The organism is Herbiconiux sp. VKM Ac-2851 (assembly GCF_013205105.1).
Taxonomy (GTDB): Bacteria; Actinomycetota; Actinomycetes; order Actinomycetales; family Microbacteriaceae; genus Herbiconiux; species Herbiconiux flava.
Window position 1 is genome coordinate 900,543 of sequence record NZ_JABMLJ010000002.1, and the last position, 57,552, is coordinate 958,094.

General features: G+C 71.4%; 48 protein-coding genes (2 of these 48 running past the window's edge). 26 read left to right on the forward strand and 22 right to left on the reverse strand.

What is annotated here, in order from left to right:
• The 5 genes from HQQ85_RS10890 to HQQ85_RS10910 form a co-directional block, all read right to left on the reverse strand.
• Positions 1-556, reverse strand: partial view of an alpha-galactosidase gene (locus HQQ85_RS10890; protein WP_371741850.1) — the 5' portion only. Its footprint begins 1,601 nt before the window's first position; only the first 556 of its 2,157 coding nucleotides appear in the window; its start codon is at positions 554-556; the stop codon falls past the left edge of the window.
• Positions 553-1,887: an ABC transporter substrate-binding protein gene (locus tag HQQ85_RS10895; protein ID WP_173182507.1), complete on the reverse strand. Its 1,335-nt coding sequence runs from the start codon at positions 1,885-1,887 to the stop codon at positions 553-555. The genes HQQ85_RS10890 and HQQ85_RS10895 overlap by 4 nt, the downstream gene beginning before the upstream one ends.
• 51 nt (positions 1,888-1,938) lie before the next feature.
• Positions 1,939-2,763, reverse strand: a complete 825-nt coding sequence (locus HQQ85_RS10900) for a carbohydrate ABC transporter permease (RefSeq protein ID WP_173182508.1) — start codon at positions 2,761-2,763, stop codon at positions 1,939-1,941.
• Between the two features lie 97 nt (positions 2,764-2,860).
• Positions 2,861-3,796 carry a carbohydrate ABC transporter permease gene (locus HQQ85_RS10905; RefSeq protein WP_370545111.1) on the reverse strand — a complete coding sequence of 312 codons (936 nt, stop codon included), beginning with the start codon at positions 3,794-3,796 and terminating at the stop codon, positions 2,861-2,863.
• The gene (locus HQQ85_RS10910; RefSeq protein WP_173182509.1) at positions 3,793-5,859 is read right to left on the reverse strand and encodes a beta-galactosidase; all 2,067 of its coding nucleotides are present in this window, start codon (positions 5,857-5,859) and stop codon (positions 3,793-3,795) included. The genes HQQ85_RS10905 and HQQ85_RS10910 overlap by 4 nt, the downstream gene beginning before the upstream one ends.
• Before the next feature lie 215 nt (positions 5,860-6,074).
• On the opposite strand from HQQ85_RS10910, the gene HQQ85_RS10915 reads away from it, so the two are divergent.
• Complete coding sequence (locus HQQ85_RS10915; protein ID WP_173182510.1) at positions 6,075-7,094, forward strand: LacI family DNA-binding transcriptional regulator; 1,020 nt, start codon at positions 6,075-6,077, stop codon at positions 7,092-7,094.
• Here HQQ85_RS10915 and HQQ85_RS10920 read toward each other — a convergent pair.
• Positions 7,091-7,708, reverse strand: a complete 618-nt coding sequence (locus tag HQQ85_RS10920) for a TetR/AcrR family transcriptional regulator (protein WP_173182511.1) — start codon at positions 7,706-7,708, stop codon at positions 7,091-7,093. The genes HQQ85_RS10915 and HQQ85_RS10920 overlap by 4 nt on opposite strands.
• A gap of 98 nt (positions 7,709-7,806) precedes the next feature.
• Here HQQ85_RS10920 and HQQ85_RS10925 point away from each other — a divergent pair, with 98 nt between their 5' ends.
• Both HQQ85_RS10925 and HQQ85_RS10930 read left to right on the forward strand, forming a co-directional pair.
• Positions 7,807-10,236, forward strand: a complete 2,430-nt coding sequence (locus HQQ85_RS10925; protein WP_173182512.1) for an MMPL family transporter — start codon at positions 7,807-7,809, stop codon at positions 10,234-10,236.
• A 52-nt stretch (positions 10,237-10,288) separates the two neighbouring features.
• Positions 10,289-10,819 carry a PaaI family thioesterase gene (locus HQQ85_RS10930; RefSeq protein WP_173182513.1) on the forward strand — a complete coding sequence of 177 codons (531 nt, stop codon included), beginning with the start codon at positions 10,289-10,291 and terminating at the stop codon, positions 10,817-10,819.
• An 83-nt stretch (positions 10,820-10,902) separates the two neighbouring features.
• Here the strand turns inward: HQQ85_RS10930 and HQQ85_RS10935 are convergent, their stop codons facing one another.
• Together HQQ85_RS10935 and HQQ85_RS10940 are read right to left on the reverse strand one after the other, a co-directional pair.
• A complete protein-coding gene (locus tag HQQ85_RS10935) occupies positions 10,903-11,448 on the reverse strand; it encodes a Dps family protein (protein WP_173182514.1) in 546 nt (181 codons plus the stop codon).
• A gap of 81 nt (positions 11,449-11,529) precedes the next feature.
• Entirely contained in the window at positions 11,530-12,666 is a 1,137-nt protein-coding gene (locus tag HQQ85_RS10940; RefSeq protein WP_371741851.1) for an AI-2E family transporter, read from the reverse strand.
• 141 nt (positions 12,667-12,807) lie between these two features.
• Between HQQ85_RS10940 and HQQ85_RS10945 the strand changes: the two genes are divergently transcribed.
• The gene (locus HQQ85_RS10945) at positions 12,808-13,167 is read left to right on the forward strand and encodes an ATP-dependent DNA ligase (protein WP_173182515.1); all 360 of its coding nucleotides are present in this window, start codon (positions 12,808-12,810) and stop codon (positions 13,165-13,167) included.
• Between the two features lie 47 nt (positions 13,168-13,214).
• On the opposite strand, the gene HQQ85_RS10950 is transcribed toward HQQ85_RS10945, so the two are convergent.
• Positions 13,215-13,877 carry a hypothetical protein gene (locus HQQ85_RS10950; protein WP_173182516.1) on the reverse strand — a complete coding sequence of 221 codons (663 nt, stop codon included), beginning with the start codon at positions 13,875-13,877 and terminating at the stop codon, positions 13,215-13,217.
• Between the two features lie 122 nt (positions 13,878-13,999).
• Between HQQ85_RS10950 and HQQ85_RS10955 the strand changes: the two genes are divergently transcribed.
• The 7 genes from HQQ85_RS10955 to HQQ85_RS10985 all read left to right on the forward strand — a co-directional run bounded on the left by HQQ85_RS10955 (position 14,000) and on the right by HQQ85_RS10985 (position 24,434).
• Complete coding sequence (locus HQQ85_RS10955) at positions 14,000-16,669, forward strand: DUF4118 domain-containing protein (RefSeq protein WP_173182930.1); 2,670 nt, start codon at positions 14,000-14,002, stop codon at positions 16,667-16,669.
• Complete coding sequence (locus HQQ85_RS10960) at positions 16,666-17,358, forward strand: response regulator (RefSeq protein WP_173182517.1); 693 nt, start codon at positions 16,666-16,668, stop codon at positions 17,356-17,358. The genes HQQ85_RS10955 and HQQ85_RS10960 overlap by 4 nt, the downstream gene beginning before the upstream one ends.
• 13 nt (positions 17,359-17,371) lie before the next feature.
• Positions 17,372-18,004: a hypothetical protein gene (locus HQQ85_RS10965; RefSeq protein ID WP_173182518.1), complete on the forward strand. Its 633-nt coding sequence runs from the start codon at positions 17,372-17,374 to the stop codon at positions 18,002-18,004.
• 24 nt (positions 18,005-18,028) lie between these two features.
• On the forward strand, positions 18,029-18,781 hold the full coding sequence (gene mtnN / locus HQQ85_RS21060; RefSeq protein WP_173182519.1) for a 5'-methylthioadenosine/S-adenosylhomocysteine nucleosidase: 753 nt from the start codon (positions 18,029-18,031) through the stop codon (positions 18,779-18,781).
• On the forward strand, positions 18,778-19,770 hold the full coding sequence (corA, locus tag HQQ85_RS10975) for a magnesium/cobalt transporter CorA (RefSeq protein WP_173182520.1): 993 nt from the start codon (positions 18,778-18,780) through the stop codon (positions 19,768-19,770). Before mtnN ends, corA begins: the two co-directional genes overlap by 4 nt.
• Before the next feature lie 65 nt (positions 19,771-19,835).
• Complete coding sequence (locus tag HQQ85_RS10980) at positions 19,836-23,207, forward strand: efflux RND transporter permease subunit (RefSeq protein ID WP_173182521.1); 3,372 nt, start codon at positions 19,836-19,838, stop codon at positions 23,205-23,207.
• A 9-nt stretch (positions 23,208-23,216) separates the two neighbouring features.
• Entirely contained in the window at positions 23,217-24,434 is a 1,218-nt protein-coding gene (locus tag HQQ85_RS10985) for an ROK family protein (protein ID WP_173182522.1), read from the forward strand.
• A gap of 69 nt (positions 24,435-24,503) precedes the next feature.
• Here the strand turns inward: HQQ85_RS10985 and HQQ85_RS10990 are convergent, their stop codons facing one another.
• From HQQ85_RS10990 to HQQ85_RS11000, 3 genes are read right to left on the reverse strand one after another with little or no spacing between them, the layout of a single operon-like run.
• On the reverse strand, positions 24,504-25,505 hold the full coding sequence (locus HQQ85_RS10990) for a sugar phosphate isomerase/epimerase (protein ID WP_173182523.1): 1,002 nt from the start codon (positions 25,503-25,505) through the stop codon (positions 24,504-24,506).
• On the reverse strand, positions 25,502-26,662 hold the full coding sequence (locus tag HQQ85_RS10995; protein ID WP_173182931.1) for a Gfo/Idh/MocA family protein: 1,161 nt from the start codon (positions 26,660-26,662) through the stop codon (positions 25,502-25,504). The genes HQQ85_RS10990 and HQQ85_RS10995 overlap by 4 nt, the downstream gene beginning before the upstream one ends.
• A gap of 44 nt (positions 26,663-26,706) precedes the next feature.
• A complete protein-coding gene (locus HQQ85_RS11000) occupies positions 26,707-27,762 on the reverse strand; it encodes a substrate-binding domain-containing protein (RefSeq protein ID WP_173182524.1) in 1,056 nt (351 codons plus the stop codon).
• 103 nt (positions 27,763-27,865) lie between these two features.
• On the opposite strand from HQQ85_RS11000, the gene HQQ85_RS11005 reads away from it, so the two are divergent.
• From HQQ85_RS11005 to HQQ85_RS11020, 4 genes are all read left to right on the forward strand, one after another.
• A complete protein-coding gene (locus tag HQQ85_RS11005) occupies positions 27,866-29,341 on the forward strand; it encodes a sugar ABC transporter ATP-binding protein (protein WP_254069312.1) in 1,476 nt (491 codons plus the stop codon).
• Positions 29,338-30,393, forward strand: a complete 1,056-nt coding sequence (locus tag HQQ85_RS11010; protein WP_173182526.1) for an ABC transporter permease — start codon at positions 29,338-29,340, stop codon at positions 30,391-30,393. Before HQQ85_RS11005 ends, HQQ85_RS11010 begins: the two co-directional genes overlap by 4 nt.
• A 79-nt stretch (positions 30,394-30,472) precedes the next feature.
• The gene (locus HQQ85_RS11015) at positions 30,473-31,117 is read left to right on the forward strand and encodes a DUF222 domain-containing protein (RefSeq protein ID WP_173182932.1); all 645 of its coding nucleotides are present in this window, start codon (positions 30,473-30,475) and stop codon (positions 31,115-31,117) included.
• A complete protein-coding gene (locus HQQ85_RS11020) occupies positions 31,038-31,586 on the forward strand; it encodes a DUF222 domain-containing protein (RefSeq protein ID WP_371741888.1) in 549 nt (182 codons plus the stop codon). Before HQQ85_RS11015 ends, HQQ85_RS11020 begins: the two co-directional genes overlap by 80 nt.
• 43 nt (positions 31,587-31,629) lie before the next feature.
• Here the strand turns inward: HQQ85_RS11020 and HQQ85_RS11025 are convergent, their stop codons facing one another.
• Entirely contained in the window at positions 31,630-32,019 is a 390-nt protein-coding gene (locus tag HQQ85_RS11025) for a DUF1304 domain-containing protein (protein WP_173182527.1), read from the reverse strand.
• A gap of 52 nt (positions 32,020-32,071) precedes the next feature.
• Between HQQ85_RS11025 and HQQ85_RS11030 the strand changes: the two genes are divergently transcribed.
• Entirely contained in the window at positions 32,072-32,929 is an 858-nt protein-coding gene (locus tag HQQ85_RS11030; protein WP_173182528.1) for an NAD(P)-dependent oxidoreductase, read from the forward strand.
• Positions 32,930-32,967: 38 nt separating this feature from the next.
• Here the strand turns inward: HQQ85_RS11030 and HQQ85_RS11035 are convergent, their stop codons facing one another.
• Complete coding sequence (locus HQQ85_RS11035) at positions 32,968-34,437, reverse strand: amino acid permease (RefSeq protein WP_173182529.1); 1,470 nt, start codon at positions 34,435-34,437, stop codon at positions 32,968-32,970.
• Positions 34,438-34,559: 122 nt separating this feature from the next.
• On the opposite strand from HQQ85_RS11035, the gene HQQ85_RS11040 reads away from it, so the two are divergent.
• The 5 genes from HQQ85_RS11040 (at position 34,560) to HQQ85_RS11060 (ending at position 42,629) form a co-directional block, all read left to right on the forward strand.
• Positions 34,560-35,141: a TetR/AcrR family transcriptional regulator gene (locus HQQ85_RS11040; protein WP_173182530.1), complete on the forward strand. Its 582-nt coding sequence runs from the start codon at positions 34,560-34,562 to the stop codon at positions 35,139-35,141.
• Between the two features lie 62 nt (positions 35,142-35,203).
• A complete protein-coding gene (locus HQQ85_RS11045; protein ID WP_173182531.1) occupies positions 35,204-38,236 on the forward strand; it encodes an MMPL family transporter in 3,033 nt (1,010 codons plus the stop codon).
• Complete coding sequence (locus HQQ85_RS11050) at positions 38,233-40,290, forward strand: YhgE/Pip domain-containing protein (protein ID WP_173182532.1); 2,058 nt, start codon at positions 38,233-38,235, stop codon at positions 40,288-40,290. Before HQQ85_RS11045 ends, HQQ85_RS11050 begins: the two co-directional genes overlap by 4 nt.
• Before the next feature lie 78 nt (positions 40,291-40,368).
• Positions 40,369-41,613, forward strand: coding sequence for a CynX/NimT family MFS transporter (locus tag HQQ85_RS11055; protein ID WP_173182533.1), 1,245 nt, complete (start codon positions 40,369-40,371; stop codon positions 41,611-41,613).
• Positions 41,614-41,705: 92 nt separating this feature from the next.
• A complete protein-coding gene (locus HQQ85_RS11060) occupies positions 41,706-42,629 on the forward strand; it encodes an LLM class F420-dependent oxidoreductase (RefSeq protein ID WP_173182534.1) in 924 nt (307 codons plus the stop codon).
• A 96-nt stretch (positions 42,630-42,725) separates the two neighbouring features.
• Here HQQ85_RS11060 and HQQ85_RS11065 read toward each other — a convergent pair whose 3' ends face one another.
• Complete coding sequence (locus HQQ85_RS11065; protein WP_173182535.1) at positions 42,726-43,670, reverse strand: acyl-CoA thioesterase; 945 nt, start codon at positions 43,668-43,670, stop codon at positions 42,726-42,728.
• A 117-nt stretch (positions 43,671-43,787) separates the two neighbouring features.
• Here HQQ85_RS11065 and HQQ85_RS11070 point away from each other — a divergent pair, with 117 nt between their 5' ends.
• The 3 genes from HQQ85_RS11070 (at position 43,788) to HQQ85_RS11080 (ending at position 47,628) form a co-directional block, all read left to right on the forward strand.
• Positions 43,788-44,081: a putative quinol monooxygenase gene (locus HQQ85_RS11070; protein ID WP_173182536.1), complete on the forward strand. Its 294-nt coding sequence runs from the start codon at positions 43,788-43,790 to the stop codon at positions 44,079-44,081.
• Positions 44,082-44,347: 266 nt separating this feature from the next.
• Entirely contained in the window at positions 44,348-46,606 is a 2,259-nt protein-coding gene (locus tag HQQ85_RS11075) for a DEAD/DEAH box helicase (RefSeq protein WP_173182537.1), read from the forward strand.
• A 59-nt stretch (positions 46,607-46,665) separates the two neighbouring features.
• A complete protein-coding gene (locus HQQ85_RS11080; protein WP_173182538.1) occupies positions 46,666-47,628 on the forward strand; it encodes a DMT family transporter in 963 nt (320 codons plus the stop codon).
• Between the two features lie 43 nt (positions 47,629-47,671).
• Here the strand turns inward: HQQ85_RS11080 and HQQ85_RS11085 are convergent, their stop codons facing one another.
• Positions 47,672-48,826, reverse strand: coding sequence for a mandelate racemase/muconate lactonizing enzyme family protein (locus HQQ85_RS11085; RefSeq protein ID WP_173182539.1), 1,155 nt, complete (start codon positions 48,824-48,826; stop codon positions 47,672-47,674).
• 136 nt (positions 48,827-48,962) lie between these two features.
• Between HQQ85_RS11085 and HQQ85_RS11090 the strand changes: the two genes are divergently transcribed.
• Positions 48,963-49,727 (forward strand): FadR/GntR family transcriptional regulator, encoded by a 765-nt coding sequence (locus tag HQQ85_RS11090; RefSeq protein ID WP_173182540.1) that lies wholly within the window; start codon positions 48,963-48,965, stop codon positions 49,725-49,727.
• 209 nt (positions 49,728-49,936) lie between these two features.
• Positions 49,937-50,791 (forward strand): polysaccharide deacetylase family protein, encoded by an 855-nt coding sequence (locus tag HQQ85_RS11095; RefSeq protein ID WP_216851624.1) that lies wholly within the window; start codon positions 49,937-49,939, stop codon positions 50,789-50,791.
• 15 nt (positions 50,792-50,806) lie between these two features.
• Here the strand turns inward: HQQ85_RS11095 and HQQ85_RS11100 are convergent, their stop codons facing one another.
• From HQQ85_RS11100 to HQQ85_RS11125, 6 genes are all read right to left on the reverse strand, one after another.
• On the reverse strand, positions 50,807-51,736 hold the full coding sequence (locus HQQ85_RS11100) for an amidohydrolase (RefSeq protein ID WP_173182541.1): 930 nt from the start codon (positions 51,734-51,736) through the stop codon (positions 50,807-50,809).
• A 3-nt stretch (positions 51,737-51,739) separates the two neighbouring features.
• Complete coding sequence (locus tag HQQ85_RS11105) at positions 51,740-52,696, reverse strand: carbohydrate ABC transporter permease (RefSeq protein WP_173182542.1); 957 nt, start codon at positions 52,694-52,696, stop codon at positions 51,740-51,742.
• A 2-nt stretch (positions 52,697-52,698) separates the two neighbouring features.
• Entirely contained in the window at positions 52,699-53,664 is a 966-nt protein-coding gene (locus tag HQQ85_RS11110; RefSeq protein ID WP_173182543.1) for a carbohydrate ABC transporter permease, read from the reverse strand.
• On the reverse strand, positions 53,664-55,040 hold the full coding sequence (locus HQQ85_RS11115) for an ABC transporter substrate-binding protein (protein ID WP_173182544.1): 1,377 nt from the start codon (positions 55,038-55,040) through the stop codon (positions 53,664-53,666). Before HQQ85_RS11115 ends, HQQ85_RS11110 begins: the two co-directional genes overlap by 1 nt.
• 76 nt (positions 55,041-55,116) lie before the next feature.
• A complete protein-coding gene (locus HQQ85_RS11120) occupies positions 55,117-55,926 on the reverse strand; it encodes an energy-coupling factor transporter transmembrane component T (protein WP_173182545.1) in 810 nt (269 codons plus the stop codon).
• Positions 55,923-57,552 carry the 3' portion of an ABC transporter ATP-binding protein gene (locus HQQ85_RS11125; RefSeq protein ID WP_173182546.1) on the reverse strand. The gene runs 143 nt beyond the window's last position, so 1,630 of the gene's 1,773 nt are visible here — the last part of the coding sequence; its start codon lies beyond the right edge, outside the window; it ends in the stop codon at positions 55,923-55,925. The genes HQQ85_RS11120 and HQQ85_RS11125 overlap by 4 nt, the downstream gene beginning before the upstream one ends.

Genomic DNA, 57,552 nt, shown 5'->3' on the forward strand with positions numbered 1-57,552 from the left:
GCTCGATCGCGCGGCGCTGCGGCTGCCGCTCGCGCGGCCAGCGCCCGGTGAAGTCGAGCAGCTCGCGGGCGCGGCCGGGCAGCGGCAGCGCGAGCTCGAGGGTGTCGAGCGCGAAGGGGGTGTCGCCGAGGTTCTGCACGGCGGCGCGGCTCTGCAGCACGCCGTGCGGGGTCAGTTCGAGGTCGATCTCGACGCGCACCGGATGCCCGGCGGCACCGCGTGGCACGAGCACCACGCGCACCGCGCTGGGGCTCAGCAGCTCGACCGCCTCGAGGCGCAGCGCCGCGGGCGCTCCGCCGGGCAGGCCGAAGCCGGCGAGACCGGGGCGGGACGAGCATCCGTCGACCACCGCGGGGAGGAGAGAGGGCCGGGAGGGCTCGTCGATCGAGCTCGGCCCCACGGCCGGAACGAGCGAGTCGGCGAACGACTCCAACTCGGCGGGGGAGAGGGCGCCCAGGTCGGCGCCCCAGTGCAGGAGGGCGGGCACCGCCGTGCCGCGGGCGTCCAGCACGATGCTGGAACCCGCGGCACGGAGGTGGTGGATCGCTGAGGTCACTTCGCGACGGGGATGCTCTGCGCCTCGAGAGCGGAGATGGTCTTCTCCTGGCCGTTCTTCAGCGCCTCGGTCAGGGTGCCGGAGCCGCCCAGCACGCCACCGAAGCCGTCAGCCACGTCGGCGTAGGTCTGGGTCATGGTGGGGCCCCAGGTGAAGTCGGGGTTCACCTCGCCCGAGGCCTCGGCGAAGACGTCGTAGATGGCCTGGTCGCCGTAGAAGGGCACGCCGTCGGCGAGCACGGGCAGGGTCAGCCCGTCCTTCGTGGCGGGGTAGAGATTGGCCTCCTGGTTCAGCGCGGTCAGCGCCTCGGGGTCGGTGTTCAGCCACAGGGCGAACTTGGTCGCCTCGTAGGGGTGCTCGCTGCCCTTCAGCACGGCGGTCGAGGATCCGCCCCAGTTGCCCGCGGCCTTCTCGCCGGCGTTCCACTGCGGCATCGGTGCGACGGCCCAGTTGCCCGAGGTGTCGGGGGCACCGGTCGAGATGGAGTTCGCACCCCAGACGGCCGAGATCCAGGTCCAGTCGGAGCCGGTGTTGTAGGCGTTGTTCCACTCGTCGGTCCAGGCCGGGACCTTCGAGACGAGGTCGTCGCCGATCAGGCCCTGCCAGTAGCCGGCGACCTTGGTCGACTCGGGGGAGTCGAGGGTCACGTTCCAGGCGTCGCCGGAGTTGCTGAACCACTGGCCGCCCGCCTGCCAGACGAGACCGGCGAACCAGTTCACGTCGTTCTGCGGGAAGTTGGTGATGTAGCCGCCCTGTGCGCGGATCTTCTCGGCGGCCACCGCGTACTCGTCCCAGGTGGTCGGCACGGGGATGCCGGCCTTCTCGAACAGGTCCTTGCGGTAGTACATGGCCATGGGGCCGGTGTCCTGCGGCACGGCGTAGACCGCGTCGTCCTCGCCGAAGGTGACCTGGTTCCAGGTCCAGTCGATGAACTGGTCCTTCGAGTCGAGCACGCCGTCGCAGGCCGCGATGTTCTCGAGGCCGTCCTGCACGCGGAAGTTCGGCAGCGCGTCGTACTCGATCTGGCCGAGGTCGGGGGCGTTGCCGGCCTCGAGCTGGTTGAAGAAGTTCTTGTAGGTGCCGCCGTTGCCGTTCGGGCCGGTCTGCACGGTGACCTGGATGTCGGGGTTCTTCTCGTTCCAGAGGTCGACGACCTTGTCGATGCCGGGGATCCAGGAGGTGAAGCTCAGCTCCACCTTCCCGTCGGCGGGGGCGCAGTCGGCGGCGGCGGAGCCGCTGGAGCCCGAGCCGCTGTTCGAGGCGCAGCCGGTGAGCGCCAGGGCGCTGAGCACACCGAGCGCGACGATGCGCGTGCTGTTCTTGCGGAGCATGGTTTCTCTTTCTGTGGGGTGGTGTGGTGCGGAGGTGATGCGGGAGAGGAGCTACTTGACGCTTCCCGAGCCGAGGCCGCTCTGCCAGAAGCGCTGCAGGCTAAGGAAGGCGATGATCAGCGGGATGATCGAGACGAAGGCGCCGATGATGACGTAGGTGCGGATCTCGGGGATCTGGTTGACCTGCGAGTTCCAGGTGTAGAGACCGAGGGTCACCGGGAACAGCGACTCGTCGCGCAGCATGATCAGCGGCAGGAAGAAGTCGTTCCAGATCGCGACGAACTGGAACAGGAAGATCGTCACGAGCGCCGGGGTCATCAGCTTGCGGGCGATGGTGAAGAAGGTGCGCACCTCTCCGGAGCCGTCCAGGCGCGAGGCCTCGAGCAGCTCGTCGGGCACGCTCGCCGAGGCGTAGATGCGGGCCAGGTACACCCCGAACGGGTTCACGAGGCTCGGCAGGAAGACCGACCAGAAGGTGTTGGTCGCCCCGACCTGGCTGAAGATCAGGAACAGCGGCAGCGCCAGCGCGGTGGCCGGAACGAGCACGCCGCCGAGCACCACGTTGAACACGAGCTCCCGGCCCGGGAAGCGGTACTTCGCCAGGGCGTAGCCGGCCATCGCCGAGATGACCGTGCCGATCAGGGCGCCGGCTCCGGCGTAGAGCACGCTGTTGAGCATCCACCGCAGGTAGATGCCGTCGTTGTAGGCGAACAGGTTGCCGATGTTCTGGAACAGGTTGAAGTCGGCCAGCAGGAACCCGTTGGTCGAGCCGAACTGCTCGCGGCTCTTCGTCGAGGAGACGAACAGCCACCACACGGGCAGCAGGAAGTAGAAGCACGAGACGACCATCACGATCATCGCGGCCGAGCGCGACATCAGCTTCTCGCGGGGGCCCGCGGTTTGCGGTTCGATCGGGATGCGCCGGGCCCGCCCGTGGCGTCGGGCTTGCGGGCGGGGGCGCTCAGGGTCGCGCTCATTTCTCGGCCTTCCGCTGGGTGAACTTGAGGAACGCGAACGACATCGCGAAGGTGGCGAGGGCCAGCACCACCGACATGGCGGCGGCGAGGTTGACGTTCGGCACGGCCGAGGTGGCGTAGACGGCCATGTTCGGCGTGAAGGTGCTCGACACCGAGGAGGTGAAGCTGCGGAACACCTGCGGCTCGGCGAGCAGCTGCAGCGTTCCGATGATCGAGAAGATCGCGGTCAGCGTGATGGCGGGCACCACGAGCGGGATCTTGATGCGCAGCGCGATCTGCAGCTGGCTGGCCCCGTCGAGCTTCGCGGCCTCGTAGATCTCGGCCGGGATCGACAGCAGCGAGCTGTAGATGATGAGCATGTTGTAGCCCACGTAGACCCAGGTCACGACGTTCGCGATCGACCAGAGCACGAAGTCGGGCGAGAGGAACGAGACCTCGCTGGTCAGCGCTGAGAACGGCGAGAGGTTGGGGGAGTAGAGGTAGCCCCACATGATCGCGGCGATCACCCCGGGCACCGCGTACGGCACGAAGTACGCCAGGCGGAAGAACTTCTTGCCCTTCACCAACGGTGAGTCCAGCAGCAGCGCCAGCACCAGGGCGACGCCCAGCATGACCGGCACCTGCACGACGCCGAAGGCGAGCACCCGGCCGACGGAGGACCAGAACGCCTCGTTCTGGAACACGGCGATGTACTGGGTCAGCCCGCCGAACACCTCGACCGGCGGTCCGAAGGTGCCGTCGCGCTCGACGACGAGCAGCGACTGGTAGACGGCGTAGCCGATGGGCAGCAGGTAGAACAGCGCGAACAGCACGCCGAAGGGCAGCAGGAAGACGAGCACGGCGCGCGCGTGGGGAACGCGGCGGCGGGGCGTCTTCGCCGGCCGGGCGCCGGCCCGGGTCGGCGCGGAGGGCGCGATCGAGGGAGCGGTCACAGCGCGACCCTCCTTTCGTGGGGGGCGGACGGGGAGGAGGAGTCGGCGTACTCGCGCTCGAGCTGGAGCACGGCCACGCCGCCGGGGGCGATCAGGTGGGTGTCGTCGGTGCTGCCGCTGATGAGCTCATGGCCCGTCAGGTCGAGGGTGAGCGAGCCTGTGCCGGTGTTGAACACGAAGAGGAAGCGACCGTTCTCGCCGCGGCGCTCGATCACCTCGAGCTCCGGATGCGCGTCGGGCAGCGCCCGCTCCGCGCCCGCCTCGCCGAGGGCGCGGCCGAGGTGGCGGGCGAGCGAGTCGGCGTCGAGGTTCGTGGCGAGGTACCACGCGGTGCCCTCGCCGTGCCGGTGCCGGGTCACGGCGGCGACGCCGGGCAGCGGCCCGTCGAGGTAGGAGGCGATGACCTCCGCGCCGCGGGGGTGCAGCAGCTCGGTCCAGATCGTCGCCGACGATCCGTCGTCGAGGTCGACGCTCTCGCCGGCGTGCAGCGGGAAGAACTCTTCGGTGCTGATGCCGAGCACGTCGCGGAGGGCTCCGGGGTAGCCGCCGGTGCGCACGCGGTCGTCGCCGTCGGTGATGCCGCTGAAGAAGGTGACGACCAGGTGGCCGCCCGAGGCGGTGTACCGGGCGAACTCGTCGGCGACCGCATCCGCCACGCTGTGCAGGGCGGGCACCACCACGAGGGCGTAGCCGGAGAGGTCGGCGCCCGGGCGCACGATGTCGACCGTCACGCCGTGCGAGCGCAGGGCCGCGTAGGCGCGGTGCACCTGCTCGAGGTAGCGCACCTCGGTGCTCGGGTGGGAGTCGAGGTCGGTGATCCACCACGGCTCCCAGCCGAAGACGAGGGCGACGTCGGCCACCACGTGCGAGCCGGTGACGGGCGCGAGACGGGACAGCGTGGAGCCGAGCTCGACGCTCTCGCGCCACAGCTTCGACTGCGTGCCGGCGTGCGGCAGCATCGCGGAGTGGAAGCGCTCGCTGCCCTGCACCGAGGCGCGCCACTGGAAGAAGCTGATGCCGTCGGCCCCGCGGGCCACGTGCATCATCGTGTCGCGCAGCAGCTGGCCGGGCTCCTTGGCGATGTTGCGGGGCTGCCAGTTCACGGCGCTCGTGGCCTGCTCCATCAGCAGCCACGGCTCACCGCCGGCGAGGCCGCGGGTGGTGTCGGCCGCGAAGGCGAGCTCGGTCAGCGGGTCGGCGAGGCGGTGGTCGAGGTAGTGGTCGTTGGCGATCAGGTCCATGTCACCGGCCCACTGCCAGTAGTCCTGCTTGCTGATGTGCGCGGCGACCATGAAGTTCGTGGTGACCGGCACGCTGCTGTGCCGGCGGATGACCGCGGCCTCGGCCCGGTACTGCCCGAGCAGCTCGTCGGAGCTGAACCGGCTGAAGTCGACGGCCTGGCCGGGGTTGCCGGTGGAGACGGTGAGCCGCGGGGTCTGGATGTGCTCCCACGAGGCGTAGTGCTGGCTCCAGAAGGCGGTGCCCCAGGCGGCGTTCACGGCGTCGAGCGTGCCGTACCTCGCCTCGAGCCAGCGCCGGAAGGACGCGGCCGAGACCTCGCAGAAGCAGTGCGCGTTGTGGCAGCCGATCTCGTTCGAGACGTGCCAGAGCTTCACGGCGGGGTGGCTGCCGTAGCGCTCGGCGACCCGCTCGACCAGGGCGAGGGAGCGCTCGCGGAAGATCGGCGAGCTCGGGCAGAACGCCTGGCGGCCGCCCGGGAAGCGCACGGTGCCGTCGATCATCACGGGCAGGGTCTCCGGATGCTCCGCCGCGAGCCAGGGCGGCGGGGAGGCGGTGCCCGTGCCGAGGTTCACGGCGATGCCGTTCTCGTGCAGCAGCTCGAGCACGGCATCGAGGCCGCTGAAGTCGTACTGCCCGGGCAGCGGCTCGAGCTGCGCCCAGCCGAAGATGTTGATCGCGACCAGGTTCACCCCGGCCTCGCGCATCAGCCGCACGTCCTCACGCCAGACCTCGGGGCCCCACTGCTCGGGGTTGTAGTCTGCGCCGTAGGTGAACCGCGGGTGCTGCGGGTCGATCAGCGCGGACACGGGGGTGGTCGTCACGGTGCGGGGGCTCCTCAGTGGTCGGGCCCGTCGTCGCGCTGGGGAGGACGGCCGCGGGAGCGTTTCTGTGAACGCTCCCAGATGTGGCGCCGACAACTCCTCGTCGAGAGTCTGGGAACGCTCCCAGAGTAAACACGGGCGTACTCCGGTGTCAACTCCCCGGCGGCCCGCCGGTCTCCACGACGGTCGTCGGCCGCCCCGGTAGGGTGGGTCGCATGCCGCCCAGACGGCCCGTTCAGCGGGCGACCATCAACGATGTCGCCCGGGTCGCCGGGGTCTCGCGCGGCACGGTCTCCCGGGTGCTGAACGGGGAGACGTACGTCTCCGACGCCGCGCGCACCGCGGTCGAGGCAGCCGTCGCCGAGGTGGGCTACGTGCGGAACGCGGCCGCTCGCAATCTCGTCACGCGCCAGTCCGGCGCCATCGGGCTGATCGTGCACGAGCCGCACTCGCTCTTCCTGGAGGACCCGAACATCGGCAGCATCCTGCTCGGCATCAACGCCGTGCTCTCCGAGGCCGACTACCAGCTCGTCTCGCTCGTGGTCGACTCCGACCGCGACGGCACCCGCGTCGCCGCCTACCTCACGGGCGGCTACGTCGACGGCGTGGTCATCATCTCGGCCCGCGAGAACGACCCGATCGGCATCGCCGTGGCACGGTCGGGGCTGCCCGCGGCGTTCGTCGGGCATCCGATGGACATCGAGGGTGTGCCCTACGTCGGCATCGACAACCGCAGCGCGGCCCGCGCCGTCACCGAGCGGCTGATGGCCACCGGGCGGCAGCGCATCGGCATGATCGCGGCCGGCCTCGACCGCGACTCGGGTCAGGACCGGCTCGCCGGGTTCACGGATGCTCTCGGCGACCGCTTCGACCCGCGGCTGGTGGTCGAGGTGCCGTTGTTCGCGCACTCGAGCGGCATCGCCGGCATGCGGGAGCTGCTCACCCACGACGACCGGGTCGACGGGGTGTTCGCCTCGTCGGACGCGATCGCGGCCGGAGCCCTCGACGCGATGCGCGACGTCGGCCTGAGCGCCCCGGGCGACATCGGGGTCGTCGGCTTCGACGACAGCGCCTGGGCGCGGCGCACGCAGCCGCCGCTGTCGACCGTGCATCAGCCGGCCGACTTGCTCGGACGCCGGGCCGCCGAGCTCGTGCTCGCGCAGATCGAGGGGCGCACGGTCGAGGCCGAGGGCAGCTTCCTCGAGACGTCGATCGTCTGGCGCGACTCGGCCTAGGCGTCGGGCGTCGTCGCCCTTCCCGTCGCGTGCGCCGACGCCTCCCGCGGGCCGAGCAGGAACCCGACCAGGTCGAGGAAGGCGGTCACGTCGACCTCGTCCTTGCTCAGCACCTCGAAGATCAGGGCGCCGAACACGGCATGACCGAGCTGGTCGACCGGGGTGCCGGGCGGCAACTCGCCCGCGGCCACGGCGGCCCGAAGCCGATCGGCCAGCAGGTGGTCGGCCCCGAAGGCCTCGCTGAGATGCGCCCCCACTCCCGCCTCCTCGGTGGCGGCCGCCACGAGCGAGTGCAGCAGCGAGCGGCCCGTGGATGTGTTCAGGAAGTGCAGCACCGGGGTCAGCCAGTCGCGGAGATCCCGACGCAGGTCCCCTGTGTCGCCCACGACCGGTTCGACGGCGAAGAACCGGCCGTCGAGCAGGCACTCCGCGACCAGCGCGCCCTTCGACGCCCACCACCGGTAGATGGTCTGCTTGCCCACCCCGGCCGCCCGGGCGATGCCCTCGATGGTGAGATGGTCCCAGCCCTCGTCGACGAGAAGCCTCGCCGTCGCCGAGAGGATCGCCTCCCGCGCCACGGCGCTGCGCACGGGCCCGCTGCGATGCTCGGTCATCCGCCCAGGATACTGTCGGGAGCTAGACGAGACGTAGCGTATGATCAAAGTCCGACGGTGCGCCCGACCCGACGGCGCCGTCTCGAGGGAGATCGCTCATGGCGTCATCGCTGTTCCGGCTCGGTTCGTTCGCCGCGCGTCGCGCGTGGGCGGTGATCATCACCTGGGTGGTGCTGCTCGGGGTCTCGGTCGGCGCCTTCCTCGCGTTCGGTGGCACGCTCACCAACAGCTTCGACATCCCCGGCACGGCGTCGGGCGCGGTCACCGACCAGCTGGCCGAGAAGCTGCCCGACACCGCGGGCGGCACGGGCACGGTGGTCTACCAGACCGACTCCGGTGAGGCCTTCTCGGATGCTCAGCGGCAGTCGATCTCCGAGCTCGCCGCCTCGGCCGCCGAACTCGACGGGGTCGCCGCGGTGATCGACCCCTTCGACGCCCAGAAGCAGCAGCAGGACCAGGGCATCCGCCTCTCGACGGCCGAAGCGCGACTGACCGAGGGACGGGCCCAGCTCGATGCCGGGCAGCAGCAGCTCACCGCCGCGCGGGAGCAGGCGGTCGCCGCCGGAGCCGGCCCCGAGCAGCTCGCCCCGCTCGACGCCCAGCAGGCCCAGCTCGACGCCTCCCGCACCGAGCTCGAGGCCGGCGCCGCGCAGCTCGAGACCGGCTCCGAGCTGCTCGAGCTCGCGAACGGCATCGGCGTGGTGTCGGAGGACGGCTCGACCGCGATCGTGAACGTCTCCTTCACCGACCCGCGGCTCGAGCTGTCGGAGGAGGTCAAGCAGGGTGTCATCGACCACTTCGACGACTCCCCGGTGCCCGGCGCGACCGTCGCCTTCGGCACCGACATCGCCCAGGGCGTGCCTCAGATCTTCGGCGTCGGCGAGGCCGTGGGCCTCGTCTTCGCGGCCGTCGTGCTGATCGTGATGCTCGGCTCGCTGCTGGCGGCCGCGCTGCCGATCGTCACCGCGCTCGTGGGCGTGGGTGTGGGCGTCACCGCCTCGCTGTCGCTCTCGGGCGTCATCGACATGGCCTCGGTCACCCCGGTGCTCGGCGTGATGCTCGGCCTCGCCGTCGGCATCGACTACTCCCTGTTCATCGTCAACCGGCACCGCAAGCAAGTGCTCGCCGGCGTGCCGGTGCGCGAGTCGATCGGGCTCGCGACCGGCACCTCGGGCACCGCCGTGGTGTTCGCTGGTTCCACTGTGATCGTCGCCCTGCTCGCGCTGAACGTCACGGGCATCCCGTTCCTCGGCCTGATGGGCACCGTCGGGGCGGTCTGCGTCGCGGTCGCCATGCTGATCGCGATCACGCTCGCCCCCGCCATCCTCGGCCTCGTCGGCGAGCGGCTGCTGCGCCGGAAGGCGCGGGCCACGATCGGCCGGCAGAAGGAGCAGAAGCCGGCCCGCCCGATGTCGACCGTGCGCGCCGTGACGACCGTGCTGGTGAGCATCGTCGCGCTGATCGTGATCGCGATCCCCGCGATGTCGATGCGGCTCGGCCTGCCCGACGGCTCGACCGAGCCCGAGGGCTCGACCAGCGCCCGGGCCTTCTCGATCGTCGACGACGAGTTCGGTGAGGGCGCGAACGGTCCGCTGCTCGTCACCGCGACGCTCGAGGAGGGCGTCTCCGAGGATGCCCTGCCCGACGCGCAGCTCGCGGTCGCCGAGGTGCTCGGGGCCCAGTCCGACGTCGAGGCGGTGGCGCCGATCGCCGCGTCGGAGGACGGGACGCTGCTGGCGTTCCAGGTGCTGCCGGCGGAGGGGCCGAACAGCGTCTCCACCGAGGAGCTGGTGCAGAGCATCCGGAACCTGCCCCCGGTCACGAGCGACGCCGTCACCGGCGCGATGACGCTCGGGGTCGCAGGCCAGGCGGCCACCAACATCGACATCTCGGAGGGGCTGAGCGCCGTGCTGCCGCTCTACCTCGTGGTGGTCGTGGGGCTGTCGCTCGTGATCATGGTGCTGGTGTTCCGGTCGCTGCTCGTGCCAGTCATCGCCACCGGCGGGTTCGTGCTGTCGCTGTTCGCGACCTACGGGCTGATCGTGTCGGTGTTCCAGTTCGGCTGGGGCGCCGAGCTGATCGGGCTGCACAGCACCGGGCCGATCCTGAGCTTCCTGCCGGTCATCCTCGTGGGCATCCTGTTCGGGCTGGCGATGGACTACCAGCTCTTCCTCGCCTCGGGCATGCGCGAGGCCTACGTGCACGGGGCGGAGGCGCGGCTCGCGGTCGCGCAGGGGTTCCAGGCCGGCCGCTCGGTCGTGATCGCGGCGGCACTGATCATGATCGCGGTGTTCGGCGGGTTCATCTTCTCGGAGTCGACGATCATCCGCTCGATCGGCTTCGGGCTCGCGTTCGGCGTGCTGCTCGACGCCTTCGTGGTGCGCATGCTGCTGATGCCGGCGCTGATGCACCTGCTCGGCCGCTCGGCCTGGTGGCTGCCCCGCTGGCTCGACCGGCTGCTGCCGAACGTCGACGTCGAGGGTGCGGCTCTCGAGCGCACGCACCCCGGAGCGCACCCCCGGGCTTGACGATTCCCACAACGGATCATCCGCGGCGGGCGGCCCGCCCTACAGTGTCGGCATGGCTGACGACGACGTTGCAGAGGGCCCCCGCCGACGGCGCGTGATCGAGTGGGACGACCCGGTCGAGACCTCGCGCCCCGCAGCCGGGCTGGCCGGGATCGACTACCTCCGCGGGCTGATCGACGGCACCTTCCCCCCGCCGCCGATGGGGCGGCTGATGGGCATGGACCTCGTCGAGGCCGAGGTGGGGCGGGCCGTGTTCAGCTGCCTGCCCGACGAGTCGCACTACAACACGATCGGCATCGTGCACGGCGGGCTGGTCTGCACCCTGCTCGACTCAGCGGCCGGGTGCGCGGTGCAGTCGACGCTGCCCGCGGGCGTCGGCTACACCTCGATCGACCTGAACGTCAGCTACCTGCGGCCGCTCCGGCAGTCGACGGGCCGCATCACCGTCGAGGGTCGCGTCGTGAAGCCGGGGCGCCGCGTCGCGTTCACCGAGGGGCGGGTGACGGATGCGGCGGGGAACCTGATCGCGACGGCCACCAGCTCACTGCTCGTCTTCCCGCTCGACCCGCCGGCCCCCTCGTAGGGCAGACCCGCGCGGCCCGCGGTGCAGCGCGAAGGCCCCCGCTCGCCGGTGGCGAGGCAGGGGCCTTCGGGTGGTGCCGGGTGCTACTTGGAGCGGGCGGGCTTGCGGTTCTCGGCCGAGACCATCCAGGCGTACTGCTCGAGCTTGTCGATGATCGCGTGCAGGATGTCGGCGCTCGTCGGGTCTTCCTCGTCGACCTCGTCGTGCACCTCGCGCATGGTGCCGACGGTCGCCTCGAGTCGATGGGTGATGAGGTCGACCGTCTCGGCCGTGTCGACCTCGCCGTTCGGGTACTCGGGCAGCGTGGTGGTGGCCGCGACGGTGTCGCTGCGGCCGTCGGGCGAGGCGTGCAGGGCGCGCAGGCGCTCGGCGACCACGTCGGAGAACTCGCGGGCGGCGTCGATGATCTCGTCGAGCTGCAGGTGCAGGTCGCGGAAGTTCTTGCCGACCACGTTCCAGTGGGCCTGCTTGCCCTGGAGGTGCAGCTCGATCAGGTCGACGAGCACCTTCTGGAGGTCGTCGGTGAGCTGCTTCGAGGCGGTGAAGCCCTTCTCGGCGTTCTGGCGTCGGGTGGTCTTGGCGCCGCCGTCGGCGGGAGCCTCGACAGTGCGTTCGATGGTGCTGGTCATTTACGAATCCTTTCGTCGCTGACCAGACCGACCGTACGCCCGGCCGCCGACATCCGCTCGTCTCTGCCGGGGGCGGTGCAGCTAGACCTTCGCGTCCTGCTTCGGGAAGACGACCTTCTGCACGATGATGATCGCCGAGGCGGCGATCGGGATGGCGACGAGCGCGCCGAGCACCGAGCCGAGCGTGCCGCCCGCGATCGCGGCGATGACCACGATCGAGCCGGGCACCGAGACCGCGCGGTTCATGATGCGGGGGCTGAGGAAGTAGGCCTCGACCTGCATGTAGACCAGGTAGTAGATCAGGGCGACGAGCGCGGTGAGGGGCGACGCGAACAGGCAGACCAGCACGATGATCAGCGAGCCGCTGAGCGTGCCCACGAGTGGGATCAGCGACGCCAGGAACGCCACGAACGCGAACAGCACGGGCAGCGGGGCGCCGATGATCGTCAGGAAGATCAGGCTCAGGATGCCGTTGATCGCGGCGAGGCCGATCTGGCCCACGACGTAGCGGCCGACGGCGCCGGTCACGTCCTCGGTGAGGGAGGCGAAGGAGGCCCGCTTGTTGGCCGGGACGAAGCGGTAGGTGACCTTCTTCATGCTGCGGAGCGACGCGAGGAAGTACAGGGTGAGGATGAGCACGATCACCGAGCCGGTGAGACCGCTCGCGATGCCGCTGCCGACCGCGAGCAGGCCGCCGCCGAGGGCGAGCAGGTTGTTCGGATCCTGCACGAAGTCGGTGGCCGTCTGCACGGCCTTGTTGATGTCGACGTAGTCGCCGAGCTGCGTCTGCACGGTGCTGACGAAGTCGCTCTGCTCGAAGTCGGTGACGAGATCGGGGAACTGGCGGAAGAGGTTGCCCGCTTGGTCGACCACGAGCGGGATGACCGCGAACAGCAGCCCCACGAACAGGCCGATCACCGCGGCGAAGACGATCACGATGGCGAGCGGCCGCGGCATGCGGCGCTCGAGCCAGGACACCAGCGGGTCGAGGCCGAGGGCGAGGAAGAGGGCGACGCCGATGTAGATCAGCACGGTGCTGAGCTGGGTGACGGCGGCGCCGATCACGAGCGAGAGCAGCACCCCGAGTCCGCCGACGAGGCCGATCCGGAACGCGTTGATCCGCACGCCGGGCACGCTGTCGCTGCCGGCCACCTCGAGATCGGAGCCGGGCTGGAGCGCCGCCGTCTCGGGAGCGCGCGGCGATTTCTTCCTGAACACGAAAAGCCCTCATCTCATCCGGTGATCGCAAGACTAGCCCCGTCGCGCACCGGCGGGCTCGTCGTGCGGCTCCGGGCGCGCATCCGGGGCCCCGCCGTGCGTTAATGGACTCACACCATCGCGCGCGGGAGGACTCTGGCAATGGGAAAGCTGCTGTACGGCACGTCGGGCATCGAGATCGAGTTCGACGACCGCACCCTCACCCACCTGCAGATCGTGATCGCCGCGAAGCTCCGCCGCAAGGAGAGCTTCTTCTTCTCCTGGAAGGACGACCCGGCGATCGGCGACGGCCGCTCCAGCATCTGGCTCGACTCGTCCATCCCGCTCTACTTCAAGTTCGCCGGCGGCCGGGTGCCCTCGATCAACCGCGAGTGGCTCGACGTGCTCACCGCCTCCTCGAACGGCTCGGGCGGCCTGCAGTTCACCGAGGAGCCGGGCTCGGGCGGCAGCAACGGCCACTCCCACGGCGGCGCCTCGGGCGGCCCCGCCACCGTCCGCTAGCCTCGTCGGCTCCGTCGGCCGACCGGCTCGGGTCAGAGCGCCTCGGGTCAGAGCGCCTCGGCCTGGGGGCCGCCGGCCGGCTGGGTTCCGAGGTAGGTCAACCGCACGGCGGCGCCATCGAGCGCTGCCGACACGGCCTCCCGGTCGATCTCGCTCGCCGCGGTGTAGTCGATCGAGTAGCGCTGCTCGTGCTGGTCGTAGCCGCCTCCTGCCGACATGCCCGCGTCGTGCTCCTTCAGCAGCTCGAACACCCGCGCGATCGCGGCGTTCGATTCCTCGAGCGAGGGGCCGGCCGTGGTGACCACCTCGACCGACAGCGGCGCCGCCTCGAGCAGCTGCCGCACCTCCTCGGGCACCGGGCCGAGCAGCACGACCCGAGCCTGCGGCACCTCGTCGGCCCGCCACTCGCCCTCGATGTACTGCCCGGGGAACCGCAGCGACAGCTCGGTCACCAGGGTGCCGAACTGCGCGTCGTCGCCCGGCTCGGCGCTCCCGAGGATCTCCTGCGACAGCGGCGGAGCCTCCGTCGTGGCGGCGATGTCCACCGTCGAGGGGGCTGGGGCGATCGCGGCCGCCGCGGACGGAGGGGTCGCAACCGCGGTGGAAGTGGGCGCCGCCGGGGTGGGCGCGAGCGCGGGAGCGGCCGTGCAGCCGGCCAGTGCGGCTGCGAGCAGAGCGGTGGTGAGCACGGTGCCGGGGCGCATCCTCATGTCGACAGCCTAGGTGGGGCAGGACGAAGGGCGAGGGCGGGTCGACGGGGGTCGGCGGGCGGAACTACGCTCTAGGGCAGATGCCCGGCCGTCACGGCGGGGCCGCGGAGGAGTGGATGCCCGTGGGGCGGGGTGCGCTGCGGGTGCTGCTGGGGGCCGCGCCCGGCGTGGGCAAGACGGTGGCCATGCTCGAGGAGGGGCAGCGCCTCGCGGGCGAGGGGCGGGACGTCGTGATCGCGGTCGTCGAGTCGCACGGGCGTGCCGGCACCGAGGCGGCCGCCGCGGGGCTCGAGGTCGTGCCGCGCCGCCGCCACGAGGGCCGGGGGGTCGAGCGCGGGCGGCCCGAGGGCCGGCAAGCCGTGGGCCGCGCCGCCGGGCCGGGCGAGCTCGACCTCGCGGCCGTGCTGGCGCGCGCCCCCGAGGTCGCGCTGGTCGACGAGCTGGCGCACACCAACGCGCCGGGCCTCGCGCACGAGAAGCGCTGGCGCGACGTCGAGGCGCTCCGCGACGCGGGCATCGACGTGATCTCGACGGTGAACGTGCAGCACATCGAGTCGCTGAGCGACGTCGTGCAGCGCATCACCGGGCTGCCGCAGCACGAGACGGTTCCGGATGCGGTGCTGCGCGACGCCGATCAGATCGAGCTCGTCGATCTGGCCCCTGACGCGCTCCGCGAGCGGCTGGCCGCGGGCCAGGTGCTCCCCGAGGCGCGGATCGACGCCGCCCTGTCGAACTTCTTCCGCCTCGGCACCCTCACCGCGCTCCGCGAGCTCGCGCTGCTCTGGCTGGCCGACGAGGTCGACTCCTCGCTGCAGCGCTACCGCAGCGAGCACGGCATCGCCCAGAACTGGGAGGCGCGCGAGCGGGTCGTCGTCGCCCTCACCGGCGGCCCCGAGGGCGAGGCGCTGCTGCGCCGCGGTGCCCGCATCGCGGCCCGCTCGGCCGGCGGCCGGCTGCTGGCGGTGCACGTGAGCGCGCCCGACGGGCTGCGCGAGCGGTACCCCGAGGCCCTCGCCCGGCAGCGCGCGCTCGCGGAGAGCCTCGGCGGCAGCTTCCACCAGCTCGTCGGCGACGACGTGCCGGGCGCGCTCGTCGGCTTCGCCCGATCCTCGAACGCCACGCAGCTCGTGCTCGGGGCCTCGCGGCGCAGCCGGTTCGCCGCACTCGTCACCGGGCCGGGGGTCGGTGCGACGGTCATCCGCGAGTCGGGCGACATCGACGTGCACATCGTGCCCCAGGCCGAGGCCGGTGCGCGCCGGCGGCTGCCCGGCACCCGCGGCGCCCTGACCGTGCGGCGGCGGGTGTCGGGCCTCGTCTTCGCGCTGGTGGCCGGGCCGCTCCTGACCTGGCTGCTCTCGGCGTTCCGCAGCGACGAGTCGATCACCTCCGAGGTGCTCGCCTACCAGCTGCTCGTCGTGGTCGCGGCGCTGATTGGCGGGCTCTGGCCGGCGCTCGTCTCGGCCGTGCTCTCGGGGCTGACGCTCGACTACTTCTTCGTGGATCCGCTCTACAGCGTCACGATCGCCGACCCGCTGCACGCGCTGGCGCTCGGACTCTACGTCGTGATCGCGGTGCTCGTGTCGCTCGTGGTCGACCGCGCAGCGCGCCGCTCGCGGGCCGCCCGCCGCTCGGCCGCCGAGTCGGAGCTGCTCGCCACCGTCGCCGGCAGCGTGCTGCGGGGGCAGGATGCGCTGCAGGCCCTGGTCACCGTCACCCGCGGGGCGTTCGGGCTCACCGCGGTGCGCCTGGTGCGCGCCGGGCAGGTGCTCTACTCCGACCAGGGCCCGGGTGGGGCGGATGCTCGGCCCGCGCCCGGCGACACCGGCCCCGTGGCGCCGCTGCCGGCGACGGCCGACGCCGGTCCGCTGGTGCGCGTGCCCGTGACCACGCCGGACGGCGACGCCCCCGCCCGCGGTGCCGACCCGGGCGCGGCGCACGACGGCGCCGTGCTCGAGCTGCACGGCCGGGAGCTGGGCGCATCCGACCGGCGGCTGCTCGCCGTGATCGTCGCCCAGCTCGCCGCGGCGCTCGAGCACCAGGGCCTGGCCGAGACCGCGAGCGGCCTCGCCCCGCTCGCCGCCGCGGACCGCGTGCGCTCGGCCCTGCTCGCCGCCGTCTCGCACGACCTGCGCCGGCCGCTCGCGAGTGCGACGGCCGCCGTGACCGGGCTCCGCGGCGAGCTGCCCGAGGCCGATCGCGACGAGCTGCTGAGCACCGCTGAGGAGAGCCTCGCCGCCCTCGCCCGGCTGCTCACCGACCTGCTCGACGTCAGCCGCCTGCAGGCCGGCGTGCTCGGCGTCTCGCTCGCCCCCGTCGATCTCGACGACGTCGTTCCGGCGGTGCTCGACGAGGTCGGTGCCGGGCCCGAGCAGGTGGAGCTCGAGCTGCCGCCGGGGTTGCCGGCCTTCGAGGCCGATCCCGTGCTGCTCGAACGGGTGCTGGTGAACCTGCTCTCGAACGCGCTGCGCTTCTCGCCCGCGGGGGAGCGGGTGGTGGTGTCGGCGAGCGCGTTCGGCGGTGTCGTGCAGCTGCGCGTGGCCGACCGGGGGCCGGGCATCCCGGCCGATCGGCGCGAGGAGGTCTTCGTGCCGTTCCAGCGGCTGGGCGACCTCGACAACGTCACGGGGCTCGGGCTGGGGCTCGCGCTGTCGAAGGGGTTCGCCGAGGGCATGGGCGGCACGCTCGACGCCGAGGACAACCCCGGCGGCGGACTGACGATGGTGGTGTCGCTGCCGGTGGCAGGCACCGCTGACGACGATGGCGCCGACGAGGCGCAGGAGGCGCACGCATGAAGATCCTGATCGCCGACGACGACCCCCAGATCCTGCGGGCTCTGCGCATCACGCTCGGCTCGCAGGGCTACGAGATCGAGACCGCCGCCGACGGTGCCGAGGCGATCGCCGCGGCCGCGCAGAGCTCGCCCGACCTGATCATGCTCGACCTCGGGATGCCGCGGCTCGACGGCATCGAGGTGATCCAGGCGGTGCGCGGCTGGTCGGCGGTGCCGATCCTCGTGGTGTCGGGCCGCTCGGGCTCGGCCGACAAGGTCGACGCGCTCGATGCCGGCGCCGACGACTACGTCACCAAGCCGTTCGCGATGGACGAGCTGCTGGCGCGCATCCGGGCACTCACCCGCCGCAGCGCCCCCGGCCCGACGGGCGGCGAGCCGGTCGTGGCGTTCGGCGGGGTGACGGTCGACCTGGCGGCGCACCAGGTGACGCACGACGACGACCGCAGCCCCGTGCGGCTGACGCCGACCGAGTGGAAGCTGCTCGAGCTGCTCGTGCGGAACCCCGGCCGGCTCGTCACGCACCAGGAGCTGCTCACCGAGGTCTGGGGCACCCACCGCGTGAAGGAGACGGGCTACCTGCGCCTCTACGTCGGCCAGCTGCGCAAGAAGCTCGAGCCCGTGCCGGCGCGCCCCCGCCACTTCGTCACCGAGGCGGGCATGGGCTACCGCTTCCTCCCCGACCCGCCCTGATACCGTCGACGGCATGTCACGACGACCGATGCGCACCGCCGCGATCGGCTTGATCATCGTCGGCTCGGCCGGCCTCGTGCTCATGACGGTGGCCTACTGGTTCACCCGGAACATCGGTGTCGGCTATCAGTGCGCGGGTGACACCGACTGTGTGGCGACACCGAATGACATCATCTACACCGTGGTGCAGCTCGTCCGGTCGGTTTTCGCCGGAGTCATCGGTGCGTCGGCATTCGCCTTCGTCCTGGGTGGACTGAGCGCCGCATTCTCTGCCTCGATCCCGATAGGAGACCAGATGAGCGACCCCCGAGCCCGACGCTCGCTGCGGCTGTTCGGGTTCGGACTCGCCGTTCTGATCGCTCTGTCGCTCGCGATGCTGTTCGTCACGTCGCTCCCATCGACGCAGCTGATCTGGAATCAGGGCGAGTGCACTCCCGACGGATGCACGTACTCCCTCGGCGCCCAGCTGGTGTTGATGGCCGGTGCGGTGGCTCCGTCGGTCTTCACCGCCGGGCTGCTGGCCGTCCCGATCCTGGTCGTGGCAGGAGCGCTTCTTCGTCGAGGCCCCACCTCGGACGAGCCGGAGCCGGAGCGGGTGGCGGCGTGGGACGGGCGGGACCTCGCGCCGTTCCGGCGTCCGGAGTAGAGCGGCGCTGGTAGCGTCACTCGGATGGAAGAGCAGCGCACCCCCGCCCCCCTCGCGATCGTGCAGGTCGCCATGGCCGACGAGGCCGCACCGTTCCTCGCCAGGGCCGAGGGCCCGGCGGAGGGGCCGGCCGGCGAGGGCGAGCGGGTCGGGCAGGCCGTGCTGCGCCACGTCGTGCTCGACGGCCTCCCCGTGCTGCTCGTGCACAGCGGCATCGGGTTCGTGAACGCCGCGTCGGCGCTGACCACGGCGATCGTCAGGGCCCGCGAGCAGGGGTCCGAGCATCCGCTCGTTCTCTCGGCGGGCACCGCGGGCGGTCTCGGCGCAGGCGTGGCCGCCGGTGACGTGGTGGTCGGCAGCGCCTACATCAACATCGACGCCGACGCGCGCGTGTTCGGCTACCGGCTCGGCCAGGTGCCCGGCATGCCCGCGGTCTACGACGCCGATGAGCGGATGCTCGCCGCCGTCGCCTCCCTCACCCCCGACGCCGGGGCGGGCTGGGCGCTCCGCACCGGCCCCATCGTCTCGAGCTACTCCTTCGTCACCGCCGACCGCGCCTCGATCGCCCGCACGAACTTCCCGGAGGCGGCGGCCGTCGACATGGAGTCCTCCGCCATCGCGCAGGTCAGCTACTCGAACGGCCTCGGCTTCGCCTCCGTGCGCGGCATCTCCGACCTCGCCACCGACGACGCGCCCACCGACCACGTCGACAACACCGCGCTCACCGCCGAGCGCTCGGCGCAGATCGTGCTGGCGCTGATCCGGGCGGCGTCGTGATCGTCGACAACGCCGTCTACGTCGCCGGCCGCCGCACCGCCGACCCCGAGTCGCTCGACGAGACCTTCGAGGTGCTGCGCGCCCGCCAGGGCTTCGCCTGGATCGGGCTCTACCGCCCCACCCCCGAGGAGCTCGACGCGGTGACCCGCGAGTTCGACCTGCCGGCGCTCGCCGTGGAGGACGCCCTGGCCGGACACCAGCGCGCCAAGATGGAGAAGTACGGCACCGCCACCTTCTTCGCCCTGCGCCCGGCACGCTACCTCGACGCCGAGGAGCGGGTGGAGTTCGGCGAGGTGCACCTGTTCCTCGGCGAGGACTTCCTGATCTCGGTGCGGCACGCCGAGTCGCCCGACCTCGGTCAGGTGCGGCGACGGATGGAGGCCGACCCCGGTCTGCTCGCCAAGGGCCCGCTCGCCGCGCTCTACGCCGTGCTCGACCAGGTCGTCGACGAGTACGCGCCCGTGGTGGCCGGCGTCGAGAACGACATCGACGAGATCGAGGACCAGCTCTTCAACGGCGACCAGGAGGTGTCGCGGCGCATCTACGAGCTCTCGAGGGAGGTGATGGCGCTGCAGCGGGCCGTGCATCCGCTCGTCGACGTGCTCGAGAGCCTGCGCGACGACCTCGACCGCCCCGCGGGCCCGCAGCACCCCGCCGGCTCCGACGAGGAGCTGCGCGACGACTTCCGCGACGTGCACGACCACGTGCTGCGCATCACCGATCGGGTCGACTCGTTCCGGCAGCTGCTGCAGAACGCGTTGATGACCCACGCGACCCTGGTCAGCCAGGACCAGAACAACGAGATCAAGAAGATCTCGTCCTGGGCGGCCATCCTGTTCACCCCGACGCTCGTCGGCACGATCTACGGCATGAACTTCGAGTACATGCCCGAGCTGCACTGGGTGCTCGGCTACCCGTTCGCCATGGGGCTGATGCTGGCCCTCGGTTTCGCCCTCTACACGGTCTTCAAGCGCAAGGGCTGGCTGTAGGTGGGATAGTTAAGGAGCCTAGGCATCTGCCCGGCGCCGGATCCCTCTGAGAGAGAGACCCCCACGTGCATTTCCTCGCCGTCCTCAGCATGAAGAACCGGGCTCTGATCGCGCTCGTCACCATCGTCGTCGCCGTGTTCGGCGGGTTGGCCCTGACGAGTCTGAAGCAGGAGCTCATCCCGAGCATCCAGTTCCCGCAGCTCGCCGTGCTCACCACCTACCCGGGCGCGAGCCCCGAGGTCGTGAACGACGACGTGTCGACGCCGATCGAGACCGCCATCGCGGGGGTCGAGGGGCTCGAGACGACGAGCGCGACGTCGAGCACGAACCTCAGCATCATCTCGGCGACCTTCACCTACGGCACCGACCTCGCCACGGCCGAGCAGAAGCTCACGCAGGCGATCAACCGCATCAAGTCGACGCTGCCCGCCGACCTCGACCCGCAGGTGCTGAGCGGCAGCATCGACGACCTGCCGATCATCTCGATCGCCGTCTCGGGCGACGACGCCAAGGCCCTCGCGCAGCAGCTCGAGACCACCGCCGTGCCGTCGCTCGAAGACGTCGAGGGCGTGCGCGAGGCGCAGGTGCTCGGCCAGATCGGCCAGCGCGTGACGATCACCCCCGACCCCGCCGCGCTCGCCGTGCGCGGGCTGAGCTCGAGCGCCATCAGCGACGCCGTCGACGCCAACGGCCGGCTCATCCCGGCCGGCACGCTCACCGAGAACGGGCAGAGCTACGCCGTGCAGTCGGGCTCGAAGCTCGCCAGCACCGACGACATCGCGAACCTGCCGCTGCCCGGCCTCGACGGCGACGGCACCCCGATCACCATCGGCGAGGTGGCCACGGTCGCCCTGGCCGACGACCCGGTGACCTCGATCTCGCGCGTGAACGGCCAGGACGCCCTGACCGTCTCGGTCACCAAGCTGCCGAGCGCCAACACGGTCGAGGTCTCGCAGGGCGTGCGCGACCTGCTGCCGCAGCTCGAGGCCGACCTGCCCGGCGCCACGTTCACCATCGTCTTCGACCAGGCCCCGTTCATCCAGGAGTCGATCGAGTCGCTGGCGACCGAGGGCCTGCTCGGCCTCGTCTTCGCGGTGCTCGTGGTGTTCGTCTTCCTGCTCTCGATCCGGTCGACCCTCGTCACCGCGATCAGCATCCCGACCTCGGTGCTGATCACCTTCATCGGGCTGCAGGCCTCGGGCTACACGCTCAACATCATCACGCTCGGTGCTCTGACGATCGCGATCGGACGCGTGGTCGACGACTCCATCGTCGTGATCGAGAACATCAAACGGCACCTCGGGTCGCTCGCGGGCTCCGAACTGGGGCCGCGCGAATCGGGCATCGCTCGCGCCTCACTGATCGTCGACGCCGTGCGCGAGGTGGCGGGCGCGATCACCGCCTCGACCATCACCACCGTCGCGGTCTTCCTGCCGCTCGCCTTCGTCGGCGACACCACGGGCGAGCTGTTCCGGCCGTTCGCGCTCACGGTCACGATCGCGCTGCTGGCCTCGCTGCTCGTCGCGCTCACGATCGTGCCGGTGCTCGCGTACTGGTTCATCCGCCCGCCGAAGCCGGTCGTGCCCGGCGCGAAGCTGCCCTGGTACCGCCGTCTCGGCCGCGGTCGGGCGACGGATGCGCGGCCCGCCGTCTCGGCCTCCGCCGACGCCGCCCCGATCCACCACAGCCACGCCGGGCCGATGGTCGACGACCCCGCGCTCGACCCCGCCGTCGCCGGAGCGTCGGGCGCCGTGCCCGGTACCGCGGTCGCGCTGATCGAGCCGACCCGCCGCCGCGCCCGCCCGAACGCCCACAAGGCGCTCGAGGAGGAGCCGCCCACCGCGCTGCAGCGCCGCTACCTGCCGATCATCGCGTGGACGCTGAAGCACTCCGTCGTCACCATCGCGATCGCGATCGTGGTGCTGATCGGCACCCTGCCGCTGACCCTGCTGATGAAGACGAACTTCCTCGGCGGCAGCGGCCAGAACACCCTCACCGTCACCCAGACCGTGCCGGTCGGCTCGAGCCTCGAGGCCCAGTCGGCCGCGGCCACCCAGGTCGAGTCGGTGCTCGAGGGCATCGACGGCGTCGAGACCGTGCAGCTGACCATCGGCTCGAGCGGCTCGTCGCTCCGCGACGCCTTCTCGGGCGGTGGCGACAGCTCGATCACCTACAACATCACCACGGATGAGAACGCCGACCAGGAGAAGCTGCAGGCGACCGTGCGCAGCGAGGTCGAGGCTGTGCCCGATGTGGGCGAGGTCAGCGTCTCGGCCGCGGCCGGGCTCGGCACCTCGTCCGACATCGCGATCGACGTGACGGCCACGAACCAGGGCGACCTGTCGACCGCCTCCGACGCGGTCGTCGCCGCGATGACCGACCTCGGCGCCGTCGAGCAGGTCTCGTCGAACCTCAGCGCCTCACGCCCGTTCGTGCAGGTCGCGGTCGACCGGGCCAAGGCTGCTCAGGCCGGCCTCAGCGAGGTCGCCGTGGGCGGCATCGTCTCGCAGGCCATGCAGCCGACGAACATCGGCTCGATCGTGATCGACGACACCAACTACACGATCTACCTCGACAGCCAGAACCCGCCCACCACCCAGGCGCAGCTCGCCGAGCTGACCATCCCGACGGCGGCCGGCCCCGCGCGACTGGACTCGCTCGCCACCGTCTCGGTGGTCGACGGACCGTCGACGATCACCACCCAGAAGGGCGTGCGCACGGCGACCGTCTCGGTCACGCCGAACAGCGACGACCTCGGCACCGCCAGCGGCGAGGTGTCGCAGGCGCTGGCCGACGTGTCGCTGCCGGCGGGCGCGACCGCCGCGGTGGGCGGTGTGGTGACCGACCAGCAGGACGCCTTCTCGCAGCTCGGGATCGCGCTGCTCGTGGCCATCCTGATCGTCTACGTCGTGATGGTGGCCACCTTCAAGAGCCTGCTGCAGCCGCTGCTGCTGCTCGTGTCGATCCCGTTCGCCGCGACCGGCGCCATCGGCCTGCAGGTCATCTCGGGCATCCCGCTCGGCGTGCCGTCGATCATCGGTGCGCTGATGCTGGTGGGCATCGTGGTGACGAACGCCATCGTGCTGGTCGACCTCGTGAACCAGTACCGCACCCGGGGTCTCAGCGTCCGTGACGCCCTGGTGGAGGGCGCGAGCCGACGGCTCCGGCCCATCCTGATGACGGCTCTCGCGACGATCTTCGCGCTGCTGCCGATGGCCGTCGGGCTCACCGGCAAGGGCGGGTTCATCTCGCAGCCGCTGGCGATCATCGTGATCGGCGGCCTGGTGTCGTCGACCGTGCTGACGCTGATCGTGCTGCCGGTGTTCTACAACCTCGTCGAGGGGGCGCGGGAGCGCCGCCGCCTGCGCCGGGAGGCGGGCGACCGCCGCGGGTGGCTCCGCCGACGCCGCGACCGGAAGGCTGCTGCTGCACGCTAGGATGTGTCGATGATCGACGTAAGTCTGGCCGGCCGCACTCCGAACTCCGCCTCGGGGTCGAACCCGAGCGATCTGTTCCAGATCATGCGCGATGGACAGCCGCGCACGCGCTCCGAGCTCGCCGGCATGACCGGCCTCGCCCGGTCGACGGTGGCGCTGCGCATCGACGCCCTGATGAAGCTGGCGCTCCTGAAGCCCGTCAGCGACGCGATCTCCACCGGAGGCCGCCCGTCGACGCAGTTCGCCCTCGACCCGGTCGGGCATTCGGTGCTCGGGGTCGACGTCGGGGCGTCGCACGTGCGGGTGGCCGTCAGCGACCTCACGGGCGGAGTGGTCTCGGAGGCCGCGGCCGCACTCGACATCGCGGCCGGCCCGCGCGAGGTGCTCGACCGGGTGATGCGGATGGGCTCCGAGCTCGTCGCGACGGCCGGTGACCGAGTCGGTCCGCTGATCGCGGTGGGCGTCGGGCTGCCCGGACCGGTCGAGCACAGCACCGGCCGGCCGATCAACCCGCCGATCATGCCCGGCTGGGACCGCTACGACGTAGCCGGTGTGCTCGGCGCGCACTTCGGCGTGCCGGTGCTCGTCGACAACGACGTGAACATCATGGCGCTGGGGGAGCGCGAGCTCGCCTGGCCGGGCGTCGACGACCTGATCTTCGTGAAGGTGGCCACCGGCATCGGAGCGGGGGTCATCTCGGGCGGCGTGCTGCAGCGCGGTGCGCAGGGCACGGCCGGTGACCTCGGTCACGTCTACGTCGCCCGCGGCGCGGGCGTGCACTGCCGCTGCGGCAACACCGGGTGCCTCGAGGCGATCGCCTCGGGATCGGCCGTGGCGCGGGCCCTGTCGAAGGAGGGTGTCGCCGTGGCGACGAGCGGCGAGGTGGTGGAGCTCGTGCGGCAGGGCGACATCGACGCCATCCAGGCCGTGCGCCAGGCGGGACGCGACCTCGGCGAGGTGCTGACGACCTGCGTGAGCCTGATGAACCCGTCGACGATCGTGATCGGCGGCGCCCTGTCGGCGGCCGGCGAGCACCTGATCGCCGGGGTGCGCGAGGCGGTCTACACGCGGGCCATGCCCTTCGCCACGCAGCACCTCGAGATCACGAAGTCGCGTATGGGGGCGGATGCGGCGATCGCCGGTGCGGGCGTGCTCGCCATCCAGTCGGCGCTGTCGATCGAGCGGATCGACGCGATGGTCGCGGCGCTGGGCGAGGACAGGGACTGACAGGTCCTCCCCGCCCAGCGACGCGGGTCGTGGGGCGGAGGGATGCGCGAGCACCCCTCCGCGGCCGCCTCAGCGGGTGCTGAAGGCGGCGTCGAACGAAGCGCTCGGTGCCTCGAAAGCCAGCTTCTTCACGAACTCCAGCGCTTCGGGAGCGCCGACGAGCCGGTCCATGCCGGCGTCCTCCCACTCCACCGAGATGGGGCCGGTGTAGCCGATCGAGTTGAGCGCCCGGAAGCTCTTCTCCCAGGGCACGTCGCCATGCCCGGTCGAGACGAAGTCCCAGCCGCGCCGCAGGTCGGCCCAGGCGAGGTGCGAGCCGAGCCGCCCGTTGCGGCCGTTGCCGGTGTTCATCTTCACGTCCTTGCAGTCCACGTGGTAGATGCGGTCGGCGAACTCGAGGATGAACGACACCGGGTCGAGCTCCTGCCAGACGAAGTGCGACGGATCCCAGTTCAGGCCGAACGCCTCCCGGTGGCCGATGGCCTCCAGGGTGCGCACGGTCGTCCAGTAGTCGTACGCGATCTCGCTCGGGTGCACCTCGTGGGCGAACCGCACCCCCACCTCGTCGAAGACGTCGAGGACCGGGTTCCACCGGTCGGCGAAGTCCTGGTAGCCCGCGTCGACGAGCTCCTGCGAGACGGGCGGGAACATCGCCACGTACTTCCAGATGCTCGACCCCGTGAACCCCACGACGGTCTTCACCCCGAGGGCGGCGGCGAGCCGGGCGGTGTTCTTCATCTCCTCGGCGGCGCGCTGCCTCACGCCCTCCGGGTCGCCGTCGCCCCACACGACGTCGGGGAGGATGTCGCGGTGGCGCGCGTCGATCGGATCGTCGCACACCGCCTGGCCCTTGAGGTGGTTCGAGATGGCGTGCACCTCGAGCCCGTGCCGCTTCAGCAGGTCGAGCTTGCCCTCGACGTAGCCCGGCTCGTCCCAGCGCCACGGGTCGAGGTGGTCGCCCCAGCAGGCGAGCTCGAGCCCGTCGTAGCCCCAGGAGGCCGCCAGCCGGGCGACCTCCTCGAGCGGCAGGTCGGCCCACTGGCCGGTGAACAGGGTGATCGGTCTGGTCATGCGTACTCCTCCGTCTCGGCCAGCGCCGTCCAGGCGCTGCCGTTCTGCGAGCTCAGTTCCACGGCCTCGAGCGCCCGCTGCACCTGGAGCCCGTCGTCGAACGAGGGCCGGGGCTGCTCGCCCCGCGCGATCGCGTCGACGAGGTCGCGCACCTGGTGCGAGAACCCGTGCTCGTACCCGATCAGGTGGCCGCTCGGCCACCAGGCCTCCATGTACGGATGCTCGGGCTCGGTCACCAGGATGGTCGAGAACCCGCGCGTGGCGGGGTCGGCCGTTCCGTCGTAGAACTGCAGCGCGTTCAGGTTCTCGAGGTCGAACGACAGCGCACCGAGCGATCCGGAGACCTCGAAGCGCAGCGCGTTCTTGCGTCCGGTGCTGAACCGGCTCGCCTCGAAGCCGCCGAGCACCCCGTCGTCGAAGCGCCCGGTGAACAGGGCGCGGTCGTCGACCGTGACGGTCGCCGTGCCGACGCCCGCGGTGCCGCTCAGGCCGTGCGACTCGGCGAGCACCGGACGCTCGGTGACGAGCGTCTCGAGGGTGCCGCTGACCGACACGAGCTGCCGGCCGGTGACGTACTGCGCGAGGTCGATCGCGTGGGCGCCGATGTCGCCGAGCGCCCCCGAGCCGGCCTGCTCCTTGTCGAGCCGCCAGGTGAACGGGGCGAGCGGATCGACCAGCCAGTCCTGCAGGTACGAGACGCTGAGCTGGCGAACCGTGCCGATGCGCCCGGCCGCGATCAGATCGCGGGCGAGGGTCGCGGCCGGCACCCGGCGGTAGGTGAAGCCCACCATGGCGAAGACGCCCCGGGAGGCGGCGCGGGCGGCGGCGTCCGCCATCGCCCGCGCCTCCTCGACGGAGTTCGCCAGGGGCTTCTCGCAGAGCACGTGCTTTCCCGCCTCGAGCGCGGCGATCGCGATCTCGGCGTGCGACCAGCCCGGCGTGACGATGTCGACGAGGTCGACGTCGTCACGCTCGAGCACGGAGCGCCAGTCGTCCGACGACTCCGCCCAGCCCCAGCGGGCGGCGGCGCCGGCCGCACGGCCGGCGTCGCGCCCCACGAGCACGCTCATGCGCGGCTCGAGCGGGAGGTCGAAGAAGCGGGGCGCGACGCGCCAGGCCTGGGAGTGGGCCGCGCCCATGAAGCCGTTGCCGACCATGGCGACCCGCAGTGGGGGAGAGGATCCCGTCACGGCGCCCGCTCCTACGACTCGAACGCGCTGGGCAGGTAGACCTCGACGTTCTCCTTGGTCACCACCGGTGCGTACAGCTGGATCTTGCGGGGGACGGAGGACTCGACGAGGTCGCTCATGCCCTTCTCCTGCACGACCAGACGGGCCAGTGCGATGCCGTCGGCGGCCTGCGTCGACGGGTAGATGACCGTGGCCTTCAGCACCGTGTCGTCGGCCTGGATCGAGCGCATCACGTTCGCCGAGCCGGCGCCGCCGACCATGAAGAACTCGTCGCGGCCGGCCGCGTCGATCGCGGCGAGCACGCCGACGCCCTGGTCGTCGTCGTGGTTCCAGATGGCGTCGATCTTCGGAGCGGCCGAGAGCAGCTGGGAGGCCGCGGCCTCTCCGCCCTGCACGGTGAAGTCGGCGGCGACGCGGTTGGACACGTCGAGACCGCAGTCGTCGAGTGCGTCGGCGAAGCCCTTGCTGCGCTCCTGCGTCAGCGGCAGGCTGTCGATGCCGGCGATCTCGGCGACCACCGCATCCTTCTTGCCGTCGAGCTGCTCGCAGATGTAGGTGCCGGCACTGACGCCCATGCCGTAGTTGTCGCCGAGCACCGTGGTGCGGGCGGCGAAGGTGCTGGAGAACTCGCGGTCGACGTTGATGACGGGGATGCCCGCGTTCATCGCCTTGATCGCGACGTCGGTCAGGGCGGCGCCGTCGGTCGGCAGCAGCACGATCGCGTCGACCTTGTCGTTGATGAAGGTCTCGACCTGGCTGATCTGCAGGTTCGCGTCGTTGGTGCCCTCCGCGACGACGAGGTCGACGTCGGAGTACTTCTCGGCCTCGGCGATGGCGGCGGTGTTGATGGCGCCGAGCCAGCCGTGGTCGGCGGCGGGGCCGGAGAAGCCGATGGTGATCGTGTCACCCGTGGCCGCGTTGTCCTCCACCGTGGTGTCGGCGGCCGGTTCGGCCGCTCCACCGGAGTCGGGGGTGCCGGCGGTGCAGCCGGTGAGCAGTCCGATCACGGCGAGGGAGGCCCCCGACGCGATCGCGATCCGCGGCCACAGTCTCTGTGTTGATTGCATGTCTGCCTCCTGGGCGGTCGTCATTGACGATCCACACAGTAGCAGTTATGTTGATGAAGTGATCAAAGTCGACCATAAAACGTCATTACTCGAGGTGAGGGCGTTGACCAAGGCCTTCGCGGGCGTCCGCGCCCTCGACGGCGTGGAGCTGACGGTGCTTCCCGGCGAGGTGCACTGCGTGCTCGGGCAGAACGGCGCGGGCAAGTCCACGCTCATCAAGACCCTCTCGGGCGTGAACCAGCCCGACTCGGGCGAGATCCGCTGGAACGGGGAGCCGGTGTCGATCGCCGACCCGGTCGCCGCCATCCAGCTCGGCATCGCGACGATGTACCAGGAGCTCGACGTCGTCGACGGCCTGACCGTGGCCGAGAACATCTTCCTCGGCCACGAGCACGCCCGGGCCGGGGTGACGGAGCGGCGGCGGAGCGCGAAGGAGGCCGCCGCCCTGATGGCGCGGCTCGGGCATCCGCAGATCTCGCCCTCGCGCGAGGTCGGCTCGCTCTCGGCTGCGAACAAGCAGATCGTGAGCATGGCCCGGGCGCTCAGCCACGACGCCAAGCTGATCGTGATGGACGAGCCCTCGGCCGTGCTCGACTCCGAGGAGGTGAAGAACCTCTTCCGGGTGGTGCGGGAGCTGACCGCCGCCGGAATCGCCGTGATCTACATCTCGCACCGGCTCGAGGAGATCCGCGAGATCGGCGACCGCATCACGGTGATCAAGGACGGGCGCACGATGGCCACGTCGCTGCCGGTGGCGACCACGCCGACCGCCGAGCTGATCACGCTGATGACCGGCCGCACCGTCGAGAACGTCTTCCCGCCGGCGCCCGGGGTGCCCGCCGAGGCGCCGGTGGTGCTGTCGGTGCAGGGGCTCGGGCTCGCGGGGGTCTTCTCCGACGTGAGCTTCGAGGTGCGGGCCGGCGAGATAGTGGGGCTCGCCGGCCTGGTCGGCTCGGGCCGTTCCGAGATCGTCGAGACGCTGTACGGGGCGCGCAAGGCGACCGCCGGCACGGTCGAGGTCGACGGGCGGCGGCTGCCCGCCGGCTCCGTGCGGGCCGGGGTGCACGCGGGCATGGGGCTCTCGCCCGAGGAGCGCAAGAGCCAGGGGCTCATCCTCGACGAGCCCGTGTACCGCAACGTCACCCTCGCGAGCTTCACCCGCTGGGCCAAGCTCGGCTTCCTCGACGAGCGGGCCGAGCGCCGGGTCGCGCGGGAGCAGCTCGACGCGCTCGAGCTGCGGCCCGCCGACCCCGACCGTCCCGCACGAACGCTCTCGGGCGGCAACCAGCAGAAGCTGCTGCTCGCCCGCTGGCTCGTGCACGGCACGCGCATCCTGCTGCTCGACGAGCCCACCCGGGGCGTCGATGTGGGAGCGCGCGCCGAGATCTACGCACTGATCCGCCGCCTGGCGGAGAAGGGCACCGCCATCGTCGTCATCTCCAGCGAGATCGACGAGGTGCTCGGTCTCTCCGACCGGGTGCTCGTCGTGGCCGAGGGCCGCGTCATCCACACCAGCCGAGCCGACGACATCGACGAGCACGGCGTTCTCGATCTCGTGATGAAAGGAACCGCCGCATGAGCGAGCAGAACTCCGCCGCCACCCTCGCCGGGCCGCCGCCCACGGGCGGCCAGACGCCCACCGACAAGACCCCGAGTGCGATCGGGCGGATGCTCGGGGGGTCGGCCGGGCGCAGCCTCGGCCTCGTCATCGCGCTGCTGGCGCTGTTCGTGGTGGGCACCATCACCGCGGGCGACCGCTTCGCCAGCTTCGAGAACGTGCTGACGATCATCCGCTTCGCCTCGATCATCGGGGTGATTAGCATCGGCATGACCTTCGTGATCACGGCGGGCGGCATCGACCTATCGGTGGGCTCGGTGATGGGGCTCGCCACCGTGGTCGCGACGCTGTCGTGGGTGCAGGACTTCGCGAGCTCGACCAGCTGGATCGTGATGGTGATCGTGGCGCTCGCCGTGGGTGCCGGGGCGGGGCTGATCAACGGGATCGTGATCGCCTACGGGAACGTGGTGGCGTTCATCGCCACCCTCGCGATGCTCGTCGCCGCCCGCGGTCTCGCGGAGGTGCTGGCCAACCGCACGACGCAGATCGTGAAGGAGCAGGGCTTCCTCTCGGCGATGCGCGGCGACCTGATCGGGGTGCCGATCCTGATCTGGATCTTCGTGATCGTCGTGATCGCCGGCTGGTTCCTGCTGAACCGCACGACCTTCGGCCGTCGCACGGTCGCCATCGGTGGCAACCTCGAGGCCGCGCGGCTCGCGGGCATCAAGGTGAAGCGCCACATCATGTACGTCTACGTGCTGGCCGGGCTGACCGCCGGCATCGCGGCCGTGATGATGCTGGCCCGCACGACGGCGGGCACCTCGACGCACGGAACGCTCTACGAGCTCGACGCCATCGCGGCGGTCGTCGTCGGCGGCACGCTGCTCGTAGGCGGTCGCGGCACGATCATGGGCACGGTGCTCGGTGTGCTGATCTTCTCGACGCTGACCAACGTGTTCACGCAGAACAACCTGTCGACATCGGTGCAGGCCATCGCGAAGGGCGCGATCATCGTGGCGGCGGTCATGCTGCAGCAGCGGCTCGCGAACCGCAGCCGGTCGCGCAAACCGTAGGTCGCCACGAGATCGCCGCCGAGCTGTGCCGCGATTCCGTGGCGGTCGAGGCCGGTCTGGTCGTTGACGAGCTGCTCGAATTGATGACGGCCTACGAGGTCGTCGGGCGGGCAAGGCGCGGCTCAAGCTTGGGCGCACGCTGCGGGGCGCGGTACTGCTGGGTGGGGGCGAGGGGCCTGCGCCGTTCCCGGTCGTGGCCCGCGTGCTCGATCGGGGTGCGCTCGGGGTGGAGGCGGCGACCACGATCGTGAAGCAGTGTGGGGTGCTCGCCGACCGTGGATGCTCGGCCGACGTCGTGGCCCTCGCCGAGGAGACCCTCGTCGATCAGACCCTCTCGTGCCGGCTGACCGCGGATGAGACGTTTCGGGCTGCGATCCATCTGCGCGAAGTGCTCGACCCTGATGGGGCCGAACCGCGCGACGAGGTGCTGCAGATGCAGCGATCACTGACGATCGCGCAATCGTCGGATGGGATGTACCGCGGTAAGTTCGCGCTCACCCCGGAGCAGGGTGGAGTGTGGCTGTCGACCATCCGGGCGATGCAGAGCCCACGTGTGACGTGGCCGCGTTTCGTCGACGGTGACGAGTACGTGATCGCTGATGGCCGCTCAGGCGCAGAAGAACGCCGACACCGTCACAGAGCTGATTGCCCGCGCGGCCGGCGCCGACGACATGCCCCGCATCAACGGAGCAACCACCGTGAATGTGCACATGACCCTCGATGACCTCTTGGCGGGGCGGGGTGTCGGGTGGATCGACGGTCTCGACGAACCCGTTCCCGCCTCCACCGTGGCGCAGCTGCGGTGCTCATCGCCGGTCGCGGCGACGCTCTTCGGTGACAAGGGCGAAGTGCTCTACCACGGCAAAGCCAAGCGCCTCTTCACCGCGGCGCAGAACCGGGCACTAGCCGCCCGCGACGGTGGATGCGTGTGGCCCAGTTGCGACCGACCGCCCTCGTTCTGCGAGACACATCACGCGAACGAATGGGTGTCGGACGATCATCCGCCGGGAAGAACCGACATCGACAACGGCGTCCTTCTCTGCCACTTCCATCATTCCCACCTGCACAAATCACCGTGGAAATTGACCATGCACGAGGGTGTGCCTCATCTGATTCCGCCGAGGTGGGTCGACACGGAGCAGAAGCCGATCCCGACCACCCGTCGACGCACGATCCAGCGACCCGCCGCCTAGCCCGCTTGCCCGAGATGGGCGTGGCTGGGTCGGAGAGGTAGGGCTAGGCCACCAGGGCGATGATGAGGGTCACGACACCGATGAGGGGCGCGATGCCCTGGATGCTCGCGGGCCGCAGGTTGCGGCGGCCGGTGGAGATGAGCACTGCGGCCGCCAGCACCATCGAGAGCCCGGCGAAGAGCGCGATCGCCGCACCCGCCGGCACCGCGCCCGCCCAGTACATGATGACGCCGAGCACGACGCCGACCGCGAGGAAGAGGTTGTAGAAGCCCTGGTTGTAGGCCAGCGGTGCGGTGGTGTCGGCGTCGGCCTGCGAGGCGAGGCCGAAGATCTTCCAGGTGGCCGGGTGCCGCCAGCGGAGGCTCTCCAGAACGAAGATGTAGACGTGGATGAGCCCCGCGAGAACGAGGAAGACGGATGCGACGACGGCCATGCGGTCAGCTTAGGGTTGGAACCGGCATCCGCCTGCTCACGAAGGAGAGAACATGACCCGAGTCGTCGTCACCGGAGGAAGCGGGAAGCTGGGCCGCGCGGTCGTCACGCACCTGCTCGACAGCGGCTACGAGGTCGTGAACCTCGACCAGCGGCCGGGGTCGGATGCGCGGGCCCTGTTCGTGCAGACCGACCTGACCGACTACGGCCAGGTGCTGCAGTGCCTCACGAGCGTCGACGACCGCTATGACGGGGTGGATGCGCTCGTGCACCTCGCCGCGATCCCGGCGCCCGGGCTCCGGCCCAACTCGGCGATCTTCGCCAACAACGTGCCGGCGAGCTACAACGTCTTCGCCGCCGCGAAGGCCGCGGGGATCGACAACGTCGTCTGGGCCTCGAGCGAGACCGTGCTCGGCCTGCCGTTCCTGGAGAACCCGCCGCCCTCCTTCCCGGTCGACGAGGAGTACCCGGTACGCCCGTCGACGACCTACTCCCTCGGCAAGGCCGTCGAGGAGGAGATGGCTCGGCACTTCACGCGCTGGAACCCGAACCTCAAGCTGATCGGCCTGCGCTTCTCGAACGTCATGGACGTCGAGGACTATGCCGCCTTCCCCGCCTTCGAGCAGGCACCCGAGAGCCGCTCCTGGAACTCCTGGGGCTACATCGACGCCCGCGACGGCGCGCAGGCTGTGCGGCTCGCGCTGGAGAGCACCCTCACCGGCTTCGAGGCCTTCATCATCGCCGCCGCCGACACCGTCATGACGACGCCCTCGGCCGAGCTCGCGGCGCGCTTCTTCCCCGAGGTGCCGTTCAGTCGCGAGGTGACCGGCACCGAGACGCTGCTCGGCATCGACAAGGCGCGGCGCATGCTCTGGTTCGAGCCGAAGCACTCCTGGCGCGACCACGTCTGACCGCGTCTGACCGCGCCTGACCGAGCCGGGCCGGCGCCTCACTCGTTCGGGCGGTTCGCCACCGTCGGGTAGGCGCCGGTGTACCCGTCGCGCTCCTTCGCGATGGCCAGGATGCGGTCGCGGTAGACGTACCAGCCCACTATCAGCAGCGGGACGATGATCACCAATGAGGCGATCGTGAAGGTGCCGGCCGGGTAGTCGAACGCCATCAGCACGAGCACCGCGACGAGGAACACCAGCGTCAGGTACGAGGTGAACGGCGCCCCGAACAGCCGGAACTTCGGGCGCGTGTACAGGCCCTGATCGGCCAGCTTCTTGAACTTCATCTGGCAGAGCACGATGGTGCCCCAGCTCGACACGATGCCGAGCGCCGAGACGTTCAGCACGATCTCGAAGGCCTGCGCCGGCACCACGAAGTTGAGGCCGACGCCGAGCAGCGCGACGGCCGAGGTGAGCAGGATGCCGCCGAACGGCACCCCGCGCTTGCTGATCCGGCCGGTGAACTTCGGGGCGGCACCCGCCGTCGACATCGAGTGCAGGATGCGCCCGGTCGAGTACAGGCCCGCGTTCAGGCTCGACAGGGCCGCCGTGAGCACCACGAAGTTCATCGCCGATCCGGCGATCGCGGCCACCGTCGGATTGCCGATGCTGGAGAAGAAGGTGACGAACGGGCTCTCGGTGGCCGAGTAGCTCGCGGCGGGCAGGAGCAGCGCGAGCAGCAGCACCGAACCGCAGTAGAACACCGCGATGCGGAAGACGACGCTGTTGATGGCGCGGGGCATGATCTTCTCGGGGTTCGCGGTCTCGCCGGCGGCGGTGCCGACGAGCTCCACGCCCGCGTAGGCGAACACGACGCCCTGGATCATCACGACCGCCACCACGAGGGTGTTGATGCCGTCGGGGAACAGTCCGCCCTCGGCCGCGATCATCGGGATGCCCGTGATGCCCTGATCGGTCGGGAACGCGAAGGCGAGGAACACGACGCCGATGATCAGGAACGCCACGAGCGCCGTGACCTTGAACAGCGCGAACCAGAACTCCATCTCGCCGAAGACCTTCACCGAGATCATGTTCGCGCCGAGCACGATCGCGAGCGCGATCAGCGCCAGCAGCCACTGCGGCACGTCGGTGAACAGGCTCCAGTACTGCACGTACACGGCGACGGCCGTTGAATCGACGATCGCCGTCATCGCCCAGTTCAGGAAGTACAGCCAGCCCGAGACGTAGGCGGCCTTCTCACCGTAGAACTCGCGGGCGTAGCTGACGAACGAGCCCGACGACGGCCGGTGCAGCACCAGCTCCCCGAGAGCCCGGAGGATGAGGAAGGCGAAGAAGCCGCAGACGGCGTAGTCGATCACCAGCAGCGGCCCGGCCTCGTGCAGGCGGCCGCCCGCTCCGAGGAAGAGCCCCGTGCCGATCGCGCCGCCGATGGCGATCATCTGGAGCTGCCGCGGCTTCAGCGTCTTGTGGTACCCCGCCTGCTCGTCGGCGAATCGCTCGTTGCTCATGGCATGACGCTAGTGCTGTCAAGGCCCTCCGGTATCGGGGCGCGGGGACGAAGCTGGAAGGACACCGCCAATCTGACCGATCGTGCAGGCACTGACCGATCGGTCAGGATACTCTCGAGGTCATGCCCATCCAGCCCATCGCCCGCGTCCAGAACGACGTCGGCGCCGAGCTGCGCGGCATCGCCCTGCAGATGTTCGCCGAGAACGGCTATGCCGGCACGAGCCTGCAGCAGATCGCCGACGCGGCGGGCTACTCGAAGTCGAGCGTGCTCTACCACTTCGGCTCGAAGGAGTCGCTCTTCGACGCCGCCCTCCGGCCTGCCGTCGAGCAGCTCTCGCTGTTCCTCGACTCCATCGTCGAGAAGCTGATGGCCGACGACCGCCGCGACGGCTTCGTCACCGAGTTCATCGACCTGCTGCTCGAGCACCGCCTCGCGGCGCACATCATCATCAACCAGGGTCAGACCCTGTCCGACATCGTGGTGATCGACGAGGCCCGCGGCCTGATCGACCGCATCGGCGAGTCGTTCATGGTCGGTCTGCCCACCCCGGCGCAGCGCATCCGTCTGGGTGTCGCCCTCGCCGGAGCCGCGTACGTGATGGTCGCCTCGCGACCGAGCGTCGCCGAGATCGAAGACGTCGCCGAGGTCAGGGAGGCCCTCATCGACGTCGTTACCGAGCTCATCACCCCGCTGTCCCGCTGACCACACCTGCTGCACCCGCCGCACCGCTTCATCACCGACCCGCTGACCCGAGGAGCCCTCCCGTGGCAACACTGCTCTACCGCATCGGCCGCTTCGCCTACCGTCGCGCCTGGTACGTCGTGATCGGCTGGGTGCTCGTGCTCGGCGCGATCCTCGGCGGCGGCCTCGCCCTCGGCGGCCAGACCCAGGAGAGCTTCACCATCCCGGGCACCGAGTCGCAGCAGGCGATCGACAAGCTCGACACCCTCTTCCCCCAGGCGGCGGGCGCGGGCGCGACGATGGTCGTCTCCGCCCCCGACGGGCAGAACGTGAACGACGACCCGGTGAAGCAGGAGATCTCCGACGTCGCCGACGGCATCACCGACCTCGACCAGGTCGCGAGCGTCGTCTCGCCGTACTCCGAGTACGCCACCGACGCGATCTCCGAGGACGGCACGACCGCCCTGATCAAGGTGCAGTTCGACGGACCCGCGACCGACGTGAAGGACTCCTCGCTCGACGCGCTCGAGGATGCCGGGCAGAAGCTCGTCGACGAGGGCCTGACCGTCTCGTACACCGGCGAGGTGTTCCAGTCGACCGGGTTCGGCCTCACCATCACCGAGGTGTTCGGTGTCGTGTTCGCCTTCGTCGTGCTGCTCGTCACCTTCGGCTCACTGCTGACGGCGGGCCTGCCACTGCTGTCGGCCCTGATCGGCGTGGGCGTCGCCATGGGCGGCATCACGCTGGCCGCCGCCTTCACCACCGTCTCGAGCACCGCACCGACGCTGGCGGTGATGATCGGCCTGGCGGTCGGCATCGACTACGCCCTGTTCATCCTGTCCCGGCACCGGACGCAGCTCGCGCTCGGGATGGATCCGGAGGAGTCGGCCGCGCGCTCGGTCGCCACCGCCGGCGCCGCCGTCGTGTTCGCCGGCCTGACCGTCATCATCGCGCTGCTCGGCCTGCTGGTCGTCGGCATCCCGTTCCTGTCGGTGATGGGCGTCGCCGCCGCGTTCGCCGTGCTCGCGGCGGTCTGCATCGCCATGACCCTGCTGCCGGCGATCATGGGGATCGCCCGCGGCAAGCTCGTGCCCAAGGCCGGGTCGAGAGCGGCCCGGCGGGCGATCGCCGCCAACGAGCACGGCCACGAGGATGCGGAGGGACGCGCATCCGGAGCCCCCGTCTCGAACAGCTCGGGCGACGCCCCGGCGGCGGCACCGGCGACAAAGCGCGCCAAGCCCTCGCTCGGCGGGCGCTGGGTGGCCCTCGTGATGAAGGCGCCGATCGTGTTCATCGTGCTCGTCGTAGGGCTGCTCGGGGCCGCGTCGATCCCGGCCGCGAGCCTCGACCTCAACCTGCCGACCGCGGCCTCGCAGCCCGAGGGCTCGACCACCCGCACGGCCTACGACACCATCGCCGAGAAGTTCGGCGAGGGCAGCAACGGCACCGTCGTGGTGGTGGCCGACATCACGCAGACCACCGACATCCAGAACGACCTCGCGGGCATCCGCTCGGATCTCGAGGCGGTCGACGGCGTCGCCTCGGTGGGCCAGGGCCTGCCCGACCAGACGCTCGACACCGCCATCTTCCAGGTCGTGCCGACGACCGCGCCCGACTCGCCCGAGACCAAGGAGCTCGTGCAGCGGCTGCGCGACCTGAAGGGCGAGATCGAGGACCAGTACGACGTGCCGATCACCGTCAGCGGCCAGACCGCGGTCGCGATCGACGTCTCGACGCAGCTGACCAACGCGCTGCTGCCGTTCGGGGTGCTCGTGGTCGGGCTGTCGATCATCCTGCTGGCCATGGTGTTCCGATCGATCGCGGTGCCGATCAAGGCGGCCCTCGGCTTCCTGCTCACGGTGGGGGCGTCGTTCGGCGTCACGGTCGCGGTGTTCCAGGACGGCTTCGCGGCCGATCTGCTGAACGTCGAGTCGACCGGGCCGATCATCAGCTTCCTGCCGATCCTCTTGATGGCCATCCTGTTCGGGCTCGCCATGGACTACGAGGTGTTCCTGGTCTCGGGCATGCGCGAGGAGTTCGTCAAGACGGGGGATGCCCGCCGAGCCGTGCGGATCGGCTTCCAGAACGGCGCGCGCGTCGTCACCGCGGCCGCACTGATCATGTTCTTCGTCTTCTTCGCCTTCGTGCCCGAGGGGGAGGGGCCGATCAAGGCCATCGCCCTGGCGCTCGCCGTCGGTGTCTTCGTCGACGCGTTCCTCGTGCGCATGACCCTGGTGCCCGCCGTGATGACCCTGCTCGGCCGGCACGCCTGGTACCTGCCGAGGTGGCTCGGCCGCATCCTGCCGAACGTCGACGTCGAGGGGGAGAGCCTGCGCGAGCACCTCGACGAGGCGTCCTGGGCGTCGAAGCAGTCGGCGGCCATCGACGCCTCCGAGCTCGTGGTCGACGGCGCGGGCGGGCCGCACAGCTTCTCGGTGCCCGCCGGCAGCCTCGCCGTGGTCACCGGCGACACCGCGACCCGGCGCCTCGTCGGAGCGGCGATCGCCGGCCGCATCGCGCCGTCGGTCGGGCGACTGCAGGTGCTCGGCCACGGCCTGCCCTCCGAGAGCGGCGACGTGGCCCGCCGGGTCACGCTGGTCGACCTCGACTCGCGCCGGCTCGACTCCACCGTCACCGTCGGCGACGCGCTGAACGAGCGGCTCGCTCTGGGCTCGCCCTGGTTCCGTCGCGACAAGCACGCTGCCTCGCGCCTCGTCGGGCGGGTCAACTCCTCGCTCGCGGCGGCCGGCGGCGGCGAGGCGCCGATCGACGTGCACCGCACACTCGGCGAGCTGTCGCCGCTCGCGCTCTCGCTGGTCACCGTCGCCCTCGGCGTGGCCGACGGTGCGCCGCTCGTGGTCGTCGACGCGGGTGACGGCGAGTTCGCGCATCCGTCGGGCACCGCCTTCGTGGCCGCCGTCGCGGGCATCGCCGACCCCGGCACCACCCTGCTGCTCGGCCTCTCGGCGGCCCCCGCCGCGCACGCCTCGAGTGTCGGCACGGCCCTCGGCGACCGGATGCTCGGCCGCATCGACCTGGGCTCACACCCCTCCCCCTCCTCCCTCGGCACCGCCTCCGCGGACCCGGCCTCGGCCGTGAAAGGACTCTCGCGATGAGCACCTCGACCTCCTCCACCCCCACGCCGCGCGCCAAGCGGCGCACCCGCATCGCCCTGATCGTGCTCGCGGCCGTCGCGGTGGCGCTCACCCCGCTCGCGGTCAACGGACTGTTCGCGGGAGCCCTCTCGAACGCCGACACGAACCTCACGCAGGTGCCGGCGGCGATCGTGAACAACGACAAGCTGGTCACGACCACCGCCGCCGACGGCACCGAATCGGTGAACTTCGCAGGACGCGGGCTCGTCACCGAGCTCACCGGGCCTGGGGAGAGCGGCTTCGGCTGGGAGCTGACGAACTCGGAGCAGGCGGAGGAGGGGCTGAAGGACGGCACGTACTACGCGGTGCTGACCATCCCCGAGGACTTCTCGGCCACCCTGAACACCCTCGCGACGCCCGACCCGAAGGCCGGGCTGATCGACATCCAGACCGACGACTCGCACGGGTACCTCTCGGGCATCCTGGCCTCGACCGTCGCGTCGGCGGTGCAGGCCGGCTTCGGCCAGACCGTCACCGCGCAGGTCGTGAACGGCGTCTACACGAGCTTCGGCACGCTCGGCACGAGCCTCTCCGACGCCGCCTCGGGCGCCTCCCAGCTCGGCACGGGCGCCGACGGCCTCGCCACGGGCGCCACCCAGCTCGCCGACGGGCTGAACCAGCTCTCGACCGGCGCCGCTTCGGCGGCGACCGGTGCGACGCAGCTGTCGGACGGGCTCGGGCAGCTGTCGACGGGGGCGGCCACCGCTGCGAGTGGGGCGACGGAGTTCAGCTCGGGGGTAGGGCAGTTCACCGGAGGGGTGTCGGGTCTGGCGGAGGGGCTGACCACGCTCTCGACCGAGACCGACGGTCTCAGCCAGGTCGGTCCCCTCATCACCACCTACACCACCGGGGTGACCGACTCGGCGGAGGGCGCAGCCGCGCTGCTCACAGCCGTCCAAGCCGATCCGACCGTGCCGGCGTACGTCTCCAAGGGTCTGGCGGGTATCTCGACGGGGCTCACCGGCCTCGACCAGCTGAGCGCCCCCATCGCGGCGACCGGCGCCGGGCTGCCGGGACTCGCCTCGGGCATCGACGACGCGGCTGCGGGTGCGAACACCCTCGCGGCCAACGGCCCGGCCCTCGCGACCGGCGCCTCGGGCCTCGCCGACGGGGTGAACCAGCTCTCGGCCGGGCTGGCGCAGACCGCGCCGGGCGCCGCCGAGCTCGCCAGCGGCGTGGGCCAGCTGTCCACCGGTCTGGCGCAGACCGTGCCGGGTGCGCAGCAGCTCGCGAGCGGGGCGACCCAGCTGGGCGACGGCGCCGAGGAGCTGTCGAGCGGGCTGAGCACCGGGGCGACGCAGCTGACCGATCAGGCGCCGAGCGACTCGGAGGCGGCCGCGAAGGTCGCCGCGGCGCCCGTGGACGTCGACGTGTCGACCGCGAACCAGGTGAACAGCATCGGGCAGGTCGTGTCGACCATCCTGCTGCCGACCGCCCTGTGGATCGGCGCGCTCGCCCTGTTCCTCTGGCTGCGGCCGTTCTCGCGGCAGGTGCTGGCGTCCTCGGTGCCGACCGGGCGGCTGACCCGCCGCACTTTCGCGATCGCCGGTGGGCTCGCCGCCGCACAGACGCTGATCGTGGTGCTGTTCATCCACATCGCCCTCGGCGTCGAGTGGGCGTCGTTCCCGGCGACCCTCGGGTTCTCGCTACTGGTCGCGCTCGCCTTCACGGCCTTCCACCAGCTGCTGAGCACCGCGTTCGGCCGCATCGGATCCGTGATCTCGCTCGTGCTGCTGGCCCTGCAGCTGGCTTCGACGGGCGGGCTCTATCCGGTCGAGATCCTCTCGCCGCCGTTCCAGGCGATCAGCGCCGTGACGCCGTTGAGCTACGCGGTGGCGGGCATCCAGGCCATCCTCACCGGAGGGTCGGCGAGCACCGTGCTCTCGGCCGCGGTGGTCATGGTCGTCATGCTGCTGCTCAGTCTCGCTCTGTCGCAGGCGGCCCTCGCCCGGCGTCGGCGACCCGACACGATCGGCTGGATCGTGCCGCAGCGGGCACGGGCGGTGACCGCGTAGCGCCTTGTCGCGCATCCGCTCGCCCTGCTCTGGAACGCCGGGCGGGCGGGCCGCCGCACCGCGCGTAGCATGGACGGGATGACCCGTTCAGTGCGCTCCGGCTTCCCCTGGCTGCTCGTCACCGGGATCGTCGCGATCGGGTTCATCCTGCGCGGGCCGATCGTGGCCGTCGCCCCGATCACCCCCGAGATCAGCGGCGACCTCGCGCTGAACGCGGCCCAGGCCGGGCTGCTGACCAGCCTGCCGGTGCTCTGCTTCGCGCTCGTGACGCCGTTCGCGTCGATGTTCATCGGCCGCGCCGGGGCGAACCTGGCGACCACGGTGGCGATCCTCGGCGTGGGGATCGGCTCGATCGTGCGCTCGGCGGGCGGCGCCGAGGCGACCTTCACCGGCACGATCATCATGGGTGCCTTCATCACGATCGGCAACGTGGTGATCCCGGTGATCATCCGCCGCGACGTGCCGACCGCGCGGGTGGGCATCGTCACCGGCGCGTACACCTCGGCCATGAACGTCAGTTCGATGATCACCTCGCTCGCCACCGTGCCGCTCTCGGCGGCGTTCGGCTGGCGCGGCGCCCTGCTCGCCTGGACCGGCTTCGTCGTCATCGCCGCCGTGTTCTGGCTGGTCGCGGTCGGGCCGCGCGCCGCCGTGAAGTGGGGGCCGCTGAAGCCCGCGGTCGAGACCGGGGCGGTCGACACGGTCGCGGTCGACACCCGGGGCATCCCGGTGGCTCCGGCCGAGCCGCGCACCTGGCGCAATCTCTCGGCGGTGCTGCTCGCGCTGGCCTTTGCCGGGCAGGCCTTCTCGTACTACGGACTGACCGCGTGGTTCCCGAGCATCCTGCAGCAGGAGGTCGGATACTCGGCCGCCGCCGCGGGCACCAGCTCGTCGATCTTCCAGATCGCGGCCGTCGTGGGGGCCCTCGGCGTTCCTCTGCTCGCACAGCGGCTGGGCATCCCGCGCACCTTCATCGGGGTGGCGGTGCTCTGGGTGACCTTCCCGCTCGGACTGATGCTGGCCCCGGAGGCGTGGCTCGCCTGGGGCTTCCTCGGCGGCGTCGCGCAGGGCGGCGGCATCACGATCGTGTTCATGCTGGTCGTGCAGCTCTCGCTGACCGGCACCCACGCGCGACGGCTCTCGGCGATGGTGCAGGGCGTCGGCTACGCGCTCGGCGCGACGGCGCCGGCCCTCGTCGGAGCGGTACACGACGCCACCGGCGCCTGGACGCTGCCGATCGCGGTCGTGCTCGGCGCCACCCTCGTGTTCGCGGTCGCCGGCCTGCTCGGGGCCCTGCGCGCGACAGGCCCGCGGCGACGCTGACCTCGGCGGCGCTGACCTGGGTGGCGCTGACCTGGGCTGCGGCGGGCTGCCCGAGCGGTCCAGAGCGACGGATGCGCGCCTAGGCTGGTTCCGTGGACTTCAGAATCTTCACCGAACCGCAGCAGGGCGCGAGCTACGACGAGCTCCTGGCCGTCGCCAAGGCGACGGAGGAGCTCGGCTTCGACGCCTTCTTCCGCTCCGACCACTACCTCCGGATGGGCGACGGCGACCCGGGCTACGGGCCGACCGACGCGTGGACGACGCTCGCCGGGCTCGCCCGCGAGACCAGCCGCATCCGGCTCGGCACGCTGGTGTCGAGTGTGACGTACCGGTACCCGGGCATCCTCGCGATCCAGGTCGCACAGGTCGACGCGATGTCGGGCGGGCGCGCCGAGCTGGGGCTCGGCACCGGATGGTTCGCCGAGGAGCACCGGGCCTACGGCATCCCGTTCCCGCCGAAGCGGTTCGACCTGCTCGAGGAGCAGCTCGAGATCGTGACCGGGCTCTGGTCGACGCCGGCCGGTTCCACCTACTCGTTCTCGGGGGCGCATTACACGCTCGAGGACTCGCCCGCGCTGCCGAAGCCGGTGCAGTCGCCGGTGCCCGTGATCGTCGGCGGCAAGGGGGCGAAGCGCACGCCGCTGCTCGCGGCCCGCTTCGCGACGGAGTTCAACATCCCGTTCCCCGACCCGGGCACCACGCCGGAGCTCATCGCGGGCGTGCGGTCGGCGTGCGAGTCGGTCGGGCGCGATCCCGACTCGCTCGTGTACTCGGCGGCGCTCGTGGTGGCGACGGGGTCGTCGGAGGCGTCGTTCCGGGCACGGGCCGCGGCGATCGGGCGCGAGCCCGCGGAGCTGCGCGAGAACGGGCTGGCCGGGTCGGCCGCCGAGGTCGTCGACAAGCTCGGCGCCCTGCGCGCCGAGGGGGTCACGCGGGTCTACCTGCAGGTGCTCGACCTGGCAGACCTCGACCACCTCGACTTCATCGCCCGTGAGATCGTGCCGCAGCTGGGCTGATCCCGCGGCGTTCGAGTCGCGGCTAACTGTCGCTCGTGGGCTCGACTCGCGCCATATGGTCGCCGTTCGGCGCGACTCAGCGTTGCGAAGGGTGCGTCAGACGGGGAGGGCCTCGAGGGAGGCTCGGAGACGGGTGAGCTCGGCGGCGTGGGCCGCGAGCCGGCGGTCCTCGTCGGAGAGCGCCGGGAGCGCAGTGACCGGGCGGGCGCGCCCGTCAGGGCCGAGGTCGACGAAGATCGTCATGCAGTGCGTCGTCAGCCGCAGCTCCTGAGGCGTGCGCGGCGACGCCGCCCGCACGTGCACCGCGATGTGCAGGCTCCGCCCGCCGGTGTGGATCAGCCGCGCCTCCACCTCCACGAGGTCCCCGATCCTGATCGGGCTGAAGAAGTGGATGCCGCCCGAGTACACCGCGACCGCCTGCTCCGACGTCCAGGAGGCGGCGCAGGCGTAGGCCGCCTCGTCGATCCAGCGCAGCACCGTTCCGCCGTGGGCGTTGCCGCCGAAGTTCGCGTCCTGCGGCGCCGCGAGGAAGCGGAAGACCGTGCGCGGCGTCGTGCCCTCGTCGGTGAAGTGCTGGCCGAGCATCGCGTCGCGGATGGCACGGCGCGGGGCGAGTCTCTCCGCGGCGCGTTCGTGGAGCATCCGCTCGTCGTCGTCGGCCGGCACCCACGGCGGCACCTCCTGCGGCACACCGGCGGCGTCGACCGCGACGAAGACGAGCAGGCAGTGGGTGGCGGGCGTGAAGCGGCGGCTCCGCGCATCCGCCGAGCCGATCTGCACGAGCACCTGCATGCTCGTGCGACCCGTGTGGATGATGCGCGCACGAGCCTCGATCAGCTCGCCCGGCAGCACGCGGCGGGTGAAGTGCACGTTGCCGACGTAGGCGGTGACGCAGTAGGCGCCGCTCCAGCCGACGGCGCAGGCGTAGCCGGCCTTGTCGATCCACTCGAGCACGCGGCCGGCGGCGACGGTGCGGCCGTCGGCGGCGGCGTCCTGCGGGGCGGCGAGGAAGCGCAGGGTGATGCGGTCGTTCGAGGTCACCTTCGTCACACTGGCCGGTTCCGGATGCCCGTTCCGGCCGACCGGGCGGAAAGATCGGCCGTTCTTGCGAACCGGGCAAGGCGCGGCGGTGTCGGCGGGCGGGCGTACTGTGGGCGCATGACCGTGATCTCGCTGCTCGACCTGCGCATCAAGCCCGAACTGCTCGACTCCGCGCCGGAGGTGATGCACTCGGTGCTCGCCGCGACCCGCGCCCGCGAGGGCAGCCTCGGTGTCGAGGTCACCGTCGATGCCGACGACCGCGAGCACTTCATCGTGGTCGAGAAGTGGGAGTCGATGGAGGCCGACGACGCGTACCGCGAGTGGCGCTCGACGCCCGAGGGCGTGTCCGACCTGGGGTCGCTGCTGGCGGCGCCGCCGGTGCTGACGCGCACGGTCGTCACCGACATCTGAGGGGTCGCCGCTCGCGCGCGGGCGGTGGCACTCGACAGGGGTCGGCCGATCGTGTAGTGTCGGTTGGTCGGCTCTGGACACCGTGGGGTTCCCCGCGGTTGGGTTTGTAAGTCTGGTGGGCCGGTTTCCCAGTCAGTGCATGGATGCGCTGGTCACTGGTGAATGTCGCGTACGACACGGCCCCCGCTACTCCCGGGGATCTAGTTAGCACTGCCAACACGTTCGGTGTTGAGGTGTGCGCAATTCGAGATAACCCAGGAAGAATCATGCCCAAATCCAACAAGTCCGGTGGCTTCAAGGCCGCCAAGAACTACGAGCCCCGCACCCCCGGCAAGGGCGGCCCCAAGGCCGGCAGCCGCAGCCCCTCGCACCGCGGCTTCAAGCCGGCCGACGAGTCGGCACCGCGCAAGCAGCGCTGGAACGCCGACGAGCGCAGCGCCCGCGGCGCGGCCCCGAGCTCGCGCGGCGAGCGTCCCGCGTACGGCGACCGCCCTGAGCGTCCTTCGTACGGTGATCGTCCCGAGCGGGGCGGCTTCAACCGCGGCGAGCGGTCGGAGCGTCCTTCGTACGGCGATCGTCCTGAGCGCGGCGGCTACAACCGCGGCGAGCGGTCCGAGCGCCCGGCGTACGGCGACCGTCCCGAGCGTGGTGGCTACAGCCGCCCGAGCCGCGAGAACGGCTTCAACAAGTCCGGCACCGGCACCGGTCGCAGCGAGCGCCCGGCGTACGGCCGCGACGAGCGACCCGCCTACAACCGCGATGAGCGTCCCTCGTACGACCGCGACGAGCGTCGCGTGCCGCAGCGCACCGACCGCCAGAAGTGGAACGACGCCCGCAACGAGGAGCGCCGCGCCGAGGCCGCCAAGGCCCGCGAGGATGCGCCCAAGAGGACGTGGGAAGAGCGCCCGAAGCGCTCCTTCGACCGCGACGACAGTCCCGCCCGCACCGAGCGCCCGGCGTACAACGACCGTCCCGCGCGCACCGACCGCCCCGCGCGCACCGACCGCCCGGCGTACAACGACCGTCCGGCCCGGAGCTTCGACGACCGCCCGAAGCGCTCGTTCGATCGCGACGACCGCCCGGCTCGCACCGAGCGCCCCGCGTACAACGAGCGTCCGGCGCGCAGCTTCGACGACCGCCCGAAGCGCTCGTTCGACCGCGACGACCGCCCGGCCCGCAGCTTCGACCGCGACAGCCGCCCGGCACGCGCCGACCGCAGCGACCGCAGCGACCGCGGCAGCGACTTCTACCCGAACCGCGACAGCAAGCCCGCCTTCAACCAGGTCGACGACGTCGTGCTCGAGCGCCTCGAGGCCCAGGCGACCCTCGCCGGAGACGTCGACGGCGTGACCTTCGCCGACCTCGGCATCGGCGGCAACATCACCCGCGTGCTCAAGGAGCTCGGCGCCGAGAGCCCGTTCCCGATCCAGGCGGCCACCATCCCGATGGTGCTCGAGGGTCGCGACGTGCTCGGCCGCGGCCGCACGGGCTCAGGCAAGACCATCGCCTTCGGCGCCCCCCTCGTGGAGCGCCTGATGGAGAACGGCGGCGGCGCGAACCGCAAGCCGGGCCGCAAGCCCCGCGCGCTCATCCTGGCCCCGACCCGCGAGCTCGCCCTGCAGATCGACCGCACGGTGCAGCCGATCGCCCGGGCCGTCGGCCTCTTCACCACCCAGATCTACGGCGGCGTGCCCCAGGCCCGCCAGGTGGGTGCGCTGCAGCGCGGCGTCGACATCATCATCGGCACCCCGGGCCGCATCGAGGACCTGATCGAGCAGCGTCGTCTCGACCTCAGCGACGTCACCATCACGGTGCTCGACGAGGCCGACCACATGTGCGACCTGGGCTTCCTCGAGCCGGTGCAGCGCATCCTGCGTCACACCAAGGACGGCGGCCAGAAGCTGCTCTTCTCCGCCACCCTCGACAAGGGTGTCGCCACCCTGGTCGAGGAGTTCCTGGTGAACCCGAGCGTGCACGAGGTCGCCGGTGAGGACCAGGCCTCCAGCACCATCGACCACCGCGTGCTGGTGGTCGAGAGCCGCGACAAGAGCGAGATCATCCGGCAGCTGGCCGACCGCGAGGGCAAGACGCTGATCTTCTCCCGCACCCGCGCCTACGCCGAGATGCTCGCCGAGCAGCTGGAGGACGCCGGCTTCCCGGCCACCAGCCTGCACGGCGACCTCAACCAGTCGCGCCGCACGCGCAACCTGCAGCAGCTCACCAGCGGGCGGGTCAGCGTGCTCGTGGCGACCGACGTGGCGGCCCGCGGCATCCACGTCGACGACATCGACCTGGTCATCCAGGCCGACGCCCCCGACGAGTACAAGACGTACCTGCACCGCGCCGGCCGCACCGGCCGCGCCGGCAAGAAGGGCACCGTGGTCACCCTGATCCCGCGCGCCCGCCGCCGCCGCATGGACGAGCTGCTCGAGCGCGCCGAGATCCAGGCCGAGATGGTCGACGCCTTCCCCGGCGACGCCCTGCTCGGCGAGCTCGCGGCCGACACCCCGGTCGCGCCCCGCTAGGGCACGAGCCCGCGCACAGCACGAGCCCAAGCCCAGCCCGAACCCGAGCGAGAGCCCGAGTGAGCCTCACCCCACCGCCGCACGCCGGCCGTCTGCCCCTGGGGGCGGCGGTCGGCGTCGCCGTCGTGTGCGGCGTGCTGATGGCGACCCAGTCGCGCATCAACGGCGAGTTCGGCCGCCGGCTCGGCGACGGCTACACGGCGGCCGCGATCAGCTTCGCGGTCGGCCTGCTGATCGTCGTCGTGATCGTCGCCCTGATGCCCTCCGCCCGGGTCGGTGCCCGCCGGGCCGTCGCCGAGGTGCGCGGCGGCCGGCTTCCGTTCTGGATGCTCTTCGCCGGCGTCGGGGGCGGCATCTTCGTGCTGACGCAGGGCCTCGCCTCCGCCCTCGTGGGTGTCTCGCTCTTCACCGTGGCCTTCATCGGCGGCCAGACGGTGAGCGGGCTCGTCGTCGACCGGGTCGGGATCGGACCGGGCGGCCGCCGCTACCTGACTCTCCGTCGCGTGCTCGGCGCGGGCATCGCGTTCGGCGTGGTGGTCTGGTCGGTGGCCGCACACATCGACCCGGAGATCCCGTTCTGGCTCCTCCTGCTGCCCTTCGCGGCCGGCATCGCGCAGGCGGTGCAGCAGACGGCGAACGGCCGGGTGGCCGCCGCGGCCGGCTCGGCCGTGAGCTCGACGCTGTTCAACTTCGTCGCCGGCACCGGGCTGCTCCTCGTGATCGCCGCCGTGCACGCGCTCGTGGTGGGTGGCCTGCCGACGTCGTTCCCGCCCGAGTGGTGGCTCTACCTCGGCGGCCCGCTCGGCGTGACCTTCATCTTCGGGCTCGCGACCGCGGTGCGCAGCACCGGCGTGCTGCTGCTCGGCCTCTGCTCCATCTCGGGGCAGCTGCTCGGCTCCATCGCGATCGACCTGATCGCCCCGGGCGCCGGCCACGGCGTCGACTGGACCACCCCGATCGCCGCGGTGCTCGTCATCGCCGCGGTGCTGATCGTCTCGCTGCCCTCGCGCCCGCGGCTCTAGCCGCGCCCCCCGCGCCCCCCGCGCAGCGGGAACCGCACCAGGGTCACTCCCGCTGCGGGACGGTCTCGGGAACGAGCCGCAGGCCCGCCCGCGCCGGCCGCACGTGCGGTCCCGCCGGGATGCGCCACCCCTCGACCCCGCCGATCGCCGCGATCGCGGCCTCGTCGAGCGTGATCCCGAGGCCCGGCTCGTCGCCGAGGCGGATGCCGCCGTCGTCGATCGTCTGGTCGACCGTCAGGCCGACGGGCATCCCGAGATCCTGCACCTCGGTGGTGAAGTGGTTCGGCACGGCCGCCGCGGCGTGGGCGATCGGGTTGGCGTTGTAGCCGACCGGACTGACCGGCAGGTCGCGGGCGTGCGCGATGGCCGAGACGCGCAGGAAGTGGGTGATGCCCCAGACCATGCCGGCCTGCACCACGTCGACGCCGTGCGCGTCGAGCAGCGGCCCGTACTGCTCGAGGCCGACGAGGTTCTCGCCCGTCGCGACCGCGGCCTTGACCGCACGGCTCACGGCGGCGTTGCCGGCCGAGTCCCAGCGGCGCACCGGCTCCTCGATCCAGGTCAGCGGCACCTGCGCCTCGACCTCGGCGATGTACCGCACCGCCTGCTTGACGTTCCATGACTCGTTCGCGTCGAGCATCAGCGCGGGGCGCGGGGAGTTCCGGCGCAGCGTGTCGGCGACCGCCTTCAGGCGCGCCACGTCGGTGTCGCTGTCGCGGCCGCCCTTGAGCTTCGCGCTCGCGAAGCCGCGCTCGGCGTAGCGCGTGTAGAGGGCGACGAGCTCGTCGTCGCCGAGGGCGATGTCCAGGCCCGAGGCGTAGCCCGGCACGAAGCGGTCGCGGGCGCCGAGCGTGCGCCAGAGGGGTTCGCCGGCCATCTTCGCCTTGAGGTCCCAGAGCGCCATGTCGACCGCGCCGATGGTGCCGAAGGTGGCGCCGGCATGGCCCGTCTTGAAGACGTGGGCGAGCATCCGGTCGTAGAGGGCGACGACAGCCCGAGGGTCTTCGTTCTCGATCGCGGGGAAGACCCGCGCGATGTCGGTGTGCGCCCCGAGGCCGATTCCGGTCAGGCCGCCGTCGGTGTGCAGCAGCAGCAGGGGCACCTCGGTGACGCCACCGGCCACCACGCCGTTGACGTCACCGACGGGGCGGCCCCAGTCGTGCACGGTGGTCAGACTCGTGAAGCCTGTGATTCTCATCGTGTCCTGCTTTTCTCCAGTGAACCGCACGACGCCTCTCGCGAGAGCGTGTGAACAGCATACATCATATGTTTAGCTCGACAGCAACCCGAGAGACATATGACGAGTGGCGGATGCTCGCGCCTAGACTCGTCGCATGAGCATCGACTCCGCCGACACCGCCGTCGCGCCCGTGCTGCCCACTGTGGGGGTGCGTGCCCCCGCAGCCCGGCTCGGCGTGGCCGTCGTGCAGCAGCTCGTCGACGTGATCGTCACCGGAGCCCTGAAGCCCGGTGAGCTGCTGCCGCCGGAGGGGCCGCTGACGGCGCAGTTCGGGGTGAGCCGCACGGTCATCCGCGAGTCGGTCAAGCGGCTCGAGGAGAAGGGCCTGGTGACGGTCGCCCAGGGGCGCGGCACGCAGGTCAACCCGACCTCCGAGTGGAACCTGCTCGACCCGGTTGTGCTCACCGCCATGATCGAGCACGACGACGCCCTGGGCATCCTCGACGAGCTCAGCAGTGTGCGCTCGGGCCTCGAGTCGTCGATGGCGGCGGATGCGGCCCGGCGCGCCGACCGGGACGCGGTCGACCGGCTGCGGGCCTCGCTGCAGCGCATGCAGGACGTCATCGACGACCCGCCCGCCTTCCGGCAGGCCGACATCGACTTCCACCACCTGGTGATGCGGCTCTCGGGTTCGCGGCTGGCCTCGAGCCTCGCCCGCACCCTGTTCGACCGGGCGCTGGAGAGCAGCCGGTATCACGGGCGCGATCCGGAGCACGCCTTCGAGCTCACGATCGACGAGCACACGGCGGTGCTCGATGCGATCTCCTCCGGAGAGCCGGAGGCCGCGGAGAAGGCCATGCGTGCTCACATCGACGGGTCGTGGAGCCGTCGCCGCCTGCCGGTGCGCGGGCGCGACTGACGGCGTTCCCCTACCCCGAACGAGTGCTAGCGGCGGCTGCCCGGACTTCCTAGGATTCGTATGCCGCTCGACTGATCGACCGGCGTCGAACAGGGGGATCGGTGGCCGGGAGGCATGGGCGCGCGCGGGGGCGCGACGAGGCCCCGGTTCCCCGCCACGCCCGCGGTCGCTCATCCCACCAGGCGGCGGAGGGAGGGGTCGACCGCCGCGTGTTCCTCGGGGTGCTCGGCGTCGGCGCCGTCGCCGGGGTGTCGGGGTTCCTCGCGCTGACGGGGGCGGCGGCGCCGCCCGTGGCCGGCGGGCGGACGGCGTCCGGGCTGTCGACGCACACCCCGTCGCCGACGCCGACAACCGCTCCCACCCCGCAGCCCGACACCGTCGAGCCCGCCCCCGCAGCCGAGCCGGTCGCGACAGAGCCCGCGCTGCCGCCGATCCAGAAGGTGCCGCTGCCCTCCGGGCCGATCGCCGCCCTCCCCGGGGAGGGCGCCCTGCTCGCCTGGACCGTCGACGACGGCTCGAACGCCGAGGTCGTGCGGCTCTACACCGAGTTCGCCGCGGCCACGGGAACCCGCCTCACGTTCTTCCTCAACGGCAGCTACGAGGGTTGGACTCAGCACGCCGAGCTCCTGCGCCCGCTCGTGCAGTCGGGCCAGATCCAGCTCGGCAACCACACCTTCGACCACGTCGACCTGACGAGCCTCTCCGACGCCCAGGTGATCGCGCAGCTGCAGCAGAACCACGACTTCATCCAGAGCACCTACGGCGTCGACGCCCGCCCCTACTACCGACCGCCCTACGGCTACCGGGATGCGCGCACCGACCGGCTCGCAGCGAGCCTCGGCTACACCTGCCCCGTGCTCTGGTACGGCTCGCTCTCCGACTCCGGCCTGATCACCGAGCAGCAGGTCGTCGACTTCGCGACGCAGTGGTTCCTGCCGCAGCACATCGTGATCGGGCACCTCAACTACCTGCCGGTGACGAACGTCTTTCCGCAGCTGGCCGCGATCGTGACCGAGCGGGGGCTCCGCACGGTGACGCTGGACGACGTCTTCCTGACGGTCTGACGACGCCGGCTCCGTTCAGCCCGCCCGGCCGTACCTCGCGAGCGCCGTGCCCCGGTCGAGCGCGTGCTGCTCGTCGGCCGAGAGTTCGGCGGTCGCGGTGAGGTAGCTCTGCACCCAGCTGCCGTACCCGTCGGCGAGGTCGACGAGCGGCCAGTCCGAGCCGACCATCAGGCGGCCGGGGCCGAAGGCGTCCAGTGCGATCTCGAGCACGCGGTCGAGGCGCTGTCGAGCAGCGTCCGAGGGGTCACGTTGGGCGATTCCCGACACCTTCGCCACCACGTTCGGCCGCCGAGCCAACTCGCGGAGGCCCCGCTCCCAGACGTCGAACGAGGGCGTCGCGGCGTCGGCCGGCGGCTGCGCGAGGTGGTCGAGTACGAACAGCAGCCCGTCGTGCGCGTCGGCCGCCCGGGCCGCAGTGGCGAGCTGTCCCGGCCGCACCACCAGGTCGAACGCGAGGCCTGCCCGCGCGACGGCGTCGAGGCCGTGCGTGGTGGCGGGCTGCAGCAGCCACTCCGGGTCGGGGTCGATGTGCGCCAGGTGACGGATGCCCGCCAGCCGCTCCCCGCCGGGCGACGCCGCGAGTGCCGAGAGCTGCTCCGCCGCATCCGCGGCCGCGAGGTCGACCCAGCCGACGACGGCGAGCACCGCCGCGCGGTCACCCGCGGAGCCGGGGGCCGCAGCCTGAGCCGGGCCCGAGGGCGCCGCACCGGCCGCCGCCGCCAGCAGCTCCACCGACTCCGAGGCGTCGTTCACCGCCTGCACCAGCACGAACCCGTCGACGTCCGCCGGAGCGGCCGACCGCAGCCCCGCGAGGTCGGCGTCGCGATCCACCTCGGGCACCTCGGCGAGCCACTCGAGCCCCGCCCGGGAACGCCGCCAGACGTGCGCGTGGGCGTCGACGATCTGGCGGCCCGCGTCGCCCGACGCGGAACCGGGGCCGGGCATCCGCTACTCCTTCGTGCCGCCGGCGGTCATCCCCGAGACGAGGAAGCGCTGCGAGAAGAGGAAGACGACGAGCACCGGGAGCACCGACATGATCGTGGCGAGGGCGAGCGTCGGCAGCTGCACCGAGGCGGCCCCGGCCGAGGAGGGGTTGAACGCGGGCGTGGAGGCGAGCAGCGAGGTCAGGCCGACCTGCATCGGGTACTGGTCGCTCGCCGGCAGCATCACGAAGGGCAGGAAGTAGTTGTTCCAGTTCTGCACGAAGCTGAAGAACGCCACGAGCGCGACCACGGGCGTCGCGAGCGGCAGCGCGATGCGGGTGAAGACGCCGAACTCGGAGCACCCGTCGATGCGCGCGGCGGCCAGCAGGTCGCGCGGGATGGAGGTGTTGAAGTAGATGTACGTCAGGTACACGCCGAACGGGAAGAACGAGAACGGCAGGATGACGGCGAGCGGCGAGCCGATCAGACCGACGGTGTTCAACTCGAGGAACACCGGCAGCACGAGCGCGGTGTTCGGGATGAGCATCACCACGAGGGTCGTCACGAGCAGCGCCCGGCGCAGCCGGAACTCGGTCAACGCCAGGGCGTAGCCGGCCGGCACGCTCACCACGAGCGTGATGGCGAGCGCCACCACCGAGTAGAGCGCCGAGTTGCCGAGCCAGCCGACGACGGCGCCGTCCTGGAAGGCGAACAGCGCGTTCCAGTTCACCGCGAAGCCGTCGAGCGAGCCGAACGAGAACGGGTTGTTCTGGATCAGGTCGGTGGGCGACTTGGTCGTGGCCAGCAGCAGCCAGACGATCGGGATGGCGAAGAACAGCCCGAAGGCCAGCAGCACCAGCGCCACCACGAAGCGGCCCGACCACTGGCCGGGCGTGGCGCGGAGACCGGCGGGGGAGCGCTTCGCCGGGCGGGCGGCGGCGCGGTCGGTGACGTGGCCGGGAGCGGTCGAGAGCGCGGTCATGGTCAGTCCTTCTCGAAGAGTCCGCCGCGGGCGACGAAGAATGCGGAGAGCGCCAGGGCGATCACGAGCAGGAGGATCGAGATCGCGGCCGAGCCGTTGAAGTCGTTCTGCTGGAACGCGTAGAGGTACGCGAGCTGGTTCAGCGAGTAGTCGTTGGCGACGACGGCGTTGGAGGCCTGCGAGAGCAGCTGCGGTTCGACGAAGAGCTGGGTGCCGGCGGCGAGCGACATGATGCCCATGTAGGCGATCCATTTCTTCATCATCGGAAGCTGGATGCGCACCGCCGTCTGCACGGCGTTCGCCCCGTCGATCTTCGCGGCCTCCATCACCTCCTCGGGGATGTTGTTGAGGGCGCCGTACATGATGACGATCCAGCCGCCCGCGCCGGTCCAGAACGCGATCACGGTGAACACGACCGGCAGGTTCGCCGGGTTGATCGTCTGCACGAACGACTCGAAGCCGAAGGCCTCCAGCAGCCAGCCGACCGGGCTGACCGAGGGGTCGAGCACGAACAGCCACAGCATCACGCTCGAGGCGCCGGCGAGGGCGCCCGGGATGTAGAAGATGAAGCGCGAGGCGTTCGAGAGCCAGCGGATGCGGATGGCGTGCACGACGAGGGCCAGCAGCACCACCAGCACGAGCAGGCTGACCAGCCAGATCACGAGGTAGACCGCGACGTGGCCGACGGCCGGCAGGAAGCGGTAGTCGCCTAGCACCTTCGCGAAGTTGTCGAAGCCCGCGAACGAGCCGTCGATCGTGGTGACCGAGAGCACCAGGGCGTACAGCGCCGGGAAGACGCCGAACACCAGCATGAGCACCGTGTACCCCGACACGAACACGTAGCCCATGCGGTTCTTCACGGGGCTCCGCCGAACGGATGCGCGGCCCGGCCGCCGAGGCGACCGGCCGAGGCGGGGGGTGAGCCCCGCTGCGGCGGTCGCCTCGACGTCGGGAACGGTGGCGGTCATCAGCCGACCTTGTACCCGTTGACCTGGGCCTGGTCCTTGATGGCCTGGCCCCACTCCTCGAGCGTGTCGGAGATGGTGCCGCCCGAGGTGATCACGGGTGTCACGGTCTTGGCCCAGACGGCCTCCTGGCTGAAGGTCGGCGATCCCCAGCCCGACCAGACGAGCGAGGCCGAGTCGGTCAGGGCATCGAGGTCGCCGGCGAAGTAGCCGCTGTCGGCCTGCTTGGCGACCCACTTCTCGCCGGCGGCGGCGAAGGCGGGGAGTCCGGGGTTCAGCTCGACCTGGTACTCGTCGCTCGTGGCCGCGAACTCCACGAACTTCTTCGCCGAGGCGAGGTTGGCCGAGTGGCTGGAGATGTACCAGGTGCCGCCGCCGACGTTGCCGGTCACGACGTCCTCGCCGTCCCAGGTGAGCGGGGTGGCCGCGCCGATCTGGCCGGCCGGCACGTTCAGCGAGTCGGGGCTGTTGAAGATGGCTCCCGAGTACCAGACCGGGCCGGGCATCGCGAGCACCTTGCCGGCGTACTTCTGCACGAACGAGGGGCTGAAGACGCTCTCGGTGGTGACCGAGCCGTTGGCGATCGAGGTGTCGAGCAGGTCGGCCATCCGCTGGCACTCCTCGCTCGTGGTGTCGACGGTGATCTCGCGCACCGCGGTCACGTCGCCGGCCTGGCACTTCGAGGCCCACATGTAGATCTCGGGGGTCCAGGCGTCACCGGCCGCACCGATGATGTAGCCCGGATGCTCGGCCGCGACCTTCTCGCCGAGCTCCTGGTACTCCTCCCACGTGGTGGGCAGCGTGTAGCCGAACTGGTCGAAGAGCGTCTTGTCGTACCAGAGCACGTTCTGGGCGAGGTCGTTGCGCAGGCAGTAGATCTTGCCGTCGACGGTGCAGGGGTCGAGCGAACCGGCGGTGAACCCGTCGATCAGCTCGGAGTCGACGAGGCCGCCGTCGAGCTGCGCGGCGAACGGCTGCGAGCCCGGGGTGGTCTGGCTGGCCCAGGCGGCGTCGTTCGTCTGCGTCGACCAGACCACGTCGGGCCATCCCTTCTTCGCCTTGTCGAAGAGCTGGATCTTCGTCTGGAAGCTGTTGCTGCCGTTAGCGCTGCCATCGTATGTCACGACGTCGATCGGCACATCGGGATTGGCGGCCTTGAAGGCGTCGGCAGCGGCCACGCGGGTGTTGTCCACCCAGACCGTGATGGTGCTGTCGGCCTGCTGCTCGGTCTCGGGGAAGCCGAACTCGCCGTTCGAGGCCGAGGAGGAGCCGCCCGCACAGCCGGCGGCCAGCAGCGCGATGGCGGCGGCACCGGAGAGGAGGGCGAGCGAGCGGAACCGGCGGCGGGGGGAATGCGTGCGCTCGGGGGCTTGAACCATGAGCCATGTCCTTTTCTGGTCGACGTCGTTGACGACTTGCGCTGCCGGATGGCGAGCGAATTCAGTAGATCATACATCACACCTTTAGCGCAACGATGATCGCGGCACCCGTTCCCAGCCAGCAGAGCAGCACGAAGACCGTGTCCCGCCGGCGCCACGGGACGAGGTGTCGCTCGGTGCGGGTGCGGTGGGCGCCGAAGGCCCGGGAGTCCATCGCCAGGGCGATGCGCTCGGCGTGCCGGAGGGCTCCGGCCAGCAGCGGCACGAGGTAGCCGGCGCGGCGGCGCACGGCGGCGACCGGCCCGCGCCCGGGTGTCAGGCCGCGCACCCGGTGCGCCTGCCGGATGACGTCGAGCTCGTGCCCGAACCGCGGCACGAAGCGGTAGGCGGCCAGCGCCGTGTAGCCCACCCGGTACGGCACCCGCAGCTGCTGCACCAGCGAACGGGCGAGGTCGGGGCCGGTGGTGCTGAGCCCCCCGATCAGCGAGAGCAGCAGGATGGCGGCCAGTCGCAGCGCGGTCGCCCCGCCCGCGAGCAGCGCGGCCTCGTGCAGCCGCAGCGGGCCGAGTTGCACGACGAGCGGGGTGACGGATGCGCGGCCGGCGTCGCTCCAGAAGGTGAAGCTCAGCGTCAGCACCGCGGTCGCGAGCGGCAGCACCACGAGCAGCCCCAGCAGGGCGCGGGGGGAGAGGCGCGCGCCCGCGAGCACGAGCAGGAGCGCCCCGGCCGTCAGCGCGGCCGGCAGGGCGGCGCCGGGCACGACGAGCACCGCGACGATCGCGGGGAGCGGGCCGGCGATCTTCGCGAGGGGGTTCAGGACGTGCAGGAAGCGGCCCCGCGGCGGCATCGCGGGCGCGAACGGGTCGGTGGCACGTGCGGTGCTCATGCGCGGGTCCCGTCGGCTCCGTCGGTCAAGTCGGCTCCGTCGGGCACGTTCGGGGCGGCGGGGTGCAGCGAGGCCAGGTCGGCGAGGCGGGTGACCCCGTGCCACGCGGGGTCGGCCGCAGCGCGGAACGCGCGGGCGAGCGGCGGCGCGACTAGGCCGGCGGCCTCGAGCGCGCCCGACGCGAGCACCTCGGCGGTCGGTCCGTGGGCGGCGATCCGGCCGTCGTCGAGCACGAGCACGCGCGAGGCGTGCTCGGCCACGAGCTGCAGGTCGTGCGTCACCACGAGCACCGTGGTGCCGGCCGCGTTCAGCTCGGTGAGGAGGTCGAGCAGCTCGCGGGCGCGGGCGCGGTCCTGGCCGAAGGTCGGCTCGTCCAAGGCGAGCACGGGGGCTCCGGCGAGCAGGGCGGTGCCCACCGAGAGACGCCGCTTCTGCCCGCCCGAGAGGAGGAACGGATGCGCGTCGCGCTGCTCGACGAGACCGAAGCGCTCGAGCATCCGTTCGACCTGCTCGTCGATCGCCGGCCGCGGCACCCGCTGCAGCTCGAGGCCGTGAGCGAGCTCCTCGGCGACCGTCGCCCGGATGAACTGGTGCTCCGGGTTCTGGAAGACGAAGCCGATGGTGCGGGCGAGCCGGCGCGCATCGGCGCGGGCCGGGTCGAGGCCGAGCACGTCGACCGTGCCGCGGGGAGGGGGGACGACGCCGGCGACGGCCTGCAGGAGAGTGGTCTTGCCCGCGCCGTTCACTCCGACGACGGCCGTGAAGGAGCCGGCGGGCACGTCCAGGTCGAGGTCGTGCAGCACCGGGGTGCGCGGGGAGCGGCCCCGCGCGACCGAGAGGCCGCGCACGGTGACGGCGGGGCGGGCCGGCGGGCCCGGCGTCTCCTCGCGCGGAGCGGGCGGCCGCGCATCCGTCGCCGGCTTCAGGGAGTCGAGGAGCGTCGTCAGGGCGGCCGGGGTGAGGGGCGGAACGGGCACCGGGAAGCCCCGGTCGCGGAGGCGCAGGCCCGCCAGCAGCGCCGAGGGGAGCCAGACGCCGAGGGCGAGCAGCTCGTCGGCGTGCTCGCGGAGCAGCTCGACGGGACCGTCGAGGGCGAGGCGCCCGGCGCGGTCGAGCACCACCACGCGGTTCACGACGGCCAGGGCGGCGTCGAGGGCGTGCTCGATCAGCACGAGCGTGCGACCGCCCTCGGCGACGATCTCGCCGAGCACCGCGTAGACCTCCTCGACGCCGACCGGGTCGAGGTTCGCCGTGGGTTCGTCGAGCACGATCACGGGGGAGCGCAGGGCGAGCGCGCAGGCGATGGCGAGGCGCTGCCGGCCGCCGCCGGAGAGGCGATCGGGGTTCTCGTGGCGCCGATGCCAGAGGCCGACGCGGCGGAGGGCCTGCTCGGCCCGCTCGAGCACCTCGTCGACCGGGACGAGCAGGTTCTCCGGGCCGAAGCAGACCTCGTCGAGCACGGTGGCGGTGACGATCTGGGCGTCGGGATCCTGGAAGACCATGGCGACGTGCTCGCTCAGGCGGGCCACCGGGGTGCCGGCCGTCGGCAGGCCGTCGACGGTCACCGTGCCCTGCAGCTCGGCCGGGACCTCCTGCGGCACGAGGCCGTTCAGCGCGAGCGCCAGC

Excerpts from the sequence above, each read along its gene's own strand:
- HQQ85_RS11120 (WP_173182545.1), bottom strand. The coding sequence starts at position 55,926 with ATGAGCACCGCACGTGCCACCGACCCGTTCGCGCCCGCGATGCCGCCG.
- HQQ85_RS11075 (WP_173182537.1), top strand. The coding sequence starts at position 44,348 with ATGCCCAAATCCAACAAGTCCGGTGGCTTCAAGGCCGCCAAGAACTAC.
- HQQ85_RS10990 (WP_173182523.1), bottom strand. The coding sequence starts at position 25,505 with ATGACCAGACCGATCACCCTGTTCACCGGCCAGTGGGCCGACCTGCCG.
- HQQ85_RS11035 (WP_173182529.1), bottom strand. The coding sequence starts at position 34,437 with ATGAGCAACGAGCGATTCGCCGACGAGCAGGCGGGGTACCACAAGACG.
- HQQ85_RS11070 (WP_173182536.1), top strand. The coding sequence starts at position 43,788 with ATGACCGTGATCTCGCTGCTCGACCTGCGCATCAAGCCCGAACTGCTC.
- HQQ85_RS10965 (WP_173182518.1), top strand. The coding sequence starts at position 17,372 with ATGTCACGACGACCGATGCGCACCGCCGCGATCGGCTTGATCATCGTC.
- HQQ85_RS11110 (WP_173182543.1), bottom strand. The coding sequence starts at position 53,664 with ATGACCGCCACCGTTCCCGACGTCGAGGCGACCGCCGCAGCGGGGCTC.
- HQQ85_RS11115 (WP_173182544.1), bottom strand. The coding sequence starts at position 55,040 with ATGGTTCAAGCCCCCGAGCGCACGCATTCCCCCCGCCGCCGGTTCCGC.
- HQQ85_RS10900 (WP_173182508.1), bottom strand. The coding sequence starts at position 2,763 with ATGTCGCGCTCGGCCGCGATGATCGTGATGGTCGTCTCGTGCTTCTAC.
- HQQ85_RS11000 (WP_173182524.1), bottom strand. The coding sequence starts at position 27,762 with ATGCAATCAACACAGAGACTGTGGCCGCGGATCGCGATCGCGTCGGGG.
- mtnN (WP_173182519.1), top strand. The coding sequence starts at position 18,029 with ATGGAAGAGCAGCGCACCCCCGCCCCCCTCGCGATCGTGCAGGTCGCC.
- HQQ85_RS10935 (WP_173182514.1), bottom strand. The coding sequence starts at position 11,448 with ATGACCAGCACCATCGAACGCACTGTCGAGGCTCCCGCCGACGGCGGC.
- HQQ85_RS11050 (WP_173182532.1), top strand. The coding sequence starts at position 38,233 with ATGAGCACCTCGACCTCCTCCACCCCCACGCCGCGCGCCAAGCGGCGC.
- HQQ85_RS11055 (WP_173182533.1), top strand. The coding sequence starts at position 40,369 with ATGACCCGTTCAGTGCGCTCCGGCTTCCCCTGGCTGCTCGTCACCGGG.
- HQQ85_RS10895 (WP_173182507.1), bottom strand. The coding sequence starts at position 1,887 with ATGCTCCGCAAGAACAGCACGCGCATCGTCGCGCTCGGTGTGCTCAGC.
- HQQ85_RS10950 (WP_173182516.1), bottom strand. The coding sequence starts at position 13,877 with ATGAGGATGCGCCCCGGCACCGTGCTCACCACCGCTCTGCTCGCAGCC.
- HQQ85_RS11100 (WP_173182541.1), bottom strand. The coding sequence starts at position 51,736 with ATGCCCGGCCCCGGTTCCGCGTCGGGCGACGCGGGCCGCCAGATCGTC.
- HQQ85_RS10930 (WP_173182513.1), top strand. The coding sequence starts at position 10,289 with ATGGCTGACGACGACGTTGCAGAGGGCCCCCGCCGACGGCGCGTGATC.
- HQQ85_RS11040 (WP_173182530.1), top strand. The coding sequence starts at position 34,560 with ATGCCCATCCAGCCCATCGCCCGCGTCCAGAACGACGTCGGCGCCGAG.
- HQQ85_RS10985 (WP_173182522.1), top strand. The coding sequence starts at position 23,217 with ATGATCGACGTAAGTCTGGCCGGCCGCACTCCGAACTCCGCCTCGGGG.
- HQQ85_RS11085 (WP_173182539.1), bottom strand. The coding sequence starts at position 48,826 with ATGAGAATCACAGGCTTCACGAGTCTGACCACCGTGCACGACTGGGGC.
- HQQ85_RS10915 (WP_173182510.1), top strand. The coding sequence starts at position 6,075 with ATGCCGCCCAGACGGCCCGTTCAGCGGGCGACCATCAACGATGTCGCC.
- HQQ85_RS11090 (WP_173182540.1), top strand. The coding sequence starts at position 48,963 with ATGAGCATCGACTCCGCCGACACCGCCGTCGCGCCCGTGCTGCCCACT.
- HQQ85_RS11010 (WP_173182526.1), top strand. The coding sequence starts at position 29,338 with ATGAGCGAGCAGAACTCCGCCGCCACCCTCGCCGGGCCGCCGCCCACG.
- HQQ85_RS11105 (WP_173182542.1), bottom strand. The coding sequence starts at position 52,696 with ATGACCGCGCTCTCGACCGCTCCCGGCCACGTCACCGACCGCGCCGCC.
- HQQ85_RS10960 (WP_173182517.1), top strand. The coding sequence starts at position 16,666 with ATGAAGATCCTGATCGCCGACGACGACCCCCAGATCCTGCGGGCTCTG.
- HQQ85_RS10925 (WP_173182512.1), top strand. The coding sequence starts at position 7,807 with ATGGCGTCATCGCTGTTCCGGCTCGGTTCGTTCGCCGCGCGTCGCGCG.
- HQQ85_RS10920 (WP_173182511.1), bottom strand. The coding sequence starts at position 7,708 with ATGACCGAGCATCGCAGCGGGCCCGTGCGCAGCGCCGTGGCGCGGGAG.
- HQQ85_RS10995 (WP_173182931.1), bottom strand. The coding sequence starts at position 26,662 with ATGGTCGGCAACGGCTTCATGGGCGCGGCCCACTCCCAGGCCTGGCGC.
- HQQ85_RS11030 (WP_173182528.1), top strand. The coding sequence starts at position 32,072 with ATGACCCGAGTCGTCGTCACCGGAGGAAGCGGGAAGCTGGGCCGCGCG.
- HQQ85_RS11025 (WP_173182527.1), bottom strand. The coding sequence starts at position 32,019 with ATGGCCGTCGTCGCATCCGTCTTCCTCGTTCTCGCGGGGCTCATCCAC.
- HQQ85_RS10945 (WP_173182515.1), top strand. The coding sequence starts at position 12,808 with ATGGGAAAGCTGCTGTACGGCACGTCGGGCATCGAGATCGAGTTCGAC.